The sequence below is a fragment of the Aeromonas sp. QDB39 genome (genome assembly GCF_027707585.1).
Classification (GTDB): domain Bacteria; phylum Pseudomonadota; class Gammaproteobacteria; order Enterobacterales; family Aeromonadaceae; genus Aeromonas; species Aeromonas hydrophila.
The window spans coordinates 1-57671 of sequence record NZ_JAPCIV010000018.1 but is presented as its reverse complement, the minus strand read 5'-3'; the positions used below and the strand labels follow the sequence as shown (position 1 = coordinate 57671).

The 57671-nt window shown below is 62.7% G+C and carries 52 protein-coding genes (1 of these 52 running past the window's edge); 35 read left to right on the top strand and 17 right to left on the bottom strand.

Annotation, left to right across the window (positions count from 1 at the left end; all coding sequences use genetic code 11):
• The 27 genes from mshI to PG899_RS12180 form a co-directional block, all read left to right on the top strand.
• On the top strand, positions 1–832 hold the 3' portion of the coding sequence (mshI, locus tag PG899_RS12310; RefSeq protein ID WP_270697405.1) for an MSHA fimbrial biogenesis protein MshI. The gene continues 32 nt to the left of window position 1, outside the view; the window shows 832 of its 864 coding nt (coding positions 33–864); its start codon lies beyond the left edge, outside the window; it ends in the stop codon at positions 830–832.
• Positions 832–1425: an MSHA fimbrial biogenesis protein MshI1 gene (gene mshI1, locus PG899_RS12305; RefSeq protein ID WP_045528781.1), complete on the top strand. Its 594-nt coding sequence runs from the start codon at positions 832–834 to the stop codon at positions 1423–1425. Before mshI ends, mshI1 begins: the two co-directional genes overlap by 1 nt.
• Positions 1425–2072 carry an MSHA fimbrial biogenesis protein MshJ gene (gene mshJ / locus PG899_RS12300; RefSeq protein WP_211067054.1) on the top strand — a complete coding sequence of 216 codons (648 nt, stop codon included), beginning with the start codon at positions 1425–1427 and terminating at the stop codon, positions 2070–2072. Before mshI1 ends, mshJ begins: the two co-directional genes overlap by 1 nt.
• Positions 2065–2391: an MSHA fimbrial biogenesis protein MshK gene (gene mshK, locus PG899_RS12295; protein WP_270697404.1), complete on the top strand. Its 327-nt coding sequence runs from the start codon at positions 2065–2067 to the stop codon at positions 2389–2391. Before mshJ ends, mshK begins: the two co-directional genes overlap by 8 nt.
• A 70-nt stretch (positions 2392–2461) precedes the next feature.
• Positions 2462–4135: a pilus (MSHA type) biogenesis protein MshL gene (gene mshL / locus PG899_RS12290; RefSeq protein ID WP_257685627.1), complete on the top strand. Its 1674-nt coding sequence runs from the start codon at positions 2462–2464 to the stop codon at positions 4133–4135.
• Positions 4136–4212: 77 nt separating this feature from the next.
• Positions 4213–5103 (top strand): MSHA fimbrial biogenesis protein MshM, encoded by an 891-nt coding sequence (gene mshM / locus PG899_RS12285; RefSeq protein ID WP_270697403.1) that lies wholly within the window; start codon positions 4213–4215, stop codon positions 5101–5103.
• Positions 5100–6197 (top strand): MSHA fimbrial biogenesis protein MshN, encoded by a 1098-nt coding sequence (mshN, locus tag PG899_RS12280; RefSeq protein ID WP_270697402.1) that lies wholly within the window; start codon positions 5100–5102, stop codon positions 6195–6197. Before mshM ends, mshN begins: the two co-directional genes overlap by 4 nt.
• A 32-nt stretch (positions 6198–6229) precedes the next feature.
• On the top strand, positions 6230–7939 hold the full coding sequence (gene mshE / locus PG899_RS12275; RefSeq protein WP_270697401.1) for an MSHA fimbrial ATPase MshE: 1710 nt from the start codon (positions 6230–6232) through the stop codon (positions 7937–7939).
• Positions 7940–7992: 53 nt separating this feature from the next.
• On the top strand, positions 7993–9213 hold the full coding sequence (gene mshG, locus PG899_RS12270; RefSeq protein ID WP_270697400.1) for an MSHA fimbrial biogenesis protein MshG: 1221 nt from the start codon (positions 7993–7995) through the stop codon (positions 9211–9213).
• Between the two features lie 64 nt (positions 9214–9277).
• The gene (locus tag PG899_RS12265; RefSeq protein ID WP_270697399.1) at positions 9278–9739 is read left to right on the top strand and encodes a hypothetical protein; all 462 of its coding nucleotides are present in this window, start codon (positions 9278–9280) and stop codon (positions 9737–9739) included.
• A gap of 77 nt (positions 9740–9816) precedes the next feature.
• Positions 9817–10488, top strand: coding sequence for an MSHA fimbrial major subunit MshB (mshB, locus tag PG899_RS12260; protein ID WP_270697398.1), 672 nt, complete (start codon positions 9817–9819; stop codon positions 10486–10488).
• Between the two features lie 14 nt (positions 10489–10502).
• Positions 10503–11018, top strand: coding sequence for a prepilin-type N-terminal cleavage/methylation domain-containing protein (locus PG899_RS12255; RefSeq protein ID WP_270697397.1), 516 nt, complete (start codon positions 10503–10505; stop codon positions 11016–11018).
• A gap of 47 nt (positions 11019–11065) precedes the next feature.
• A complete protein-coding gene (locus tag PG899_RS12250) occupies positions 11066–11554 on the top strand; it encodes a prepilin-type N-terminal cleavage/methylation domain-containing protein (RefSeq protein WP_158198174.1) in 489 nt (162 codons plus the stop codon).
• The gene (locus PG899_RS12245) at positions 11541–12110 is read left to right on the top strand and encodes a prepilin-type N-terminal cleavage/methylation domain-containing protein (RefSeq protein ID WP_158198173.1); all 570 of its coding nucleotides are present in this window, start codon (positions 11541–11543) and stop codon (positions 12108–12110) included. Before PG899_RS12250 ends, PG899_RS12245 begins: the two co-directional genes overlap by 14 nt.
• Positions 12110–13039, top strand: coding sequence for a PilW family protein (locus PG899_RS12240; protein ID WP_270697396.1), 930 nt, complete (start codon positions 12110–12112; stop codon positions 13037–13039). Before PG899_RS12245 ends, PG899_RS12240 begins: the two co-directional genes overlap by 1 nt.
• Positions 13040–13076: 37 nt before the next feature.
• Positions 13077–13502: an MSHA biogenesis protein MshP gene (locus PG899_RS12235; protein ID WP_270697395.1), complete on the top strand. Its 426-nt coding sequence runs from the start codon at positions 13077–13079 to the stop codon at positions 13500–13502.
• Positions 13499–17167, top strand: coding sequence for a DUF6701 domain-containing protein (locus PG899_RS12230; RefSeq protein ID WP_270697394.1), 3669 nt, complete (start codon positions 13499–13501; stop codon positions 17165–17167). The genes PG899_RS12235 and PG899_RS12230 overlap by 4 nt, the downstream gene beginning before the upstream one ends.
• Before the next feature lie 204 nt (positions 17168–17371).
• Positions 17372–18412: a rod shape-determining protein gene (locus PG899_RS12225; protein ID WP_005308111.1), complete on the top strand. Its 1041-nt coding sequence runs from the start codon at positions 17372–17374 to the stop codon at positions 18410–18412.
• A 42-nt stretch (positions 18413–18454) separates the two neighbouring features.
• Positions 18455–19360 (top strand): rod shape-determining protein MreC, encoded by a 906-nt coding sequence (mreC, locus tag PG899_RS12220; RefSeq protein WP_270697393.1) that lies wholly within the window; start codon positions 18455–18457, stop codon positions 19358–19360.
• The gene (mreD, locus tag PG899_RS12215; protein ID WP_005308115.1) at positions 19360–19845 is read left to right on the top strand and encodes a rod shape-determining protein MreD; all 486 of its coding nucleotides are present in this window, start codon (positions 19360–19362) and stop codon (positions 19843–19845) included. The genes mreC and mreD overlap by 1 nt, the downstream gene beginning before the upstream one ends.
• A gap of 51 nt (positions 19846–19896) precedes the next feature.
• The gene (locus PG899_RS12210) at positions 19897–20484 is read left to right on the top strand and encodes a Maf family protein (protein WP_011704377.1); all 588 of its coding nucleotides are present in this window, start codon (positions 19897–19899) and stop codon (positions 20482–20484) included.
• Between the two features lie 186 nt (positions 20485–20670).
• Complete coding sequence (rng, locus tag PG899_RS12205) at positions 20671–22140, top strand: ribonuclease G (protein ID WP_011704378.1); 1470 nt, start codon at positions 20671–20673, stop codon at positions 22138–22140.
• Complete coding sequence (locus tag PG899_RS12200) at positions 22141–26040, top strand: YhdP family protein (RefSeq protein ID WP_270697392.1); 3900 nt, start codon at positions 22141–22143, stop codon at positions 26038–26040.
• A gap of 34 nt (positions 26041–26074) precedes the next feature.
• Positions 26075–26395: a Dabb family protein gene (locus tag PG899_RS12195; RefSeq protein WP_011704380.1), complete on the top strand. Its 321-nt coding sequence runs from the start codon at positions 26075–26077 to the stop codon at positions 26393–26395.
• 28 nt (positions 26396–26423) lie between these two features.
• The gene (locus PG899_RS12190; RefSeq protein WP_118882065.1) at positions 26424–27230 is read left to right on the top strand and encodes a carbon-nitrogen hydrolase family protein; all 807 of its coding nucleotides are present in this window, start codon (positions 26424–26426) and stop codon (positions 27228–27230) included.
• A 150-nt stretch (positions 27231–27380) separates the two neighbouring features.
• On the top strand, positions 27381–28829 hold the full coding sequence (gene tldD, locus PG899_RS12185; protein ID WP_270697391.1) for a metalloprotease TldD: 1449 nt from the start codon (positions 27381–27383) through the stop codon (positions 28827–28829).
• Between the two features lie 32 nt (positions 28830–28861).
• A complete protein-coding gene (locus PG899_RS12180) occupies positions 28862–29722 on the top strand; it encodes an SIS domain-containing protein (protein WP_201886871.1) in 861 nt (286 codons plus the stop codon).
• Between the two features lie 87 nt (positions 29723–29809).
• On the opposite strand, the gene PG899_RS12175 is transcribed toward PG899_RS12180, so the two are convergent.
• From PG899_RS12175 to PG899_RS12145, 7 genes are all read right to left on the bottom strand, one after another.
• Positions 29810–30415: a DUF2057 domain-containing protein gene (locus PG899_RS12175; RefSeq protein WP_270697390.1), complete on the bottom strand. Its 606-nt coding sequence runs from the start codon at positions 30413–30415 to the stop codon at positions 29810–29812.
• 49 nt (positions 30416–30464) lie between these two features.
• Positions 30465–31538: a porin gene (locus PG899_RS12170; RefSeq protein ID WP_011704385.1), complete on the bottom strand. Its 1074-nt coding sequence runs from the start codon at positions 31536–31538 to the stop codon at positions 30465–30467.
• A gap of 101 nt (positions 31539–31639) precedes the next feature.
• Positions 31640–33094 carry a PTS N-acetylmuramic acid transporter subunit IIBC gene (gene murP / locus PG899_RS12165; protein ID WP_042066887.1) on the bottom strand — a complete coding sequence of 485 codons (1455 nt, stop codon included), beginning with the start codon at positions 33092–33094 and terminating at the stop codon, positions 31640–31642.
• Between the two features lie 99 nt (positions 33095–33193).
• The gene (gene murQ, locus PG899_RS12160; RefSeq protein ID WP_011704387.1) at positions 33194–34090 is read right to left on the bottom strand and encodes an N-acetylmuramic acid 6-phosphate etherase; all 897 of its coding nucleotides are present in this window, start codon (positions 34088–34090) and stop codon (positions 33194–33196) included.
• Between the two features lie 270 nt (positions 34091–34360).
• On the bottom strand, positions 34361–34564 hold the full coding sequence (locus PG899_RS12155; RefSeq protein ID WP_005308127.1) for a hypothetical protein: 204 nt from the start codon (positions 34562–34564) through the stop codon (positions 34361–34363).
• 160 nt (positions 34565–34724) lie between these two features.
• The gene (locus PG899_RS12150; RefSeq protein WP_162516719.1) at positions 34725–35441 is read right to left on the bottom strand and encodes a MarC family NAAT transporter; all 717 of its coding nucleotides are present in this window, start codon (positions 35439–35441) and stop codon (positions 34725–34727) included.
• Positions 35442–35576: 135 nt separating this feature from the next.
• Positions 35577–36893: an MFS transporter gene (locus PG899_RS12145; RefSeq protein ID WP_043160913.1), complete on the bottom strand. Its 1317-nt coding sequence runs from the start codon at positions 36891–36893 to the stop codon at positions 35577–35579.
• Positions 36894–37140: 247 nt separating this feature from the next.
• Between PG899_RS12145 and PG899_RS12140 the strand changes: the two genes are divergently transcribed.
• Positions 37141–37812: an adenine nucleotide alpha hydrolase gene (locus tag PG899_RS12140; protein ID WP_270697389.1), complete on the top strand. Its 672-nt coding sequence runs from the start codon at positions 37141–37143 to the stop codon at positions 37810–37812.
• On the opposite strand, the gene PG899_RS12135 is transcribed toward PG899_RS12140, so the two are convergent.
• Genes PG899_RS12135 through PG899_RS12115 form a run of 5 tightly spaced genes read right to left on the bottom strand, consistent with a single transcriptional unit; the run spans position 37809 to position 44298 of the window.
• Positions 37809–39011, bottom strand: coding sequence for an HD-GYP domain-containing protein (locus PG899_RS12135; RefSeq protein ID WP_080602659.1), 1203 nt, complete (start codon positions 39009–39011; stop codon positions 37809–37811). The genes PG899_RS12140 and PG899_RS12135 overlap by 4 nt on opposite strands.
• Entirely contained in the window at positions 38950–41616 is a 2667-nt protein-coding gene (locus PG899_RS12130) for a response regulator (protein ID WP_270697388.1), read from the bottom strand. The genes PG899_RS12135 and PG899_RS12130 overlap by 62 nt, the downstream gene beginning before the upstream one ends.
• The gene (locus tag PG899_RS12125) at positions 41617–42687 is read right to left on the bottom strand and encodes an ATP-binding SpoIIE family protein phosphatase (protein ID WP_270697387.1); all 1071 of its coding nucleotides are present in this window, start codon (positions 42685–42687) and stop codon (positions 41617–41619) included.
• A gap of 6 nt (positions 42688–42693) precedes the next feature.
• On the bottom strand, positions 42694–43068 hold the full coding sequence (locus PG899_RS12120) for an anti-anti-sigma factor (protein WP_270697386.1): 375 nt from the start codon (positions 43066–43068) through the stop codon (positions 42694–42696).
• Positions 43069–43077: 9 nt separating this feature from the next.
• The gene (locus PG899_RS12115; protein WP_044798970.1) at positions 43078–44298 is read right to left on the bottom strand and encodes a PAS domain-containing protein; all 1221 of its coding nucleotides are present in this window, start codon (positions 44296–44298) and stop codon (positions 43078–43080) included.
• 141 nt (positions 44299–44439) lie between these two features.
• On the opposite strand from PG899_RS12115, the gene PG899_RS12110 reads away from it, so the two are divergent.
• Entirely contained in the window at positions 44440–45132 is a 693-nt protein-coding gene (locus tag PG899_RS12110) for an AraC family transcriptional regulator (RefSeq protein ID WP_270697385.1), read from the top strand.
• Here PG899_RS12110 and PG899_RS12105 read toward each other — a convergent pair.
• Positions 45098–45517 (bottom strand): nuclear transport factor 2 family protein, encoded by a 420-nt coding sequence (locus tag PG899_RS12105; RefSeq protein WP_270697384.1) that lies wholly within the window; start codon positions 45515–45517, stop codon positions 45098–45100. The two genes, PG899_RS12110 and PG899_RS12105, sit on opposite strands and share 35 nt — an antisense overlap.
• 215 nt (positions 45518–45732) lie before the next feature.
• Between PG899_RS12105 and aphA the strand changes: the two genes are divergently transcribed.
• Entirely contained in the window at positions 45733–46443 is a 711-nt protein-coding gene (gene aphA / locus PG899_RS12100) for an acid phosphatase AphA (RefSeq protein WP_270697383.1), read from the top strand.
• A gap of 62 nt (positions 46444–46505) precedes the next feature.
• Here aphA and ypfJ read toward each other — a convergent pair whose 3' ends face one another.
• Positions 46506–47351 (bottom strand): KPN_02809 family neutral zinc metallopeptidase, encoded by an 846-nt coding sequence (ypfJ, locus tag PG899_RS12095; protein ID WP_270697382.1) that lies wholly within the window; start codon positions 47349–47351, stop codon positions 46506–46508.
• Positions 47352–47458: 107 nt separating this feature from the next.
• The gene (locus PG899_RS12090) at positions 47459–47722 is read right to left on the bottom strand and encodes a hypothetical protein (protein WP_005308154.1); all 264 of its coding nucleotides are present in this window, start codon (positions 47720–47722) and stop codon (positions 47459–47461) included.
• Between the two features lie 173 nt (positions 47723–47895).
• Here PG899_RS12090 and PG899_RS12085 point away from each other — a divergent pair, with 173 nt between their 5' ends.
• Positions 47896–48717, top strand: coding sequence for an HDOD domain-containing protein (locus tag PG899_RS12085; RefSeq protein ID WP_024945656.1), 822 nt, complete (start codon positions 47896–47898; stop codon positions 48715–48717).
• A gap of 117 nt (positions 48718–48834) precedes the next feature.
• Positions 48835–49356, top strand: a complete 522-nt coding sequence (locus PG899_RS12080) for a GNAT family N-acetyltransferase (RefSeq protein ID WP_016349191.1) — start codon at positions 48835–48837, stop codon at positions 49354–49356.
• A 120-nt stretch (positions 49357–49476) separates the two neighbouring features.
• Here PG899_RS12080 and PG899_RS12075 read toward each other — a convergent pair whose 3' ends face one another.
• The gene (locus PG899_RS12075; protein ID WP_017408838.1) at positions 49477–49653 is read right to left on the bottom strand and encodes a hypothetical protein; all 177 of its coding nucleotides are present in this window, start codon (positions 49651–49653) and stop codon (positions 49477–49479) included.
• A gap of 472 nt (positions 49654–50125) precedes the next feature.
• Positions 50126–51403, bottom strand: coding sequence for a cation:proton antiporter (locus tag PG899_RS12070; protein WP_024945658.1), 1278 nt, complete (start codon positions 51401–51403; stop codon positions 50126–50128).
• Positions 51404–51606: 203 nt separating this feature from the next.
• Here PG899_RS12070 and metH point away from each other — a divergent pair, with 203 nt between their 5' ends.
• The 3 genes from metH (at position 51607) to brnQ (ending at position 57605) form a co-directional block, all read left to right on the top strand.
• On the top strand, positions 51607–55290 hold the full coding sequence (gene metH / locus PG899_RS12065) for a methionine synthase (RefSeq protein WP_270697381.1): 3684 nt from the start codon (positions 51607–51609) through the stop codon (positions 55288–55290).
• A 239-nt stretch (positions 55291–55529) separates the two neighbouring features.
• On the top strand, positions 55530–56426 hold the full coding sequence (rimK, locus tag PG899_RS12060) for a 30S ribosomal protein S6--L-glutamate ligase (RefSeq protein WP_016349212.1): 897 nt from the start codon (positions 55530–55532) through the stop codon (positions 56424–56426).
• Positions 56427–56825: 399 nt separating this feature from the next.
• Positions 56826–57605, top strand: a complete 780-nt coding sequence (gene brnQ, locus PG899_RS12055) for a branched-chain amino acid transport system II carrier protein (RefSeq protein WP_333563642.1) — start codon at positions 56826–56828, stop codon at positions 57603–57605.
• The last annotated feature ends 66 nt before the right edge of the window (positions 57606–57671 follow it).

Sequence of the window (57671 nt, the reverse complement as noted above, 5' to 3'; positions counted from 1 at the left end):
CCGTCAGGTAGGACTCCTGCTGGCCAGCGATCGGATCATGCTGGCTTCGCTCGGCAACCCGCCCATCTTCGCCACCCGCGCCATCAATGGCCCGCAAGAGTGGTCCCAGGCCATGACCGAGCTGTTCAGCCGCCACGGCCTCGCCAAGTCTAAGGTGCGAGTCGCCCTCGCGGCCAGCCTTTATCAACAGGTCCAGATCGACAAGCCCGCCGTTCCCGATGCCGAAATGGCCGGTGCCCTGCCCTGGGCGATCAAGGATTACGTCAGTGAATCCGTGCTGCAGCTCGCCATGGATTATGTGGATCTGCCCACCCCGCCGGCGGGCCGGCCGCGCATCAACGTGATCTGCGTGCCCAAGACGCGGGTGCAGCAGCTGGCGGATGCGGTCAACGGCATCGCCAGCCTGGACGCCATCGTCAGCGACGAGCTGGCGATGACCGCGCTGTACGAGCCGGATCAGACGGTGCGCATGCTGCTGTGGCAGCCGAAGGGGCAGGATCTGCAACTGCTGGTGTTCCATCAGGGGGGGCTCTGCTTCTCCCGCCAGTTGCGCGGTTTTGGCGCCCTCACTGGCGAGCATGAGCCTGACGCCATGCTGCTCGATTCGCTGGCGCTGGAGATCCAGCGCTCCCTCGATTACTTGGTTGGCCAGCTCAAATTGCCGGAACTCGGCCAGATGCAGCTCGCCATCGCTTCGCCCTTCATCGGTACCCTGGTGCGCCACATGGAGCAGACCTTCGGCTTTGCCGTCTCCGCCATGGCCAACAAGGCGATCCTGTCCGGCGTGGAATATCTCTCGGCTTATGCCGCCGCTCTGGGGGAGGATGCCTGATGAAACGCCAGATCAACCTCTACGGCGCCGAGTTTAGGCCCAGACGGCAGTGGGCCAGCCTCAACCAGATGGCGCTGGTATGGGGCGGCAGCGTGCTGTTGCTGCTGTGCGCCGCCGGCGTCATCGCCTGGCAGCAGCACGCTGTCGAGCGCGAGCTGGTGCAGGTGCGGGCGGCGCTGGAGATCAAGCGTGGCGAGGCGCAGCGGCTGGATGCCGAGCTGGCCCGTCACCAGGCCGATGGCCTGCTGCAACAGCAGCTTGTCACCAAGCAGGAGGAGCTGACCGCCAAGCAGGGCCTGATGCGGCAGCTGGGCAGCCTGGCGCTGCAAAAATCCCAGGGCTATGCCGGGCTGATGGCCGATCTCTCCCGCATCCGCGATCCGCAGCTCTCCTTGCAGCGGATCGAGATCGCCGACGGCTACGTCAACCTGTCCGGCTTCGCCGGGCGCAGCCAGGATGTGCCGGCCTGGGTCAACCGTTTCAAGCAGACCCCGTCGCTGGCGGGCAAGCAGTTTGGTGAGCTGACGTTAAGCCGTGACAAGGAGGGCCGGCTGGCCTTCCAGCTCAGCGGCATCGAGCGGGAGAAGCCCTGATGAGCCTGAAAGAGCAGTGGCAGGCCTGGGCCGATAAGATCACCGCCCTCAGCCAGCGCGAGCGGGTACTGATCCTGCTGACCGGGGTGGTCGTGGTTGGCGCCGTTGCCATCTATGGCTGGCTGGATGGGGCCGCGGTGCGGCTGGAGCAGGAGCGGCTGGCGCTGAGCACTGCCCAGCGGGATCTGGAGATCATGGATCTCGAGAACCAGGGCAAGCAGGCCAAACTGGCGCGGGATCCGGATCTGCACGTGCGTACTCAGCTGGCGCAGCTGGATGGCGAGCTGGGCAAGCTGGACGCCGAACTCAAGGCCCAGACGGTGGATCTGATCCAGGCCCACGAGATGCCGGCCGTGCTGGAGGCCCTGCTGTCGCGCTCCGCCAATCTGCACATGGTGGCACTCACGTCGCTGACGCCGGAGCCGCTGATGGCGGGCGAGCAGCGCATCAACCTGTTCAAGCACGGCATCCGGCTCAAGCTGGAGGGCGGCTATTTCGATGTGTATCAGTATCTCAAGGCGCTGGAGGGGCTGCCGCGCCACTTCTACTGGAAGCAGTTTGACTACCAGGTGCGGGAGTATCCCAAGGCGGTGGTGGAGATGGAGATCTACACCCTCAGCACCAGCAAGGAGTTTATCCGTGGCTAGATGGTTTCCCCTGTGGGCGTGTCTGTTCAGTCTGCTGGCACAGGCGCAGCCCGAGCTGTTGCAGGACCCCACCTCGCCTTTGAGCGGCGCGACCAGCGGCGCCAGTGCAACCGACCAGCGCGAGGCCGGTTTGCCCAGGCTGCAGAGCATTATGCTGGGCAACGGCCCGGCACTGGCGGTGCTCAACGGCAGCAGTTATCGGGTCGGCCAGCAGGTCGACGGTTATCGCGTGGTGGCCATAGGTGCAGATGCCGTGGTGCTGGAGAAGGGGGGCAAGCGCCAGTCGCTGACCCTGTTTGCCAGCAAGGTCCGGATCTGAACGCGCTCCACCCGGGATGGGCGGAGCCAGGTTTGTCGAGTTTAATTGCAAGTCAGGGTGCACTTATTACATGAAAAAACATCATCTCTGCCTGATCTCCGCCGCCGTGTTGACGGCAGGCTGTACCAGCTACCGGCACCCCGAACCCGTGCAGGCCAAGGACGCACTCAGGCATGCCATGACCGAGCAGAACAAGGGCGGGGCGCTGACCAGCGTGCCCAAGTCGGTACAGAGCGAACTGCTGCAGCTCAATCGTCCGCCCCAGGCCATCAGCATGCCGGAAGCGCGGCTGCGCATTGCCGCCCACGACGTGGATGCGGTGGAGTTTTTCGGCTCCCTGTTCAAGGGCTCTCGCTACAGCGTGGCGGTGCACCCCGGGGTGGCAGGCCAGATCTCGGTCGAGCTCAAGGACGTGACCCTGACCGAAGTGCTGGCGGTGGTGGGCGACATGTACGGCTTCGACGTGCAGCGCAAGGGCAACGTGTTCCACGTCTACCCGGCCGGGCTGCGCACCGAGACCATCCCGGTCAACTACCTGATGATGTCCCGGCGCGGTCTCTCCCGTACCTCGGTCAGCACCGGCGGGGTGGCCTCTAACGACAACAACAGCAGTAATAACAACAACTTCGATAACGCTAACAACAACACCAACAACAGTACCAGCAACCGCTCTTCCAACGGCAACTCAAACAGCGACAGCAACGGCACCCGCATCGAGACCGACACCAACAGCGACTACTGGACCGATCTGCGCGACACCCTGCAGACCCTGATCGGCAGCGGCGACGGCCGCGCCGTCATCACCAGCCCGCAGGCGGGCCTGGTGACCATCCGGGCCTATCCGAAGGAGCTCAAGGCGGTGCGCGAGTTCCTCAATCAGTCAGAGAGCCACTTGAAGCGTCAGGTGGTGCTGGAGGCGCGGATCCTGGAGGTGGCCCTCAACGAGGGTTACGAGCAGGGGGTGGACTGGAGCGGTCTCTCCGCCAGCTGGGATGGCAACAAGGGCATTACTGGCGGTGGTTCGCTGACGCCGAGCACGATTGCCAACACCCCGAACCAGATCTTCAGCGCCCTGGGCGGCGGGGCCGGCTTCAAGATTTCCGATGGCAACTTCAACGTGGCGGTCAACCTGCTCAAGACCCAGGGGGACGTGAATACCCTCTCCAGCCCGCGGGTGACGGCGACCAACAACCAGAAGGCGGTGATCAAGGTGGGGACCGACGAGTATTTCGTCACCAACGCCTCCACCACGACCACAACCTCAGGCACATCGGCACCGATAGTCACGCCCAATGTAGAGCTGACTCCCTTTTTCTCCGGCATCGCGCTGGACGTAACGCCGCAGATCGACGAAGAGGGCAAGGTGCTGCTGCATATCCACCCCTCCGTCATCGACACCGAAGAGCAGAAGAAAACCATCGATGTCGGCACGGCGGACCCCTTGATCCTGCCGCTGGCCAAGAGCTCGATCCGCGAGTCCGATACCGTGGTGCAGGCCAACAACGGCGACATCATCGTCATCGGCGGCCTGATGAAGACCGACAAGCAGGAGATCGTCAGCAAGGTGCCGCTGCTGGGGGACATTCCCTGGGTCGGCGAGGCCTTCACCAACCGCCGGGAAAGCACCAAGAAGGTGGAGCTGGTGATCCTGCTCAAACCGACCGTGGTGGAGAAGGACACCTGGCAGAACGAACTGCAGCGCTCCTCCGAGCTGCTCGACAAATGGTATCCGCCCAAGGGCTGAGTCATGATCCTGGACCGGTTTGACCACGTGCCGGAGGCCATCATGGGCTCCCGGGCAGAGATGGCAAGGGATTGCCCATGTACCTGAACCACTTCGGTTTGCAGGAGGCTCCCTTCGGCCTCACCCCCAACACCGGTTTCTATTACGGGTTGCCCCCGCACGAGGAGGCGCTGCAGGTGCTCAACTGGGCGCTGGCGCAGGGGGAGGGCTTCATCAAGGTGACCGGCGAGGTTGGCACCGGCAAGACCCTGCTCTGCCGCAAGCTGCTGAGCGAACTGGGCTCCGAGGAGCGGCCGGTGCGTCTGGCCTGGTTGCCCAATCCCCATCTCAACCCGGCCGAGCTGCGCATCGCCCTGGCACTGGAGCTGGGACTGGCGGTGCGGGATCAGAGCGAGCTGGATCTGACCGATCGCATCCATCGCCACCTGATCGCCTTGCACCAGCAGGGGAGTCGGGTGGTGGTGCTGATCGACGAGGCGCAGGCGCTGCCGGACGAGACGCTGGAGGCGATCCGGCTGTTCGGCAACCTGGAGACCGAATCGAGCAAGCTGCTGCAGATCGTGCTGTTCGGCCAGCCCGAGCTGGATGCGAGGCTGGCCAAGCCCCATCTGCGCCAGCTGCGCCAGCGGATCGGCTTCTCCTACTGCCTGCGGCCGCTGCGTTTCGATGAAACCCGGGCCTACCTGGAGCACAGATTGCAGATTTCCGGTTATCGCGGGGCCCCGCTGTTTGGCGGCCGGGCGCTGCGCCTGCTGTGGCGCGCCTCGCGCGGTATTCCGCGACTCATCAACATACTGGCGCAGAAGTGCCTGATGCTGGCCTATGGCCAGGGGGCGCGCCAGATCGACAGCCGGCTGGTGCGGCTGGCCGTGCGCGACACCGACGATGCCCGCCGCTTGGTGCCGCGGCGCTGGTGGCCACTCGTGCTGCTGCTGGGCTGCGCCCTCGCCTATGGAGTCTGGCAATGAGCGTGATCAATCAGATGCTCAAGGATCTGGAACAGCGCCAGCAGGGGGGCGAGGGGGCCGTCTATGTGCCACCCGTGCGCCAGCAGGGCTGGTGGATGCTGCTGCTGACCCTGATCTGCGGGCTGGCGCTCGGCATTCTGGGCTGGCGCACCTGGATCTACTGGCAGCAGAGCCAGCGGGTCGTCGAGGCCCGCCAGCTGCAGGCGGCCGGCGAGCCCACACCGGACGCCATCGCCCGTGCGGTTCCCGCAGCGGTGCCGGCCAGTACAGAACAAGAGCCGGTGGATCAGGTGGTGGCGCTGCCGACCCCGCGCCACCTTGCCGCCCCGCCTACCGCCGAGCCGCAGCAGGCGCAAGAGAGTGCAGCCGATGATGCCGACGTGGCTGCCATCGATGAGGAGGGGCCGAGCGACGAGGAGCTGCAACCCGACCTCTATGCCGAGCTCGCGGCGGAGCAGGAGGCCCCCGCGGCCGCGGCGCGCAAGCCCGGCGTGCTCAAGATAGAGACGGTCAACCTCTCCGAGGCCGAACTGGCCACCCTGGCCGAGCGCAAGGCCACCACCGCCATGGCCAAGGGGCAGCTGCGCGATGCCCAGGACAACTACTATCAGGTGCTGGCCCACGACCCGCGCAATCAGGGGGCGCGCGAGCAGCTGGCGGGTCTGCTCTATGGCGAGGGGCGGCTGAGCGAGGCGAGCCAGTTGCTGGAAGAGGGGCTCAGGTTCGATCCCGAACAGGCCGATTTCCGGCTGCTGCTGGCACGGCTCGCCATCAGTGGCGGCGATCAGCTCAAGGCGCTCGGCTGGCTGACCGGCCATCGACCGGATCTGGCCAGCAATCTGGATTATTACGCCACCTGGGCCGGGCTCAGCCAAGAGCTGGGTCAGCATGCCGAGGCGGCGGATCTTTACGTGAAATTGTTGCGCCAGCAGCCGGATCAGGGCCGCTGGTGGCTCGGGCTCGGCGTAGCCGAAGATGGCCAGGGCCACAGCCAGCGGGCGCTGGATGCCTATCGCAATGCCCAGTTGCACGGCAACCTGGGCGAGGCGTCGACCAGCTGGCTCGAACAGCGGATTGCCCAGCTCGCCCCCTGACGGGCGGCCGGGATCACTTTTTTGGAGTTTGCATGGCACAACCCAGACTGAAAATGCGCCTCGGCGACCTGCTGGTACAAGAGCAGATCATCTCGGATGATCAGCTGCAGCTCGCCCTGCAGCAGCAGCGTCAGACCGGCCGCAAGCTGGGCACCACCCTGATCGATCTCGGCTTCATCAGCGAGGTGCAACTGCTGCAGTTTCTCGCCCGCCAGCTGGATGTGCCCTTCTTCGATCTCAACAACCTCACCATAGATGCGTCGGCGGTGCCGCTGCTGCCGGAAGTGCAGGCGCGCCGCTATCGTGCGCTGGCGGTCAACCTCACCGACAACAAGGTGACGGTGGCCATGTCGGATCCGGCCGACTTGAGCGCCCTCGACGCCATCGCGGCGCTGCTGCGCCCGCGGGAGATGGGGCTGGCGGTGGCGCGGGAAGGCCAGCTGCTGGAGTATTTCGACCGCCTCTATCGTCGCACCCGCGAAATAGAGAGCTTCGCCGAACAGCTACACGAGGAGTATCAGGACGCCGGCTTCGAGCTGGGCTCCAGCAATCTGGGGGCCGGCGACGAGGGGGAGGCGACGGTGGCCAAGCTGCTGCGCTCCCTGTTCGAGGATGCGGTGCAGGTGGGAGCCTCCGATATTCACATCGAGCCGGACGAGAAGGTGCTGCGCATTCGCCAGCGCATCGACGGCATCCTGCACGAGAACATCCTGAGCGAGGTGCGTATCGCCCAGGCGCTGGTACTGCGCCTCAAGCTGGTGGCCGGCCTCGATATCTCCGAGAAGCGGCTGCCGCAGGATGGCCGCTTCAACATGAAGGTGCGCGGCCGCGACGTGGATGTGCGGATGTCGACCATGCCGGTGCAGTACGGCGAATCCGTGGTGATGCGGCTGCTGGACCAATCCTCCGGCATCCTGTCGCTGACCGAGACCGGCATGCCGCCGGAGATCCTGACCCGCTTCCGGCGCCAGCTCAAGCGACCCCACGGCATGATCCTGGTGACGGGCCCAACCGGTAGCGGCAAGACCACCACCCTCTACGGCGCTCTCTCCGAGCTCAACCAGGCCAGCCAGAAGATCATCACGGTGGAAGATCCGGTGGAATACCGGCTGCCCAGGGTCAACCAGGTTCAGGTCAATCCCAAGATCGGGCTCACCTTCTCCCACGTGCTGCGCTCCACCCTGCGTCAGGATCCGGACATCCTGCTGGTGGGTGAGATGCGGGACAATGAAACGGTGGAGATCGGCCTGCGCGGCGCCATCACCGGTCACCTGGTGCTGACCACGCTGCACACCAACGATGCGGTGACCAGCGCCCTGCGCCTCATCGACATGGGGGCCCCCGGCTATCTGGTGGCGAGCGCGCTGCGGGCCGTGGTGGCCCAGCGGTTGGTGCGGCGGGTGTGCGAGCACTGCGTCGAGGAGAAGGCGCCGGATGAAGGCCAAGCCACTTGGCTGACCGTGCTCTCCGGCGAAGCTCCGGGCCAGCACGTCTATCACAAGGGGCGCGGCTGCCAGAGCTGCAACTTCACCGGCTATGCCGGCCGGATCGGGGTGTACGAGCTGCTGGAGCTGGATCAGCCCATGATGGACTCCCTGCGCCGCAACGACACCGAAGGGTTTGCCAAGGCGGCCCGCCAGCACCCGCACTACCGGCCGCTGGCGCTGACCGCGCTCGATTACGCCCGCCAGGGGATCACCTCGGTGGACGAGGTGCTGCGGCTGGCGGAGGACCTGGGGTAAGTGATGACCAACTTCATCGGCAATGAACACGGCCGGCTGGCGCGAGGCACCCCATGAGCAGCTTCGCCTACAAGGGGCGCGACAGCCAGGGCAATGCCGTCAGCGGGGTGGTGGACGCGGCCAACGAGATGGCTGCGGCCGAGCAGTTGATGCGCCGCGGTGTGATGCCGACCGAGTTGAAGCCCGGCAAGGCGAAGGCGGCCGCCCTCGACTGGTCGCTCTTGCTGGAGCGGGGCGTGCGGCTGGACGAACTGGTGGTGTTCAGCCGCCAGATGTATGCCCTGACCCGGGCCGGCATCCCCATCCTGCGTGCCATCGCCGGGCTGGAGGAGAGTGCCCACAGCAAGCCGCTCAAGCGGGCGCTGCACGCGCTGGGAGAGGATCTGGGCAACGGCCGGCCGCTGTCGAGCTCGATGCAGGCCCATCCCAGGGTGTTCAGCAGCCTGTTCGTGGCCATCATCCACGTGGGGGAGAACACGGGCCAGCTGGAAGAGGCATTCTTGCAGCTTGCCAACTATTTCGAGCTGGAGCTGGAAACCCGCAAGCGGATCAAGACCGCCATGCGCTACCCCAGCTTCGTGCTGATTGCCATCGGCATCGCCATGGTGATCCTCAACATCATGGTGATCCCGGTCTTTGCCGGCATGTTCGCCAAATTTGGCGTCGAGTTGCCGCTGGCGACCCGGATCCTGCTCGCCACCTCCCACTTCTTCGTGCACTACTGGTGGGCGATGCTCGGCGTGTTGCTGGCCATGGTGTTTGGCTGGCGGCGCTGGGTGAGCACGGTCAAGGGCAAGCTGACTTGGCACAGATGGCAGCTCAAGTTGCCGATCGTCGGCACCATCATAGAGCGCTCCCTGTTGGCCCGCTTTGCCCGCAGCTTCTCCATGATGCTCAAGGCCGGGGTGCCGCTCAACACTGCGCTGAGCCTGGTGGCCGATGCGGTGGACAACGCCTGGATGGCGGGCCGGATCCGCGACATGCGGGCCGGCATCGAGCGGGGTGAGAGTCTGCTGCGCACCGCCGGCAGCAGCGGCCTGTTCACCCCGCTGGTGATGCAGATGATTGCGGTGGGGGAAGAGACCGGCCAGGTCGATGATCTGCTGCACGAGGCGGCCGAGTATTACGAGCGGGAGGTGGACTATGACCTCAAGAGCCTTACCGCCCGGATCGAGCCGATCCTGATCGGGATCGTGGCGGTCATGGTATTGATCCTGGCGCTGGGTATCTTTACGCCGATGTGGGACATGATGCGGGCCGTACGCGGCAAGTAACCGGTATCTCTACGGTCACTGAGGCGGGCGGTGTGGATAAGCGGCAGAGTGTGGAGCGAGATGGGTGAGTCGACAGTCACAACAGGATGATCACTGGCTGGGGAGCTATCGGCGGCTGGCCGTGGGGATCCTGTTGTTGATCATGGTGGCGACCCTGGCCCGGAGCTATCTTGTCCACCGGGAGGAGGCGCTGGCCGTCAGCCTGACCCTGCTGGGGGAACAATTTGCCGAGCGTGCACAAAGGTTGCATGGGCTCTGGCTCGATCAGCGGCGTCCTGCCGTGCTGCATGCCGATGGGATGGCCTGGCAGTTTGATGAGCGTGGCTGGCCACTGGGTGCCGGCACAATGATGACGCCGTCGGAAAACTGCCGCTGGCTGTGGGAGCAACTCATTGGTACCACGGCGTCCACCCAGCCGCCGGTGCAGTCCTTGGCGAGCCTGGATGGTGAAGGGTGCCAGTTCGGCTGGGAGAATAATTGGCTGATTTATCAATTTTCTGACGGCAGAGTGCACCAAAAGCCCTGAATGAGGCTTGTTTTGCGATTCAGCTAAATGATTTTTTTATATCTGCATGAAATAATGTGGGTTATTACGGAGGGTCCATGACAACAACGCGACTGGTACCAAGATATTCCGGTGTGGCGAGTCCCCATCGGGCGGAGGGTTTCTCGTTGATCGAGCTGGTGATCGTCATCGTCATCCTGGGGATCCTGGCGGTCACCGCCTTGCCCCGTTTTCTCGATGTCACGGACGAAGCCAAGAAAGCCAGCGTGGAGGGGGTTTCCGGCGGGTTTGCCACCGGCGTGTCGCTGGTGCGGGCTCAATGGGAGGCCGAAGGGCGCGCCAAGCAGGACAGCCTCAACACAGTGCTCTATGACGGTTCACGCTTTTATCTGACCACGCCGACCGACACCCAGGTCAGCAACGGCGAGCTGTCGCCCGGCTATCCCATGGATACCTCGGCCGGTGGCGGTATCGACGTGGATCCGGCCAACCTGACGGCCCCGCGCTGTCTCAAGATTTGGGAGGGTCTGCTGCAGAATCCACCCAAGGCTACCGCCAGCTTCAGCGAGGTGCGTGGTAGCGGCAATGACCTGAAATACTATGTCAGTGTGACCAATAACGGCCTGGACTCGGTCTGCCGCTACTATCTGGTCAATAGTTTGAGTAAGGGTAGTGATGGCAAGTATCAGGATCCGCAAGGTAGTACTGATGCATTCATGAGTTTCAGTTACCGTCCGGCTTCCGGTCAGGTGACCACCAATATCAATTGACAGAGGAAAGTAATATGAAAAAACAGGCGGGTTTTACCCTGATCGAACTGGTCATCGTGATCATCATTCTGGGTATCCTGGCAGTGACCGCTGCTCCCAAGTTCCTGAATCTGCAGGATGATGCCAAGAAGGCCGCGGCAGATGGCGTGCTCTCGGGTGTCAGTAGTGCAATGCAGCTGGTTTACAGTAAGTCTGCCCTCGAAGGTGAAGAGAAGAAACCAAAAGCTGACAACCCTGCAGTAGATGCTGCTGGGGGGGCCGTAACGACTAGCTACGGTTATCCGACCGCTGATGCGGCTGGAATTGAAAAGGCGATCAGCCTCGATGGCGCTTGGAAAGGAGCGGGGCTAACTGTTACTCAAGGCAGCATAGCAGCCTATCAGTTCTACTCGACAGATAAAGACGGTAATGCGGCTACTGGCACCCCTTGCGTGATCTATACCGAGGCCAGCGGTGAGACGGTTGCAGCCAAGGTCGTGAAAGGTACTGTTACTGGTACTGGTGCTAATGCCAAATGTGTTGCCCCCTAACAGTTGCATCGAAAGCGAGGCTTTGGCCTCGCTTTTACTATGACTCAATGCCTGCCACCAAAGGCTTTACCCTGATTGAACTGGTACTGGTGATCCTGTTACTCGGGATTCTGGCCGCCTTTGCCGTGCCCAAATGGCTGGGCAAAGGCGGCTTTGAAACTCAAACCGTGCGTGACGAGCTGCTGACCCGGCTGCGGTTGGTACAGACCGTCAATATGCATGAGCCTGCCGACCGCTGTACCCAGCTGGTGGTGGCCTCTCCCCGTTTTGCCCACCGTACTTATGCTGCGTGTCCTGCCAGCGATGATCTGAGCAGTGGCTGGACCGATAATCTGCGCACCAGGGGGCGGCTGGTAACCGTCTCTGAAGGCATCAATCTTTCCCTGAACAGCAACAACAACTTCGTGCTGCGCTTCGATCAGATGGGGCGACCGCGGGGCACTTGCGCTGCCGGTTGTACCTTGCTGGTGAGTGATGGTCGCGAAACCAGCCGCATCAAGATTGAATCCGAGGGGTTTATCCATGAGAGCCCCTGAGCGCGGTTTTACCCTGATTGAGCTGATTGTCGGCATAGTGCTGCTGGCGGTGGCCTTGACCGGCATTCTGGGGCTGCTGATTAATCAGGCGCCACAGGCAGTGGATCCGGTACAGCAGGTGCGAGCCGCCCAGCTGGCCCAGCGGCTGGCCGGCGAGATCCTGCAAAAGTCGTTTGATGAAAACTCCGATCATAACGGTGGCCGTTATCGCTGTGGCGAGCAGGTGGCGGGGGTGACCATCTCCCCTTGTTCCAGCAGCTATGGTCCTGATGGCACCGGCGAGTCAGAGCCCTACACCTATAACGATGTGGATGATTTTGATACCGCGGGCAGTTGGCAGCAGGCCAGCCGGTTTACGCAAACCAGCTGGGTTACGAATAATGATGATGAATATCGCAACTATCAGGTCAGGATTGCAGTAAGCGCCGCAGATTTTAGCGATGGCAGCTTCAAGAGTTGTGCTGCGCACTGCTCTGTGGGCAAACGAATCGATCTGCAGATCAAACTGCCGAATGAGAGCGTGCTCGACTTCTCCTTTTATCGGGGGAACTACTGATGGAGCGCTCCGCTGTCGGGGGTTGCTTGCCTGGTCGAATGTCCGCGCCTGTAACCACTTCCGGCGTTCGATTATGCCTACCGGCTAATCGAACCTACCGCAAACCTCGGGATAACAGTGGCTTTACCCTGGTCGAGCTGGTGATGGTTATCCTGCTGCTCGGGATCATGGCGACCTTTACCAGCCAGTTTATTGGTATCGGTACCCAGATTTATGACGATGCCAGCAGCCGTGAGCAGTTGATGAGCGATGCCCGCTTCGCCATGGAGCGGCTTAACCGCGAACTGCGCGATGCGGTGCCGGGATCGGAGCGGATCGAGACGACTGGCGGGACATGGGTCGACTCGGGTGCCTGTCTGCGGTTCTGGCCAATTAGTACCTCCAGCCGCTATTTTGCGCTTAACCGCGCCATGTCGGGGAGCACGGCCACCCTTGAACTGGTGATGGCGACCCCGGCCTCTACGGCCAATCCACTGGATATGGATGCCACCGCCGTTACAAAGGATGATCAGCTGATCGTCTTCCCCGTGCCGGACAAAAATGCCGGTTCGCTCACGGCAGGCTGCGATTATGGCCGTTGTGTGGCCAAGGTTACCGATGTGCTGACTCCCGTCTCCGGTGCGCAAACCATCCGCTATACCAGCACCGAGAGTCTGGCTGGCCTCTCTCCAGGCAGCCGTGTCTACTTTGCCAAGCAGCAGGTACGTTATTGTGTAGAAGGAAACACGCTGACCCGTGCTACCGCGGCCATTGGTGCATCTTTACCCGCGCAAGGCGTGTTGATGGCCGATTCCCTTCGTATTGGCACCTTCTATCGGGAAGCCTCGGCGTTTAACGCCGAAGGGGAGTTTGGCATGCGTTTTATCTTTGATCGCAAGGGGGAGTCGGTCACCTTCAACCACAAGATAGAGGTGTTCAATGTGCCCTGATCCACATGCGTTCGGACGGATGCGAGGCAGCGCCTTGATGATCGCCCTGTTTGTGATTGTGGTAATGGCGCTGCTGGCTGCTGCCATGGGCCGTTTTCTGGTTGATAGCGGCGAAAAAAATACGGTGGAGGTGCGCAGCGTGCGCGCCCTGCTGGCTGCCCAGAGTGGACTGGAAGTGGCGCTCTATCGACTATTCCCCAACCGTACACTTGCTCAACCGACGCCACCAGCGGTGTGCCAAGTAACCAGCACACTGAACTTTGCCAGTAATCCCGGGCTGACCAACTGTCGGGCTGTGGTTCGTTGTGCCACGGTGCCAGTGACCTATAACGGATCTGTGACCAATGGCTACCGTCTCGAGAGTGTCGGCACCTGTGGTAACACGGACCTCAACAGTGCCAACCCTGATTTTTCCGTGAGCAGAACCCTGCTGGTTGAAGCTTATGATGGAGGCCAGATATGAGCCAAAAAATGAAGTGTTTTTTGCTATGGCTGCTGCTTTTGGTCTCTCCGTTGGCTCGAGCAGATATTGTTTTACCTGGACAGTATTTGATTGGTGATAATACAAGTAATGCCCTTCGTCCAACTACCTTGGTTTCGACTCGATTTTCGGCTTACATACCTGTCAACCCTATCCATTTTTATATTAGTCACCCTGTGACCTTATCCGAACTCCGGCTTGAGAGCGCTACTGGTTTGGATGCAGGAGCTAATTTTGTTATTTGGGACAGCCTAGGAAATGTAGTGCTGAATGAGAGGGCTAATGACTATTCACGGGATAGGGTATCTCGTTATGGTGGATGGTTGCTAAACCCCGGTGAGTACAAGATGGCTGTTTGGGGTGGTTGTTTTTCAAATGGATACTATTGGGGGGCGTATGACCCTTATTGTAGAGACTGGGATGATTTTGCATTTAAAGATATAAGATTGGTTACCAATGGTGCTACGACAGCGTTCCATTTTATTGAACGTTCCCATATAGGTGAAAATACTGATGACACTCGTTGGTATCCACCCACACCCAGCGGCAATTATATTTCACATCAATTTACGCTTAATAAGCGATCACAATTGAATACACTCACGTTATATAACTTACGTGATTGGGGGGTGAATAACGGTTCGCGCATGTTCATTCGTCCAGTTGGTAGTGCATATACACCATTGGTTTATTACTTCAATAACAACGGGGATGTCAACTGGAATATAAACTATGAGCTTGCTGCTGGTAATTACGAATTATGGATCGAAACAGTAAATGCCAGAGACAGGGATGATATAAGCTGGGATGATATGATCCTGCGTTACACGCCTAAAAATGATATTCCTGTACTTGATGATTTATGTGTACAGGTTTTCCCTTATCCAGCTCAAGGTCGAGAAAGTAGCGACAGAATTGACTTCTCAGGGAAGACGAATTATACGGCAGGGCAGTTATTTGGTTCTCAAGGGGGCCGCCTTGGATACGGTCCTAATGGTCAGATAAAAGGTACATCTGGTCTAAACTGTGATAATAGCGCTTGTGTTGCTGCAGGTATGGTAAATAGCTGGTCTGACGCGCCCTCTTCCCGGTTTCCATTAAGTGCAGGTAGTAACATTTCCGTTGGTTTTGCCGAAACGCGTTTTCTCACTGCCGTGGAGGGCAATCAGTTTGGGACAATTAGCACTGCTCATCAGTCACAAATAAATATCGAGAACTCGGGTATTAGCATTAAAGTTCTTGACTTGGGAAGTGGGCGTGGAGGTAGAGATTATACGGTGAAGTTGGCCGCTGGCGATTACTGGATCGAAACATTGAAGATGAATAATGATACATCGATCATTGTTGATGGCCCGGTTCGTATATTTGTTAAAAATCTAGATATGGGATCGGCCAGCTACATTAACAGTCCTGGCTCAAATATTTCTGGTGACATCAGTAAGTTACTGATGGTTGTTTATGATAGTGCAGATTTATCTAATGGTTCAACCATATCCGGGATGGTCTATCAAGCAGATAGCTCAGCTAAAACTATTAACTTATCTTCTGCTTCATATTTAATAGGGCGCGTGAATGGTAAATCCGTGGTGTTAGGCAATAACTCGCGCATCGATAGCCAATCTTTCCAATGTACAGCTACGGCGGTTGTTGACCATTATGAGGTTTATTATCCTTCTTCCTCATTGACGTGTGAACCCGCACGGGTTCGGTTGGCTGCGTGTCGTGATAACAGTTGTAGTCAACTTTATAACGGCAATGCCACTATCAGCATGACACCTGGCAACGGTTGGAGTAGTAATCCGGTCAGCTTGGGTAGTGCAGGGACGGCTGATGTCACATTATCTTCTCTGGCTGCCAAGAATGTTGTCATTGGGTTATCAAGCGCAAATCCCTCGGCGTTATTACGTTGTTATCGCGATGGTGTACTTGATAGCAGTTGTTCTATGAATTTTTCCGATGCAGCTCTGCAGTTTGATTTCTCCACCTTTTATGCCGGTAGTTCAACAAACTCGACGATTCGAGCCATTAAATCCAGCGATGTTGGAGCAACCAAGGTATGCGTTCCATTATTGACAGGAAATCAGACTCTGCAATTCGGCTCTACCAAGGTCGTGTCTGATACTGCCAGCAATGCAGTGCCGACGATCAATGGCAGCACAATATCGCCAAGTGGGAACGTTAACGTACTGTTTGACGGCAACGGGGTTGGTCAGTTGACGTTGCAATATCCGGATGCGGGGGTATTGCGACTGGATGCTACTTTCCAGAAGAATGATGTCACCGGCACCCTTAAGCTGACCGGTAGTGATACGGTTGCTGTGATTCCTAAAGCGATCGCACTCCAGGCACAAGGACAAAGTAGCTGCTCGGGCAGTAACGACAACACATATGCAGCATGCCCTGTCTATCGTAAAGCGGGCGAGTCCTTTACTCTGCAAGCGCGTGCCCTCAATGAGCAGGATCAGCTAACCCCTGGCTTTGCGACCAGTAATAAGGCGATCTCTTGGGCGCTGTTAGCGCCGGCAGCTGGCGGCACCGGAACATTCTCGCCAACTGCAATCTCGTTGGCGAATGGAGTGGCAAATAATGTGGTGGCGAATTGGTCGGAGGTAGGGGTGATTCAGTTAGGCGTCAGCAATTTTGTGCCTTATCCCGCTTATCAGGATGAATTACTCCAACTTGAGACTGTGTTGCGATGGAGTGAGCCAATCGGTCGTTTTGTCCCTTGGGATTACAGTTTGAGTGGTGGTTTTATCACGCCTGCCTGCAATGCCTTTACATATATGAGTCAGCCCTTTGCCAGCGGCTTTGCCCTCACTGCGCGTAATCTGCAGAAAGGGACGACACAGAACTATCAGGGGGCGTTCGCTAAAGGGGTTGCTGAGATGGTGGCTGCCAATGCCCTCGATGGGGTGGATCGTTCAGGACGTATCACGCAAGCTCCGACGCTCAGCTGGGCAAGTGGTATTGCGAGCGTGAATCAGCAGTCACCTTTCGGGCTGAATACCCGCTTTGATCGTGCTACTAGTCCAGAAGCACCTTTTGCCACGTTGAGCTTTGGTATCAAAGTCGATGATAAGGATGGCGGTACTACGCTGTTGGCGAATCCGAATATTAATGCGGCTGTAGCAGGATCCTGCGCTGGGGCTAGTTGTGATGCGGTGCGGCTGGGCACTCAAAAACTGTTGTATGGCCGCCTTTTGGCCGGGACTGAAGCCGGGGTTGCCTCGGCGCCGCTGGCTATTCCGCTGAAGATGCAATATTACGAAGCGGGCAACTGGCAGCCGAACAAGGAAGATCAATGTACCCGGCTCTCTCTCGCCGCCGACGGCATCCGCTTCCTTAACCCGAGCCACTCGTTTGATGCAGCCACTCGCTATCTGAGTCTGGGGGCGGGCCGCAAGATCAAGCTGGGGTTGGGGAGTTCGGCACCGGGCGGGGCTTCTGCACAGGCAACCGATGGCGAGATCCTGTTCCAGTTCGCCAATCCGGATATCTCGGTGCGCATTCCCTACCGGGTCGATTTGAGCAAACAGCCGTCACAACCGCTCTGGCTGTCTGATCCGGCTACCCTGCAAGGTGAGGCCATTTTCGGCTCCAGCCGGGGTAATGACAGAATTATTTATCGGCGCGAAGTGATGCACTGAGCGGGGAGTTGGGGCGGATCTGTCAACTTCGCCCCCCTATCCCCTTGTTTATTAGCGTTTGTCGGCTTGTGCGGGTGAGTGATGACTCGCATTTTTGTCGCGCCTGATGGGTTGGCGACAGTTTGAGCGCTTGCCGATTGGGGTGGGCATTGGTAAAGTTAGCCGGTTTTCTGCACCTCCAAATTCTTAGGATTTCCCGTAGCCATGTTCAAAAAGCTCAGAGGCGTCTTTTCCAACGATCTGTCGATCGACTTGGGAACTGCCAACACCCTGATCTATGTAAAAGATCAAGGGATCGTCCTTAACGAACCCTCAGTTGTCGCCATTCGCCAAGAGCGCGGGAACGCCAAATCGGTCGCTGCCGTCGGTCATGCCGCCAAGCAGATGCTGGGTCGTACCCCTGGTAACATCTCCGCCATTCGCCCGATGAAAGACGGCGTGATCGCCGATTTCTACGTGACCGAGAAGATGCTGCAGCACTTCATCAAGCAGGTTCACGACAACAACTATTTCCGCCCCAGCCCGCGCGTGCTGGTGTGCGTGCCGTGCGGTTCCACCCAAGTGGAACGCCGCGCCATCAAGGAATCCGCTCTGGGTGCCGGTGCCCGCGAGGTCTACCTGATCGATGAACCCATGGCTGCCGCCATCGGTGCCGGCCTGCCGGTCTCCGAAGCGACCGGTTCCATGGTGGTCGACATCGGTGGTGGTACCACCGAAGTGGCCATCATCTCCCTGAACGGTGTGGTTTACTCCCAGTCCGTCCGTATCGGCGGCGACAAGTTCGACGAAGCCATCATCAGCTACGTACGCCGCAACTACGGCAGCCTGATCGGGGAAGCCACCGCCGAGCGCATCAAGCACGAGATCGGCTCCGCCTATCCGGGCGAAGAGGTGCGCGAGATCGAAGTGCGTGGTCGCAACCTGGCTGAAGGTGTGCCGCGCAGCTTCACCCTCAACTCCAACGAGATCCTGGAAGCGCTGCAAGAGCCGCTGTCCGGTATCGTCTCCGCCGTCATGGTGGCACTGGAGCAGTCTCCGCCCGAGCTGGCCTCCGACATCTCCGAGCGCGGCATGGTGCTGACCGGTGGTGGTGCCCTGCTGAAAGATATCGACCGTCTGCTGATGGAAGAGACCGGCATCCCGGTGGTGGTTGCCGAAGATCCGCTGACTTGCGTGGCCCGTGGTGGCGGCAAGGCACTGGAGCTGATCGATATGCACGGTGGCGATCTGTTCCACTACGAATAAGACCCAAAGCCGGCCAGCGTGCCGGCTCTTTTTTGACGACCCATGAAACCCATTTTTGGTAGAGGCCCTTCGCTTCAGTTACGGTTGTTTCTCGCCGTCATCATCTCCATTGCTGCCATCGTAGCGGACTCCCGCTTCGGTGTGTTCAGCCACGTCCGCGTCTACCTCAGTTCGCTCGTCAGCCCGCTGCAATACATGGCCAATGCGCCGGGTATCATGCTAGATACCATGTCGACCCAGGTGCAGACCCGGGCCGGCCTCATCGAGCAGACCAAGCAGCAGGAACAACAGCTGTTCACCCTGCGCTCGCGCCTGCTCAAGATGGATCATCTGGAGCACGAGAACCAGCGCCTGCGCGAGCTGCTGGGTTCGCCGGTGCACAAGGAGTCCCGCAAGATGGTGGCCGAGCTGCTGTCGGTGGATTCCGACCCCTTCAGCCATCAGGTGCTGATCAACAAGGGGGCACTGGACGGTGTCTACAACGGCCAGCCGGTGATCAACGATCAGGGGGTGATAGGTCAGGTGCTGCACGTGGGTTCCACCACCAGCCGCGTCCTGCTGATCACCGACTCCAGCCACGGCATCCCGGTGCGGGTGCTGCGCAACGACTTGCGCGCCATTGCCTCCGGCAGCGGCGAGCTCGACAAGCTGGAGCTGCGCAACTTGCCGCGCAACACCGACGTCCAGGTCGGCGATCTGCTGGTCACCTCGGGCCTTGGCGGCCGCTTCCCGGAAGGTTATCCGGTGGCGACCGTGACCCGCTCCGACTACGTGGAGGGCAAGCCCTTCGCCCAGGTCGAGGCCAAGCCGCTGGTGGCACTGGACCGCTTGCGCTATCTGCTGCTGCTGTGGACCGACAAGAAACCGGAAGTGCATGACGATGAAGAGGCGCCGACCCCTGCGGCAGCCGCGGCTGCGGCGCCTTCGGCTGCGGGAGCGACACGCTGATGTTGCAACCCGCCAGCGGCAGGATCTGGATCTGGATCTCGATCCTGCTGGCCCTTAGCCTGTCGATCTTGCCGCTTCCTTTCCAACTCGAACCCTTCCGGCCGGACTGGCTCGCCATGGTGCTCATCTACTGGGCGCTGGCGCTGCCACACCGGACCAACGTCGGCACCGCCTGGGTGGCGGGCCTGCTGCTGGACGTGCTGCTCGGCAGCACCCTCGGCGTGCGGGCCATGGCGATGGCCATCACCACCTATCTGGCGGCGTTCCAGTTCCAGAAGATCCGCAACTTCTCCCTCTGGCAACAGGCGCTGATCATCGGCTGCCTCTCGCTGGTGGGCAAGGTGACCATCTTCTGGGCCGAGCACCTGTTCAGCCGTGCCAGCCTCAATTTTGCCTACTTTTGGTCGACCCTGAGCACGATGCTAATATGGCCCTGGGTTTTCCTGGTCTTGCGCAAGGTGCGCCGGCGCTTCAATATCAAGTGAATATGAGTAAAAACAACTCATTGTAACCGTACCCTGGCTCGCGAAGTGATTATGAACAAGCACAACGAACTGCAACTCTATCTCGCCTCGGGCTCGCCCCGCCGTCATGAACTGCTGACCCAGCTGGGATACCGCTTCGAGGTACTCAAGCTGGATGTACCGGAACAGCGGGAAGAGGGCGAGAAGCCCCAGGACTATGTCTGCCGGCTGGCCCGCGACAAGGCCACGGCTGGCGTGGCCGCCGCACCCACGGCGCTGCCGGTGCTGGGCGCCGACACCATAGTGGTGCTGGGTGACCGGGTGCTGGAGAAACCGTCCGATCTGCTCGACGCCAAGGACATGCTGGAGGCGCTCTCCGGCAAGGTGCATCAGGTGATGACGGCGGTGGCGCTGGCCACCCCGGAGCGTTGCGACGTGCGGCTGGTCACCACCAATGTGGCGTTTCGCAAGCTGGACGAGGCCGAGATCGAGGCTTACTGGCGCACGGGTGAGCCCTGTGACAAGGCCGGTGCCTATGCGATTCAAGGCATTGCCGGCAAGTTTGTCAGCCGCATCGAGGGGAGCTACAGCGCCGTGGTCGGCCTGCCCCTGCTGGAAACAGATCTGCTGATCAAGCATCATCTGGAACAGTCCCGGTAATCCAACCGCTGCCTTGTTGCGCAGGGCCGGTTCCACGAACCGCTCGCAGCAAGGCGATCAGAATTTGAAGCCATCACAGGCAAGGCATAGGTCGGTGACATGCACCGGCTGTTTCTTACTGCGTTACTCACCGGGCACGTGCCGGTTTGGCTGCCAGAATTTAAAACTAGAAAGGCAAGGTAACTTATGTCGGTAGAACTGCTGGTAAACGTCACCCCCTCCGAAACCCGGGTTGCCCTGGTCGAAAACGGTCTGCTGCAGGAAGTGCACGTGGAGCGTCAGGCCAAGCGCGGCATCGTGGGCAACATCTACAAAGGCAAGATCAGCCGGGTACTGCCCGGCATGCAGGCGGCTTTCGTCGATATCGGCATGGACAAGGCGGCCTTCCTGCACGCCTCCGACATAGTGCCGCACACCGAGTGTGTGGCAGTGAAAGAGAAAGAGCAGTTTCAGGCCGGCAACATCGCCGAGCTGGTGCGCCAGGGGCAGGACATCATGGTGCAGGTGGTGAAAGATCCGCTGGGCACCAAGGGCGCCCGCCTCACCACCGACATCACCCTGCCGTCCCGCTATCTGGTGTTCATGCCGGGCAGTGCCCACGTCGGCGTCTCCCAGCGCATCGAGTCCGAGGCGGAGCGCGAGCGCCTCAAGCGCACCGTGGCCGGCTATGTGGACGAGCTGGGTGGCTACATCATCCGCACCGCCGCCGAAGGGGTGGGTGAGCAGGAGCTGGAGCAGGATGCCGCTTTCTTGAAGCGCCTGTGGCGCAAGATCCTGGAGCGCAAGCAGAAGTACCCCCCCTGCAAGATCCTCTACGAGGATCCCAGCCTGGCCTTTCGGGTGGTGCGCGACTTCGTCGGGGCCGAGCTCGACAAGATCCGGGTCGACTCGCGCCAGAGCTTCGATCAGCTCAAGCGCTTCACCGAGGAGTACGTGCCTGAGCTTGCCAACAAGCTGGAGTACTACTCCGGCGAGTCGCCGATCTTCGATCTCTACGACGTGGAGAACGAGATCCAGCGCGCGCTGGAGCGCAAGGTGGAGCTCAAATCCGGCGGCTACCTCATCATCGACCAGACCGAAGCCATGACTACGGTGGACATCAACACCGGGGCCTTCGTCGGCCATCGCAACCTGGAAGAGACCATCTTCAACACCAACGTGGAGGCGACGGCGGCCATCGCCCGTCACCTGCGCCTGCGCAACCTCGGCGGCATCATCATCATCGATTTCATCGACATGCAGTCGGAGGATCACCGCCGGCGGGTGCTGCACAGCCTGGAGCAGGCACTGTCGAAGGACCGCGCCAAGACCAACGTCAACGGCTTCTCCCAGCTCGGTCTGGTGGAGATGACTCGCAAGCGTACCCGCGAGAGCCTGGAGCACGTGCTCTGCTCCGAGTGCCCCGAGTGCAAGGGGCGCGGTCGGGTCAAGACGGTGGAGTCGGTCTGCTTCGAGATCCTGCGGGAGATCATCCGGGTCAACCGGGCCTACGACGCGGATCAGTTCACCGTCTACGCCGCCCCGGCGGTGGCCGACTACCTGCGGGGCGAGGAGTCTCACAGTCTGGCCGAACTGGAAGTGTTCATCGGCAAGCAGGTCAGGGTGGTGAGCGAGCCGCTCTGCGGGCAGGAGCAGTTCGACGTGGTGATGATGTAATTGGTCTATCGCTGGCTGAGTCGGGGCTGGTTGGCCCTCGGGGTCTTCTTCGTGCTGCTGGCCATCCTGGTCAGTCTGGTGCGCTTTGGCGGCCCCTTGCTCAATCAGCACCGACAGGCGCTGCTCAATACCCTGCTGGCCGACAGCAAGCTGGAGGCCAGCGTCGATCGCATCGGGCTGGACTGGACTCAGCGTGGCCCGGCCCTCGAGCTGCAACAACTGGTGATCGCGCCGAATTCGGGTCGCTTCGCCCTGCGGCTTGGCAAGGTGTGGGCCCACCTCGACTTCTGGCGCTCCCTCAACGAACTCAAGCCGGTGTTTGGCCAGCTGATCCTGAGCGATGGCGACATCGCGCTGGATCTGGGCCAGCCTGCGGAGCCGGAAAGCGGCAACGGCAGCGACCAGCAGCAGGCCCTGCTGCGCTTTCTGCTGACCCAGCTATCCACCTTCGACATTCACGATACCCGCCTCAGCCTCACCACGGCGCTGGGGGAGGTGCGCGCCCTCGACATTGCCCAGCTGCGCTGGCAGAACCGCGGCAAACGCCATCAGGGGGTCGGCAAGGCCTATCTAATCAATGGGGTGGGCGAGAGTACCCTCGATCTCATCGTCGACGTGGATGCCCCCCAAGTGCGGCTCGATCGGCTCAAAGGCCAGCTCTATCTGGGGGCCCGCCAGCTCGACATCAGCCCCATGCTGGCCCGCACCCACTCAGGGGAGCCCAAGGTGAGCGGCCAGCTCGACTTCCAGCTCTGGAGCGAGTTCAAGGCCGGTCAGTTGGGGGATTCGTTGCTGGCGTTTGGCGACAACTATCTGATCTGGCAGGATGAAAAACAGGGTGACCTGCACCGGCTCGGGCTGCAGGGGGGCAAGATCCAGCTGCGCCGGGACGGCAAGGAGTGGCAGTTTGCCAGCCACGACGTCACCTTCAAGCTCGACGGCAAGCCCTGGCTGCACAGCCGGTTGCAGCTCGAGCGGGTCGGTGATCGCATTCAGGGTTATGTGCCGGCCATCGATCTGGACCAGATCGCCAACCTGAGCCAGCTGGTGTCGGGGATCTATCCCGAGCTGACCGAGACCCTCAAACGCACCCGCCCGACCGGCAAGATCCAGGATCTGATCCTGCAGGCGGATGCCGGCTGGCAGGGGCTCTCCGTCAGCGGCCAGCTGTCCCACATCCGGGTCAACGCCTGGCACGACGTGCCCGGCGTGCGCGACCTCAACGGCGAGTTCTGGCTCACCCCGACCGGTGGTAGCGCCCGGCTGCAACTGGCAAACGATGCCATAGATCCGGCCCGCCACTTCAAGGAGCCGATCCCCATCGACAGCTTCTCGGCGCGGCTCGACTGGTGGCAGGTGGCGCAGGGCTGGGTGCTCTATGGCCAGGATTTGGTGCTGGACAACCCGGACTTGAGCCTCGCCAGCCGCTTTCGGCTCGATCTGTTCGAGCACCCCTTCCTCGCCCTGACCGGTCGCATCGACGTCAAGAATGCGGCCAACGCCGATCGTTACTATCCGCTGCAGGTGATGGACAAGAGCCTGGTGGATTACCTGAGCGGGGCCATCAAGGGGGGCAAGGCCAAGGGGGCTGACCTGCTCTGGTACGGCGAATTCCGCGACTTCCCCTACCGCAAGGGCGAGGGCATCTTCCAGGTGGCGGTGCCGCTGCAGCAGGCCTCCTACGAATTCTTCCCCGGTTGGCAACCGCTTACCGACCTGCAGATCGATCTGTTGTTCCAGAACGCCAGCCTCGACATGAACAGCCGCGCCACCCAGCTCGGCAAGGCCAGCTCCGACTCGGTGCACGCCTGGATCCCGGACCTCTATCCGGGGGCCCACCTCTACGTGGACGCCAAGGTTGAGGGCGAGGGCAAGGCCATCAGCGACTACCTGCAGGACTCGCCGCTTGGCGGCTCGGTCGGTCAGGCGCTGCGGGAGGTGGAGATCCGCGGCCCCATGAAGGGCTCGGTGAAGCTGGATATTCCGCTGGATGGCGAGAGCGAGGTCAAGGCCAGCGGCGACGCCCTGTTCAGCAACAACAAGGTGCGGGTCACCAGCCTGGATCTGCCGCTGGAGCAGGTGCAGGGGCGGCTCGAGTATGACAACGAGCAGACCCGCTTCAGCAACCTCAAGGCGAGCCTGTGGAACCAGCCGCTCACCCTCGACTATCAGGGCCGTCAGCAGCCCAATCGCTATCAGGTCGATCTCAAGTTCAAGGGGCAGTGGGACAGCCGCCGCCAGCGTCAGGACATCCCGGCACTGGACATCCTCAAGGGGCGCGGCAACTGGGCCGGCAGCCTGGGGCTGACCCTGCCAAGCGATCAGCCGTTCAGCTTCCAGCTAGCGCTCGACTCCAACCTGCAGGGCATGGGGCTGGATCTGCCCGCCCCGCTCGCCAAGGCGGCCGGCAGCCGGCTGCCGCTCAAGGTGACCGCCCGTGGCCGCGACGGGAGTGCCGACATCCGCGCCGTGCTGGGGGCCGACGTGGATATGCAGAGCCGGCTGGTGTACGGCGACGGCGTGCCCTACCTCAGCCGGGTGCGGGTGGACGTGGGGCAGCCCGGCGCCCGGGTGCTGCGCGACCGGCCCATGCTGCTCGCCATCAACCAGCAGCAGGCCGACGTGGCTGGCTGGCTGGCCCGTCTCAAGCAGTGGCTGCCGGCCAGCACGGCACCGAGCGGCAATGCGGTGGTGGGCCCCTCCTTCTTGCCGCAGGAGTGGTGGGTGGACGGCCGCCTGGCCCGCGCCGACATCGGCAGCGCCAACCTCAAGGCGGTGCACTTCACCGTGGGGCCGGTCAATCAGGCCACCGAGGTGATGATCGACAGCCCGGACGTGATGGGGGTGGTGCGCCTGCCGGTGTCCGAGCGTCAGCCCATCGACGCCAAATTTGCCCGCATCCACTGGTCCGGCAAGAGTTCGGATCTGAGCCCGGACCCCGATGCCAGACAGGACAGAGCCATCATGGATGCCATCCCCTGGCTCACTTTCAGCTGCGTGGACTGCCGCTTCGGCGAGTTGCCGCTGGGCGAGGTGAAGGGGGAACTGATCCCGGGGGCCGACAAGCTGAGCCTCAAGGGGCTGGAGATGCGGCTGGCGGGTAGCCAGCTGAATGGCAGCGCCGAGTGGCTGGCCGGAGCGGACGGCATGCAGACCCGCGCCCGCGCCCACATCAGCAGCAACAACAGCGAGCTGCTGCTCAAGCGGCTCGGCTATACCTCGCCCATCGGTGATGCGCCCGGCAAGATGGCGCTGGATCTGAGCTGGCGCGACGTGCCCTACCGGCCGAACGTGCCGACCCTGAGCGGCAACGCCGACTACCAGCTGGAAGGCGGCACCCTGCGCGAGGTCAACGACAAGGGGGCGCGACTGCTCTCCCTGCTCAGCCTGGATTCATTGCTGCGCAAGCTGCGGCTCGATTTTCGTGACGTGTTCGACAAGGGTTTCTATTTCGAGTCCATGTCAGCCTCCGCCAAGATCAAGCAGGGGGTGGTGGACAACCGCGACTTCTACATGAAGGGGGCGGCCGGCAACCTGCGCGGCGAGGGCATCGCCGATCTGGTGCGCTGGCGGCTCGACTACGAGCTGAGCTTCTCCCCCAACCTGGGCGGCACCCTGCCGGTGGTGGCGGCCTTCTCGCTGACCCCGATCACCGGGCTCTACGTGCTGGCGCTCTCCAAACTGCTGGAGCCGGTGGTGGACGTGGTCACCCGCATCGATTTCCGGGTCTCCGGCCCGCTCGACGATCCCAAGCTGATCGAGGCGGGGCGGGATCGGGCCCGCATCAAGCTCAACCAGCAGCAGAAGGAGGCGGTCGACGCGGTGGCCCCCAACCTGCCGACGCAGGAGGTGACCCCCTTCCTGCTGACCCCCAAACACGCGGGGCCCGCCCAGCGCTGAACGAGCGGCCCGGCACCATCACAAGGAGTGAGCCATGATCCGACATATCCTGCTGATCGCCTTCAAGCCGGGCACCCAGCCCGCACAGATAGACGCGGTGCGCGCGGCCTTTCTCGCCATCCCCCATCAGGTCAGCGGCGTGCTGGCGGTGGAGTGGGGGCGGGATGACAGCCCGGAGGGACGGGCCGAGGGCTTCACCCACAGCGTGCTGATGACCTTTGCCGACGAAGCGGCCCGCCAGCGCTATCTGCCCCACCCGGATCACGATGCCCTCAAGGCCATCTTCCGCCCGGTGCTGGAACGTATCATAGTGCTGGATTACACCCTGCAGGCCGGCGATGCGGTCAGCATCTGACGGTGGCAACAACGACAAGGAGCGCCTCATGTGGTTAGCCGCAATACAGCTGGTATCGGGCCGCAACTGGCAGGATAACCGGGAGCAGATCGCCGCCGAGCTGGCCCTGTTGCCGAGTGAGCGGCCACTGCTGGTGCTGCTGCCGGAGAATTTCGCCCTGTTTGGCGAGCGGCAGGGTTATCTGGACGGGGCCGAGACCATAGGTGAGGGCCCGATCCAGCAGCAACTGGCCGAATGGGCTCGTGATTACGGCATCTGGCTGGTGGCGGGGGCCATGCCGACCACCATCGCCGGTTCCGACCATATCCACACCAGTACCCTGGTGTTCGACCCCAGCGGCGAGCGCAAGGGCCACTACCACAAGATCCACCTGTTCGATGTGGACGTGGCGGACAATCATGGCCGCTACCGGGAGTCGGAAACCTTCAGCCCCGGCGAGGAGCCTGTGCTGGTGGACTCCCCGTTTGGTCCCCTCGGCCTCTCGATCTGTTATGATCTGCGCTTTCCCGAGCTGTACCGCCGGCTGGCCCGCGCCGGCGCCCGCGTGCTGCTGGTGCCTGCCGCCTTCACCGCCGTGACCGGCGAGGCGCACTGGGAGCCGCTGCTGCGGGCCCGCGCCATCGAGAACCAGTGTTACCTGGTGGCCGCCAACCAGGGCGGCACCCACGAGACGGGACGCCAGACCTGGGGCCACAGCATGGTGATCGACCCCTGGGGTCGAGTGCTGGCCAGCCTGGACAGCGGGCGCGGCACCGTACTGGCGCCGCTGGACCCCGGTCTTGTCGACGAACTGCAACGCACCATGCCGGTGCTGGGCCATGCCCGTCTGCTATGAACATGTGCAGGTTCGATTCGCCCTGTGGCGGGGGAGTCGGACGCTTGCAAACCCGATGGTGGGTTGGACGTCCACTGACGTTTCGCCAAGCGAACCCACGGTCTGGGATTTAACCGTTACGACATCTCGCATCGAGAGTGGAGAGAAAGATTGAGTCTATTGAGCCAGGTTAGTGCCTCCCTGTTGGCCCCCCACGACCTCGACGAAGGGCGGCTGCAGCAGCTGCTCGGTAGCCTGATGAGCCATCAGGTGGAGTTCGGCGACCTCTATTTCCAGCGCAGCTGGCACGAGTCCTGGATGCTGGAGGACGGCATCGTCAAGGATGGCAGCTACAACATCGATCAGGGGGTCGGGGTGCGCGCCGTCAGCGGCGAGAAGACCGGCTTCGCCTACTCGGACGAACTGAGCCTGCTGGCACTGCAACAGTCGGTGACCGCCGCCCGCGGTATCGCGGCCGCCGGTGCGCAGGGCAAGGTCAAGGCGTGGGCTCGCACCGAAGCAAACCTGCTCTACCCGGCGCTGGATCCGCTGCAGACCCTCGACAAGCAGCAGAAGATCGCCTTGCTGGAGCAGATGGACAAGTTCGCCAGAAGTCTGGATCCCGCTATCAATCAGGTGATGGCCTCCATCAGCGGCGTCTATGAAGAGGTGCTGGTGGCCGCGACCGACGGCACCCTGGCCGCCGACGTGCGTCCGCTGGTGCGTCTCTCGGTGACCGTCATCGCCGAGAAGGGCGAGCGTCGCGAGCGCGGCAGCGCCGGTGGCGGTGGCCGCTTCGGCTACGACTATTTCCTCGAGCTGGACGGGCTGGAGAGCCGGGCGTTTGGCTATGTGCGCGAAGCGGTGCGCCAGGCGCTGGTCAACCTCGACGCCATCGATGCACCGGCCGGCACCATGCCGGTGGTGCTCGGTGCCGGCTGGCCCGGCGTACTGCTGCACGAGGCGGTGGGTCACGGTCTGGAGGGGGACTTCAACCGCAAGGGCTCTTCCGCGTTTGCTGGCCGCATCGGCGAACAGGTGGCTTCCAGGCACTGCACCATCGTCGATGACGGCACCCTGCCGGGTCGGCGCGGCTCCGTCTCCATCGACGACGAGGGGACGCCGGGCGGCTACAACGTGCTGATCGAGAACGGCATCCTCAAGGGCTATCTGCAGGACAAGCAGAATGCCCGTCTGATGGGCGTGCCGCTCACCGGCAACGGCCGCCGCGAATCCTACGCCGCCCTGCCGATGCCGCGCATGACCAACACCTACATGCTGGCGGGTCAGTATGATCCGGCCGAGATCATCGCCTCGGTGAAGAAGGGGATCTACGCCCCCAACTTCGGCGGCGGTCAGGTGGACATCACCTCCGGCAAGTTCGTCTTCTCCGCCTCCGAGGCCTACCTCATCGAGGATGGCAAGATCACCGCGCCCATCAAGGGGGCGACCCTGATCGGCAACGGCCCCGAGGCGATGAGCCAGGTTTCCATGGTGGGCAAGGATCTCGCGCTGGATCGCGGGGTCGGGGTCTGTGGCAAGGAGGGGCAGAGCGTGCCGGTCGGTGTCGGCCAGCCCACCCTCAAGCTGGATCAGCTCACCGTGGGCGGCACCCAGTAAGGGCGCCGCAGAACAAGCAGCAGAGAGAACCCATGCTTACCCTGTCGAAAATTTCCAATATCCGCAGTCAGCTCTCCCCCAGCGAGCTCAAGATCGCCGATTACATCCTGGCGTGCCCGGAGCAGGTGACCCACTTCTCCTCCCAGGAGCTGGCCCAGCAGGCTGACGTCAGCCAGTCGAGCATAGTGAAGTTCACCCAGAAGATCGGGTTCAAGGGCTTCACCGCCTTCAAGCTGGCAGTCAGCGAGGATCTGGGGCGCAAGCACGCCATCAAGACCGACAACGTAGGGGATCTCTACAACGGCATCGGCCGCGACGACGATCTGGAGACCATGGCCAAGAAGCTGGCCCAGGAGAAGATCAACTCCATCGTGGAGACCACCCAGGCGCTCGACAACACCACTTTGGCGCGGGTGCTGGACGTCATCAACCAGGCTGGCCGGGTCCAGCTGGTGGGGATCGGCGGCTCGGCGCTGACCGCCAAGGATCTCTGGTACAAGCTGCTCAAGATCGGGGTCACCACCCTGTTCGCCCAGGACAGCCACGTGCAGATCTCCATCGCCCAGACTTTGGGACCGGGGGATGTCCAGCTGGTGGTTTCCTATTCCGGTGCCAGCCGGGACGTGCTGGCGGCGGCCGAGCTGGCCAAGCGCAACGGCGCCACCCTGATCGCGGTCACCTCGTTTCGCAACACCCCTCTGCGGCAGATGGCCGACATGGTGCTGGACACGGTGGCCGACGAGAACGAGCTGCGTATTTCCTCCATCTCGTCGCGTACCGCCCAGAACACCATCACCGACATCCTGTTCCTCGGCCTGGTGCAGCGCCGTGACGAGGCCTGGGCGCTGATCGACGGCACTCGCGGTGCCATCGACCGGCTCAACAAGGAGTGACGCGGGCCCGGCTGCAACGGACGCCGAGACCTGCCGAGAGAAAAAACCACCCGCCTGCGGGTGGTTTTTTTATGGGCCAGTGCCGGCTCAGAGGGCGAGGGCCCAGCGCAGGAAAGCCTTGCGCTGGGCCTCGTCGGCGGTGAGGTAGCGCCGTTGCAGTTCAGGGTCGACGGGCACGGCGCCCGAGGTGGCTGCGGGCAGCATGGGCGTGACGGCTGGCAGGGCGGTGGCTGCGCTGGCCGACCCGTCGTAACGGGCCAGCAGCGCCTGATAGTCGGTCAGCAGGCTGTCCTGGCTGCGCGGCAGGGCGGTGGCCAGCAAGGGGCGGGTACCGTCAGCGGTCGCCAGCTGCAGTGCCGGGCTGGCCGCAAAGCGGCGAATGGCCTGCGGCGTGGGCAGTGGCGGGGTGACCAGCCGCAGGGTGCCGCTGGCCGGCAGGGTCAGGGTCAGCAGCAGCGGGGCGGAGCGGACGCGACCCTGGCTCTCGTTGGTGGAGCCGGGATCGAGTGGGCTGTCGAAGCGCACCAGCAGCCGGGTCTCACCGGCGGGTAGCGTGAGGGCTCGCTCGAAGGGGGAGGCCTTGCCCCGGGATGAGGCCAGCAGGGTAAGGTTGTCTGCCAGCTCCAGCCGGGCGGCCTGGGTCGGCAAGGCCAGCAACAGCAGCAGGGTGGTGAGCAGTGGGAGGCGGATCATGGGGTGCTCCAGCAGAAAGCAAAAAGCCGGCCGACTGGCCGGCAGGGGATCAGAACTCGTAGCGCAGGCCGAGGTGGTAGAAATCCTCGCTGTTGCTGCTGCCGCCAAAACTGGTGACCGTGCTGCCGGCCAGCCCGTCTTCACCGCCTCGGAACACGTAGGCGCTGTAGAGGGAGGAGCGCGGAGTGAGCTTGTACTGCAGCTCCAGGGTGGTGTCGCGCAGGCTCATGCCGTCTCCCCCGTCGTTGTCGAGGTGGCGGTAGCCGGCGCGGGCGGCCCACTTCTGGTTGATGTCGTAGACGGCGGTCAGCTCCCACACCTTGTCTTCGCTGTCCGCCTGGCCGTTGCGATAGCTCACCTGATCCTTGGCATAGAGGGCCCCCAGCATCAGCGGGCCCAGGGTGTAGCGGGTGCCGATGCCGCTGAAGCGGTACTCGTCGGCATTGGGGTCGACCTTGCTGGCCCCGGTCTGGGCCGCCTTGCTCTGCTGGTAGGCGATGACCGGCGCCAGCTTGCCCGCCGCCCCGAGATCGAAGGTGTAGCGCAGGGCGCCGTTGTAGCCGTAGTCGAGATCCGAGGTGCCGTTGCCGAGGATGTAGGCCAGCGACAAGTCCAGATTGCCGAGGGTGTTCTGGTATTGCAGGGTGCCGTCCTGACGGAACACCTGTACCGCGGTGGAGTCCACCTTGCTGGCCTGGCGCGCCATGGAGACATCGGAGGCGGCAAACACGTCGCCGATGTCGGTGAACATGATGAGCCCGGAGGAGACCCGGCCACCGGTCAGCTTGCCCCACTGGCCGCCATCGAGCCCGGCCCAGACGTAACGGGCGGTGAGATCGCTGCTGTTCTTCTGCACGTTGTTGGCGTATTCGGCGGCATTGACCTGGTACTGGGCCATGCCGATCACGGCCACCTGCTCATTGACGGTCTGGCGGGCGGTGAAGCCGATGCGGCCGTCGAAGTCGCCCTGATCGTTGCCGCTCTTCTTGTCCGAGATGTTGAAGCCGAGGCGACCGTAGAGATCGACGTTGGAGCCGTCATCGGCCTGATAGATGACGGCGGCCTGCGCCGTACCGACGGCAAGCAGGGCAGGAATGGCCAGGGCAAGCATGGACTGTTTCATTGTTGTCTTTCCTGTGTGGGCTCTGTGCCAGAGCCGGGGTGAGTTTGGCCGTGACCCCGATTGCTCGGGGCCAGACCTTGGCGATAAATCCGGAGGGGGGATTAACTCAGATCGACGTTCTTGCAGCCGAACATCAGGGTGATGAGGTAGCCGCCGAGGTAGGCGACGGCGAGGCCGGCGGCGTAGACCAGCATGCCGGGGAAGATCCCCTGGGCCGAGGTCATCAGCGGCAGCGCGACGATGCCGGAGGGGCCGAACACGGTATTGAGACCGACCGGCAGGCCCAGCCAGGAGATGAGGCCGACCAGGAAGCCGCCGAGGGCGCCGCCGCAGCAGGCGGTGATGAAGGGTTTGACCCGCGGCAGGGTGACGCCGTAGATGAGCGGCTCGCCCACCCCCAGGATGCCGGGAATGATGGTGCCCTTGACCTGGGTGCGCAGCAGGGAGTCCTTGCCGGCGCGGCTGTAGAGCGCCAGGGCGGCGCCGACCTGACCGGCCCCTGCCAGCGCCAGGATGGGGAACAGGGAGTTGAAGCCCTGGGCATCCATCAGCGCGAAGTAGACGGGCACGAACCCCTGGTGGATGCCGAACATCACCGAGATGAGGAACAGGCCGGCCAGGATGGCGGTGCCGAACGGATTGCCGTTGAGGTGGATGAAGAGCCAGGACATGCCGTTGTAGAGCTGCACGCCGAGGGGCATGATCAGGACGAAGGTGACGGCCCCCATGATCAGCAAGGTGATGCCGGAGGTGAGGATCATGTCGAGGCTGTCGGGTATGAAGCGGCGTACCTGACGCTCCACCGAGGCGCCTATGATGCAGGCGATCAGCACCCCGATGATGTTGCCGCGCGGATCTATCTGGTGGCCGAAGAAGTCGCTGACCCCGGCATAGATGCCGCTGGTGGCCTGCGGGTCATAGCCCATCACGAACAGCGAGGCGAGGATGGCACCATTGACCCCGGAGCCGCCGAACGCCTTCTGGGCGTTGTAGCCGATGAGGATGCTGAGGAAGCTGAACAAGCCCTTGCTGAACAGCTTCATGTAGCCGACGAATTCGGCCAGCATGCCGCCCGCCTGCTGGCCTTCCAGCAGCAAGGTCTGCTCGATCAGGGTGGCGAAGCCGAGCAGCAGGCCGGCGGCGATGAAGCCGGGGATCAGCGGAGTGAAGATGGTGGCAAACTTGGCCAGGAAGCGGTGGGCCGCACTGGTCTGTTTCTGCTTCAGCGCCTGTTTCTTGGCGGCGGCGATCTCGCCCAGATCGGCGGATTGGGCGGCAGGCGCCTCCAGTGCGCCGAGCCCCGCGCTCAGCATGCCGTTCATCAACTCGCAGGCGGTCTGGGCCTTGCCCGGCCCCAGCACGATCTGGAACTGGTCGTCGCTTTCGATGACCCCCATCACCCCGGCGATGCGCTTGATGGTATCCCGGTCGGCATGCAGGCTGTCGGCTAGGCTTAGCCGCAGCCGGGTCATGCAGTGGCCGCAGTGGGTGATGTTGTCGCGGCCACCGATGGCCTGGATGAGCTGGCCAACCATGGTGTCAGTTATTTTTGCCATAAAGAACCCAGTCAGTCTGTTGTGTCATGAGGGTGCCTGGGCACCCCGTTCTTGTTGTGGTATTGCCGTCCCTGGCCCGGCCAATGTGCGGTTGGCCGATCAGTGGGTGCACTGGCTGATGAAGCCGTTGCTGCTTTGCAGGCGGGTGCGGGCTTCGTCGGCCGTGAGTCCGGCCAGGATCATCACGATGGCGGTCTTGCAGTGGTTGTCCGCCTGCGCCAGCGCCCGCTCCGCCACGGCGCGCTCGCAGTCGGTGGCCTCCATCACGATGCGTTTTTGCCGCTCCACCAGCTTGGCGTTGGTGGCTTCCACGTCCACCATCAGGTTGCCGTAGACCTTGCCGGTGCGGATCATGGCGCCGGTGGAGAGCATGTTGAGGATCAGTTTCTGCGCGGTACCCGCCTTCATGCGGGAGGAGCCGGTGACGATCTCGGGGCCGACCACCGCCACCATGCTGATGTCGGCCGCCTGGGCCAGCGGGCTGCCGGGGTTGCAGCTGATGCTGCAGACAGTGGCGCCCACCGCTCTGGCGTGGGCCATGGCACCCAGCACATAGGGGGTTCTGCCGCTGGCGGCGATGCCCACCAGCACGTCGTTGGCACAGAACTGGATGTTTTTCAGATCCTGGGCACCGAGTTCGGCGTCATCTTCGGCGTTCTCGACCGCCTGCAAGATGGCCTTGTGGCCGCCGGCAATCAGGCCGACCACCTGCTCGGCAGAGACGCCGTAGGTCGGCGGGCACTCGCTGGCATCCAGGATGCCGAGCCGGCCCGAGGTGCCTGCGCCGATGTAGACCAGCCGGCCTCCCTTGCCGAACGCTGCCGCGATGGCATCGACCGCCCGGGTGATCTCGGGTAGCAACTGGCTGACCGCCAGTGCGACCTGCTGATCCTCCTGATTGATGACGCGCAGCATCTCCAGGGTCGGCAACTGGTCGATCTCGACGCTGGCCGGGTTGCGGGTCTCGGTAATCATGCTTGATAGGTCAATGGTCATCGTTTCCTCTGCTTAAGGTCATCGCCACTCCCGGCGTAAAACATCCCTCTTGATGACTGGCATGATTATCGATTTTTGATTTCTATGATGAGATCAATGTCGCATAATTAATTATTCCATTTATTTTTGTTTTTAAGTTATGAAAATTCCTACACTGTGACATCCATGGGGGGAGCTGGGTGGTGCTGATTGTGCCGAGGGGGGAGGAGGTGTGAGCGTCAGCCAATAAAAAGCCCCGGCAAGGGCCGGGGCTGCAGATACGGGGCTCGGTCAGTTGACCGAAATGGCGCGGGCGTCGATGAAGAAGCGCGCGTTGCCTTGTTGATCGACCCTGATCTGGGCAACCAGACGATCGCTCTGCTTGTACTCCCACCGGCTCTTGATCCGGGTCAGAGCGGGGCTGGCGGCACCGACCACGTTCAGATATTCATGAAACAGGCTGTAGCTTCCAATCTCGGTCAGCATCTTTTCCATTTGCACATCTCCTGAAGTGAGTGGGTGTCCATCCATAAACCTACCAAGCACTCTCTGAATCGAATCTGTATGAAAAACACACTAACTCATTTATGTGTCAACAACATGATCAGGCGCAAGATCAGCGACGATTCCTGCGCTTTTATGACACCGTTTTCAGTCAGGGCTGGCGCGGGTCCGGCAATTGATCAAGGGCGCCGGACACGTGTGGCAACGCGGGTGCCGTTTGTGCCGCCGGCGCACCGTGGAACACAGGATCCTGCGCCACTTCCTTGATGCCGTTGATGCAGAACTGCATACCCATGCAAACCAGCAAGAAGCCCATGATCCGGGTCATGGCGTCGATGCCGGTGGCGCCGAGGATCTTGCAGACCGGATCCGCCAGCTTGAGCACCCCCCAGCTGAGCAGGCTCATCAGGGCGAAGGCGGTGACCATGGCGGCATAGATGGTGAAGCGGCTGTATTCGTCCGGCAGCTCGGCGATCTGGGCGGCGCCGCTGATCACCAGCGCCATGGTGCCCGGCCCGCACATGCTGGGCATGGTGAGCGGCACGAAGGCGATGCTCTGGTTGATGTCGACCCCGGCCGCCTGGCTCGGTGCCGGGAACAGCATGCGAAAGCCGATGAAGGCGATGATGAGGCCGCCGGCCAGGCGCAGGCCGGGAATGGAGATCCCGAACAGATCCAGGATGGAGGAGCCGATGAAGAAGCTGACGCAGAGGGTGCAGAACAGATAGATGGCGGCCAGGTTGATCTGGCGGCGCACGTGTTCGCGCGACATGCCCTTGCTCAGCCCCAGCAACAGGGTGGCCGTGGTGGGCGGGTTGACCATGGGCAGCAGCGCCAGCAAGGCGAGAAATACGACCTGAAAGAACATCATGAACCTCGGATGACTAGGGTGGAGGAGTGTCCCGGGCCGTCGAGGGGCCCGAGAGGGAGGCTATCTTATGTCGGCCTGGCTGAACACCAGCCATATGAAAAAAGCCCCGCACTGGGCGGGGCTCGGGATGGTTCAGGCGGCCTGCGGCGCGCTCTGGCGCTGGCTGCGCTGCTGCAGCCAGAGCAGCAGGCCGAGCACAAAGCCGAGCGCAGCCAGGCTGACCACGTAGTGGGAGGGGGCCAGCACGTCCTCCTTCATCCAGAGCGTGACCAGCATGGGCGTCAGGCCGCCGAAGATGGCGTAGGCCACGTTGTAGGAGAACGACAGCCCGGAGAAGCGCACCACCGCCGGGAAGGCGTTGACCATGACGTAGGGCACGGCACCGACGATCCCCACCGAGAAACCGGCCAGCGCATAGAGCGGCACCAGCTGGCTGGTGTCGGTCGCCAGCCCGTGATAGAAGGCGTAGCTGGCGCCGGCCAGCAGCAAGGAGCCCAGCATGAAGGTGGGGCCGCTGCCGAGGGCGTCGATCAGCCGGCCATAGACGATGCAGCCGAAGGTGAGCGCCAGAATGGCCAGCGAGTTGGCGGTCAGCGCATCGGCCGGGCTGATGCCGTGCACCTTCTGCAGGTAGGTGGGGGTCATCAGGATCACCACCACTATGCCGGCTGAGAGCAGCCAGGTGAGCAGCATGGAGACCACGACGCTGCCCTTGTGGCTGCGCAGCACCGTCTTGAGCGGCAGCTCTTCCGCCAGTGCCTTGTTGGCCTGCATCTCGGCAAAGACCGGGGTTTCGTGCAGCCAGCGGCGCAGGTACATGGCGACGATGCCGAATGCCCCGCCGAGCACGAAGGCCAGCCGCCAGCCCCAGTCGCTCACCTCGCCCGGGCTCATGCCGCGGTTGATGGCAGTGGCCACCAGGGAGCCGAGCAGGATGCCGGCCGTCAACCCGGCGGTGAGGGTGCCACAGGCGACACCGACCCGACGGGCGGGCACGTGCTCTGCCACGAACACCCAGGCACCGGGCACTTCACCGCCGATGGCGGCTCCCTGCAGGATCCGCAACAGCAGCAACAGCAGGGGCGCGGCGATGCCGAGGGTGGCGTAGGTGGGCAGCAGGCCGATCAGCAGGGTCGGCAGCGCCATCAACAATATGCTGAGGGTGAACATCCGCTTGCGGCCGATGAGATCGCCGAAGTGGGCCATGATGATGCCGCCCAGCGGGCGGGCCAGATAGCCGGCGGCGAAGATGCCGAAGGTCTGGAACTGGCGCAGCCACTCGGGAATGTCGGCCGGGAAGAACAGCTCGCCGATCACCACGGCGAAGAAGACGAAGATGATAAAGTCGTAAAACTCGAGGGCGCCGCCGAGGGCGGCCAGGCTCAGGGTCTTGTAATCCTGCCGGTTGAGGGGACGGCTGTGGTCGTAAGCTGGTGTGACTGTCGTCATATCCTTATGTTTCCCATCGTTTTTTTAGTTATTGTTCCCCCATCCTTGCAGGGGACACGCTCATTACCGAGGGTATGCTTTTGCATCCCGTGATGTAAATCGCACAATTCGCAACACTGTCTTGCAGCTTTTTGGTGCAACGAGACGGAGCGACACGATCAAGCGCCGGGCTCCTCGCCCGGACGAATAATCAGGACGATGGCCGGCGCCTTGCCGGCTCCGACCTCAAGATAGCTGGAGAAATCATATGAAGACCAAGGTGCTGCTCTCCTGGAGCAGCGGCAAGGACAGCGCCTGGGCGCTGCACGCACTGCGGCAGGATCCGGCCATCGAGGTGGTGGGACTGTTCACCACCCTCAACCAGGCGTTCGAACGGGTGGCCATGCACGGAGTACGCAAGCAGTTGCTGCTGGCACAGGCCGAGTGCGTGGGCTTGCCGCTGACCACCATCGACCTGCCCTGGCCCTGCAGCAATGAAGATTACGCCCGCATCATGACCGACTTCATCGCGGACGTGATGGCGCAGGGGATCCGCCACATGGCGTTTGGCGATCTCTTCCTCGAGGATGTGCGTGCCTATCGGGAGCGGCAACTGGCGGGGACCGGGATCACGCCGCTGTTTCCGCTGTGGGGCAGCAAGACCGCCGAGCTGGCAGGCGAGATGATGGCGGCAGGGCTCAGGGCCAGGATCAGCACCCTGGATCCGCGCAAGCTGCCTGCCACCCTCGGCGGACATGAGTTTGACGCGTCCTTGCTGGCGGCCCTGCCCGCCGGGGTGGATCCCTGCGGCGAGAACGGCGAGTTTCATACCCTGGCCTGGGACGGCCCCATGTTCCAGCGGCCGCTGGCCATCCGGGTGGGGGAGACGGTGGAGCGGGACGGCTTCGTCTTCACCGATCTGCTGCCCGCCACCGCCTAGTCGCGGTTGGACTCCCGCTCGCCCTTGTCGTCGTTGTAGCGCAGGGCGATCTCGTGGAACTGCTGGTGGATGCGGGCAAAGGCGTCGGTGATGTCGGGATCGAAGTGATTGCCCCGCCCCGCCAGTATGATGGGCACCACCTCCTGGTGGGACATGGCGGCCTTGTAGCAGCGCTTGCTGATAAGGGCGTCGTACACGTCGGCCAGTGCCATCAAGCGGGCCGAGAGGGGGATCTCGTCACCGATCAGGCCATAGGGATAGCCGGTGCCGTCCCACTTCTCGTGGTGGTAGCAGGCGATCTCCTTGGCCAGCCGCAGAAACTCGACCTCCACCCCCAGCGCCTCCTCGGCATGGACGATGGCCTCCTTGCCGAGAATGGAGTGGTGCTTCATCTGGGCAAACTCGTCCGCATCCAGCTTGCCGGGTTTGAGTAGGATCCGGTCCGGCACGCCAACCTTGCCGATGTCGTGCAGCGGGGCCGATTTGAACAGCAGATCGATGGTCTTGGGGGTCAGCTCGGCACGAAAGCGGGGGTGCTCGCAGAGGGTCTCCGCCAGCAGCCGCACATAGTGCTGGGTGCGCAGGATATGGTTGCCGGTTTCGTTGTCGCGGGTTTCGGCAAGCGAGGCTAGGGAGTGGATGGTGATGTTCTGGATCAGTTCGTTCTCCCGGGTGCGTCGCTCCACCTCCTGCTCCAGAAAGGCGTTCTGGTCGTGCAGCAGATCCCGCGCGGCTTTCAGTTCCAGGTGGTTTCTGACCCGCGCCAGCACGATGGCGGGGGTGATCGGCTTGTGGATGTAGTCGACGGCCCCCAGCGCCAGGCCGTGCGCCTCCGCACTCTCCTCCACCTTGGCGGTCAGGAAGATCACCGGGATCTCCCGCGCCTGCGGCATCTCCTGCAGCGCCTGCATCACTTGATAGCCATCCATCTGGGGCATCACCACGTCGAGCAGGATCAGGTCCACCCGGGTGCCGGCCGAGAGGATCTCCAGCGCCCGCTGGCCGCTGATGGCGACCTTGACCCGGTAGTGGGGGCTGAGCAGGGCGCTGAGCAGGGAGAGGTTCTCCGGTGTGTCATCGACCACCAGCAGGGTGGGTTTGGTATCGGGATCCAGCAAGTTGAGCATGATGGTGGCCTCACTCTTGGTTGAACAGATCGGGTCTGAGGGCCCGGACTTGTTGCAGATGTGCCAGGGCATCGGCGAAGCGAAAACGGGTCATGGCATCGTGCATGGCCGGTGCCGCCTCGCCCAGCAGGGGGGCGAGCCTGGCCTGATTGCGCTGGAACAAGATGAAGGCTTCCGCATCGTCTTCCAGCAGCAGCCCGGTCAGCTGGTGCAGCAGGGGCGCCAGCTCGGCGGGGGTTGCCTCCGGCAAGCCGGGGGCGGCAGGGGCCGGCAGCAGCGTCAGCAGGCCGGCGGCCAGTTGCTGCTGCTGTTGCAACCCCAGTTCGGCCAGCGGCAGCAGGCTGGCGGCGTCGTCTCCCCGGGCGAGGGCGCTCTCCAGCCGGGCCGAGACCTCCTGCAGCGACCCGGCCCCCAGGGTTGCGGCTATGCCCTTGAGGGTATGTGCCTGCCGATGCGCTTCTTCCCGGTCATTCGCCTGCAGGGCGGCCAGCAGGGTTTCCATCGGCTGACTCCCCTGGCGGGCGAAACGTTGCAGCAGATCCCGATACCACTCCCAGTTGTGCATCAATCGTTGCAGGGCGGTTTCGGCGTTGAGGCCGAGCGCCCGCAGCTGTGGCAGCAAAGCGGTGGCGGGGGATGCGCGCGAGGCAGTGAGTCTGCTGCTGACCTCGCGGCTGAAGGAGGTGGCCCAGCGCTGCAGGGCCGCATACAGCCTGTCGGGGTCGATGGGCTTGGCGATGTGATCGTCCATCCCGGCCGCGAGGCAGCGTTCGCGATCACCGGCCATGACGTTGGCCGTCATCGCCAGGATCGGGGTGTGTTGTCCGACGTCTTCCCGCTCGCGCAACAGCCGGGTGGCGGCCAGGCCATCCATCACCGGCATCTGCATGTCCATCAGGATCAGGTCGTAGTGGGTCTGGGCCACCATCTCCAGCGCGATGGCGCCATTGCCGGCGATGCTGACATCGGCACCGACCGCCCGCAGCAACTCCAGCGCCACCTGCTGATTGAGCTCGTTGTCTTCCGCCAGCAGGATCCTGAGCCCGTCGAAGCGGTAGTGATGGGTCGCCTGCGGTGGCTTGAAGGTGAGGGGGCTTGCTTGCTGGCCAAACAGGCCGATGACGGTGTCAAACAGCACGGAGGCGCATACCGGCTTGACCAGCACCCGATCAAAGCCGGCGGTATCGGCCTGGCGAAAGACCTCCTCCCGTCCGTAGCCGGTCACCATGACCCGGTAGGGACGCTGGCCCATGCCGCGGGCGATGAGGCGGCGACCGGTCTCGATGCCATCCAGCCCCGGCATGTGCCAGTCCAGCAATACCACTTCGTAGGGCTGCCCCTCCTGCTCGGCGCCGGCGATCATCTGCAGTGCCTGCTGGCCCGATTCGGCGGTGTCCACCACAAAGCTCATGCTGCGCAGCAGGGCGGCCATGATGGTGCGGGCGCTGGCAATGTCGTCGGCCACCAGCATGCGGCGCCCGCGCAGATCCAGACTCGGCAGATAGCGGGATCTGCGTCTGCCCCTACCGAGTCGGGCGGTAAACCAGAAGGTGCTGCCCTGGCCTGGCTCGCTCTGTACCCCCACCTCACCGCCCATCAGCTCGGCCAGTTTGCGGGAGATGGCGAGGCCGAGGCCGGTGCCGCCGTACTTGCGGGTGGTGGAGCTGTCCGCCTGCTGGAATGACTGGAACAGCCGCTGCTGCTGCTCCTGGCTCATGCCGATCCCGGTGTCCTGTACCGAGCAGTGCAGCAACACCTCCTGGGGTTGTTTCTCCAGGCAGCTGACCTTGACCAGGATCTCCCCCTGCTCGGTGAACTTGACCGCATTGTTGGCGTAATTGATCAGGATCTGGCCAAGGCGAAGGGGGTCGCCATAGAGCAGGGTGTCGAGCTGGTGGTCGACCTCGAACAGCAGTTCTATGCCCTTGGCCTCCGCCTTTTCGCCCACCAGGGTGGCCAGATTCTCCAGCACATGGTCGAGATCGAATTCGATCCGCTCCAGATCCAGCTTGCCGGCCTCGATCTTGGAGAAGTCGAGGATGTCGTTGATGATGCCGAGCAGATGCTGGGCCGAACGCTGGATCTTGCTGACGTAGTCGAACTGCTGCGGATCGAGCCGGGTCTGCAGGGCGAGATGGGACATGCCGAGGATGGCGTTCATGGGGGTGCGGATCTCGTGGCTCATGTTGGCGAGAAAATCGCTCTTGGCCCGGGTCGCGCCCTCCGCCAGCTCATAGGCCACTTCCAGTTCCTGATTCTTGGCCTGCATCACCGCAAACAGCTCGTCCCGGGTCGGTTCGGCGAACTGCCGCTGCATCTGTTGCAGCAGCCGTTCATCGGGCCAGCGGGGCAGATGGTAGACCAGGGCGATGGCGTTGTCCGCGTGTGATACCAGCCGGATGCCACGTGAATGGCGGCCGTCCGGCTCGGGGGAGAAGGGGGCATCAGCCGAGAGCGAGAGCCACAACTCCTGCGCGTGCGGCTCCAGCCACACCTGCAGTTGCAGCGGCTCAGCGTTCGCCACCAGCTGGCGTACCAGCTCGGAGGTGGCGCCTGCCAGCGGTGCCACGAAGGTGGGACTTCTGTCGAGGCAGGTGAGTACCTGGATCACCTTGCGCCGGGCGGTGAGTGCCGCCACCGGGCCTGACAGCAGGGTTTCGCCGATCAGTTGCCGCATCTAGTCCTCCTCTCCTGCCAGCACCCGCAGCACGATGCAGCTGGCATCGTCGGTGCAGCGGCCACTGTGGGCGATCACCTGGCGTGCCAGCTGGGCGGGCTCGGCGGCCAGATCCAGCGCACCATCGCGCAGGTTGAGGGATTCGCTGATACCGTCCGAATAGAGCATTACCACGTCCCCCGCGACGAGTGGCTGGCGCTGCAGCAAGGGGGTGGGAAAGCGCTCTCCCAGCACTCCATCGCGGGAGATGCCGCGCCAGGGCTCGCGGCCGCGCAGGCAGATGCGGGTATTGCCGATGCCGGCATAGCTCAGCTCACCCCGTTCGCCGTTGACCAGGGCCACGCCGGCGGCGGCGCCCCGGGTGCCGATGCAGTGCTGGTGCAGCAGTTGCAACAGGCGGGAAGGCTCCTGCTCGCGGCTTTGCTGCAGCGCCGCCTCCAGCACCAGCACCAGCTTGTTGGCCGAGGCGCCGTGGCCGCTCACGTCGATCAGGATCAGCGACACCCCCTCCGGCCCTGGCCGGATGAAGGCCAGATCGCCGGAGACCCGTTCCGGATAGCAGGGGCGGTTCTCGCTGGCCCATGTCAGCTGCAGGCCGGCGTGCAGCTGACCGGCACAGGCGAGGGGGGCAATTGGTCTGGATACCAGAGGCGCCGCGCCCAGCCACTTGCGGGCCTGCACCAGAGTCCCCCCTTCCGGCGGGGTGCTGATGGTGAGTTCCGACATCATGCGGCGCACGCCGGGCAGGCCCAGGCCCAGGGTGCCCGAAGTGCTGTAGTGATCCTGCATGGCCTGATGCACGTCCCCAATGCCGGGGCCCTGATCGCGGGCGACGATGTCGATGCAGGGGCGCCCTCTGGGATGGTGGAGGGTGAGGGTGATCTCCCCCCGTTCGGCGTATTTCAAGATGTTGCTGCCAAGCTCGGAGACCACGGTGGAGAGCATGGCACGGTCCACCTCGGACAGGTTGGCGATGAAGGGGAGGCGGCGCACCGCCATCACCGTCAGGTGCAGGTCGATGTCGTGGCGCAGCGGGTAGCTGGCCTCTTGCACACTCAGTTCCAACTGCATGCTGCGCTACTCCTCATCCTTGAGCGTCGTGCGAACATGGGCGAAGGCATCGTCCATGTCGAGAAAGCAGCGCAGCGGCCCTGGCTCGGCATCGGCCAGCGCCAGGAAGGCGGCGATCCCCGCATTCAGTCCCACCAGCAGGCAGACGGCACCGAGCAGGCGGCACACCTCGGCCAGTTTGCGTACCTGCCTGAATTCGTGGTGATCGAGCAGCATGACCCCGGAGAAGTCGAGCAGTACCGCGTGCAGGCGGCCCAGCATCAGCCGCTGGGAGAGGGCCTGCATCAGTTGCTGCATGCCCTCGTCACCGAGGTCGGGGCGCATGCTGACCACGATGCAGTCGGCCACGTCGGCGATGCCCAGATCATTGTTGAGCAGCATGCATCTCTCCTAGAGGGTGGAGCCGACCCGCTTGAGGGCGATCTCGAAGGCATCCCGCAGGGTCGCCGTGGTACGGATGTCGCCGACAGAAACCCCCAGCTCCACCATGGTGCGGGCGATGGCCGGTGAGACGCCGGAGATGATGGCCTCGCACCCCATGAACTGGGTCGCCTTGGTGATCTTGATCAGCTGGTTGGCGACGCCGGTATCCACGGTGGCGACCCCGGCGATGTCCAGCACGAAGACCCGGGCCCGGGTCTCGGCAATCTTGGTGAGCGACTTGTTCATCACGTCGGCGGTGCGCATGGAATCGATGATCCCCACCAGCGGCAGCAGCAGGATCCCGTCCCAGATGGGGGTGACCGGGGTCGACATCTCCTGCAGCGACTTGTGCAGCTCCTCGCGCACCCTGGCGGCCTCTTCGGCCTCCTCCATGGCGCGCTTGAGCTGGCGATGCTGCGCCACCTGGGCCGTGATGTCGGTGGCAAACTTGACGATCTTGCTGGGCTTGCCGGTGAGATCCAGCACCGGGTTGTAGGATCCCTGGATCCAGACCTCTTCCCCCTGCTTGCCAAGTCGGCAGAACTCTCCCGCCAGGTATTCACCACGGCGCAGCGTCTCCCAGAAGCTGCGATAGTCGGCCGACTGGGCGTAGTCAGGATCGACCAGCAGCCGGTGGTGCTGGCCCTTCAGCTCCTCCAGCTGATAGCCCACCGTCTCCAGAAAGCGGGCATTGGCATCGAGGATGATGCCATCCAGTGAAAACTCCACCTTGCCCATGACCCGGCTGAGGGCGTTGAGCTGCCCCTCGAAGTTGGCGTTCAGCTGCTTCTGCTCGGTCAGATCCATGGTGTATTCGATGACCTGGACCAGCGCGCCCTGTTCATCCAGCTGGGGGCTGCAGCTGCCTCGCAGCCAGATGTCCCGTCCCTGCCGATCGAGCCGGTGAAACTCTCCCTCCTGTGCCTGCCCCGTCCGCAGCGCCTGCCAACGGGCGGCCTCGTCGGCGGATTCTGCCGCCTGTGCGGGGAGCAGCATGCTGTAGTGCTGACCCTTGAGCTCGGCCAGCTGATATCCCATGATGGCGAGAAAACGGGGGTTGGCATCCAGGATCAAGCCGTCTGGCGCGAGCTCGAGCCGGGCCATCAGCTGGTCGATGGCCTCCAGTCTGGCCTGGGGTGAAGCGGGAGTGGCGGTGTTCGAATGGGCAGCGGCGGTGTGCACGTCCATGGCATCTCCAATAAATGGTGCAATTGATTTGAATGTCATTAGAAGGCGTACAGCAGTTATAGCCCACCGGGGCGAGAGCGGGGGACAAGAAGTGCCGAAAGAGCCTGCTGGTGGGTGGGCCTTGGGCCTGGGGAGTTCGTCATGAATCTCTTGTATCGCGACTACCCGCAAGGCGCGCTCACCGCCCTCCACTGTCACGGCGGCTCACAGTTTTGCTATCTGCATCGGGGTGGTGGCGTGATCAGCAGCCAGGCAGCAGGCGTGCTGCTGGTGGCGGGCCAGCTCTGCCTGATCCCGGCCGGGTTGGCCCATGAGTTCAGGGTGCTGCGTCACTCCCGGCTCAGTCTGATCTATCTGGATGACCTGGATGGGGGGCGCGAGCTGACGACCCGCCAGGTGAGCCCGCTGCTGGCCGGCCTGTTCGAGCGGCTGGCGGACATGGCGGGGCCGGGGCTCAGGGATGCCTATCTGACGGTATTGGCGGCCGAGCTGCGACAGGCGCCGGTGGCGGCTGGATTCATGCTGAGCGCGGCGCTGGACGTACGGCTGCTGAGGGTGCTGGAGCGGGTCTGCCGGCACCCTTCCATCGAACACGGGTTGGCGGAGTTGGCGGCCGATTCAGGTGCCTCGGTGCGCACCCTCAACCGGTTATTCAGCCAGCAGCTGGGCTGCAGCTTTCGGCAATGGCGGCAACAGGTGGTGATGGGGCGGGCCCGCCAGTTGCAGCAACAGGGCCAGCCGCTGTCGCGGATAGCCCTCGAACTGGGTTACGGGGATTTCAGCGCCTTTTCTCACGCTTTCAATCGCTTCTTGCGGGAACCGGCGGGGCCGTGAGGCGGGAGCCGAGATTTCGGTCGGCCGGCTCCCCCGCCAGCAGGCAGGTCAGCTCATCGGTGTGACTCAGGCGTTCACCCTGAAAGGTGAACAGGGCGCTTACCTTGCACTCGATCTGGGCGCCATCGTGACGCCAGGCCCGCACCCGATGCTGGGAGTGGACCCGGTTTCCCTCGGCCAGCAGCGAGACAAAGTGGATCTCGCAGCGGGCCAGGCTCTGGCGCAGGACCAGCAGGTGTTGCTCGAAGGCGGCGCGATCCAGCCGCTGGTCATCCACCAGCTGGACATAGTCCGGGCAGAACCAGTGATCGAGCTCGGCCGGGGTGAAATCGGGGTCGCAGATGACCCGGTTGAGGCAGGCTTGCAGCCGTTGCTTGTAATCCATGATGGGCTCCTGAGTGGATGGGAGTGGCCAGTATGGGGCCTGTCGTCGGCACCGGCCTTGGTGCTCACGCCATGCTGTTTGGCGATTGCGCCAAGATGGGGGCTTGCCGTGGCGATGCGTGTCACTTGGCCCTGTTTTGTGGCGGGTTTCACGGTTTCCGGTGCCGGCATGGGGCAGGATCGGCCCCCTGTTTCCTTCATGTCACGAGCCGTATCATGTCCTTATCCCCCCGTTTTGCCCTGCTTGCCTCCCTGGTCGCCGCCAGCCTGACCCTGCCCGCCGTGGCGGTCGAAGCCCCGGCCAGCCCCGCCGGTGTCACTGCGGTGACCCTGGCCCAGCAGGCCCCCATTCACTGGGTCTCGGTGGAACAGATAGCCAAAAGCCTGGATGGGTTGCCGCCGATGGCGGTCGGTTTTGACATCGACGACACCCTGCTCTTCTCCAGTCCGGGGTTCTATCGCGGCAAGCAGGAGTTCTCCCCCAATGACGAGAGCTACCTGAAGAACCCGGCCTTCTGGGAGAAGATGAACAACGGTTGGGACGCGTTCAGCGTGCCGAAAGAGGTGGGCAAGGCGCTTATCGCCATGCACCTCCAACGCGGCGATCACATCTACTTTGTCACCGGCCGTTCGGCCACCAAGACCGAAACCGTCAGCAAGACCCTGCAGCAGACAATGAACATTCCGGCCGACCAGCTCAACCCGGTGATCTTCGCCGGCGATCAGCCAGGCCAGAACACCAAGGTGCAGTGGCTCAAGGAGAAGCAGATGAAGATCTTCTACGGCGATGCCGATGGCGACATCAAGGCGGCGCAGGAGCTCGGCATTCGCGGCATCCGGTTGCTGCGCTCGGCCAACTCCACCTACCGGCCGCTGCCGCTGGCTGGGGCGTTGGGGGAGGAGGTGATCGTCAACTCCCAGTACTGACGTTCACCCATGAATGGAAAAAGGGCCGGATCCTGTCAGGATCCGGCCCTTCTTTTGGGCGTCTAGCGGGCGGTGAAGGTATTGCAGCTGGCGGGCTTGCCGCTGTCGAAGCCGCGCTTGAACCAGGCGTAGCGCTGGGCCGAACTGCCGTGGGTGAAGCTGTCCGGGATCACCCGGCCCTGGCTCTGTTGCTGCAGACGATCGTCGCCGATGGCCTGGGCGGCGTTGAGCGCCTCTTCCAGATCGCCATGCTCCAGCACCTGCTCCCGCTGCATGTAGTGGCCCCAGACGCCGGCAAAGCAGTCAGCCTGCAACTCGAGTTTGACCGACAGCTTGTTCTGATCGGCCCGGCTCAATCCCTGCTGCTGTTCACGCATCTTGCGCTCGATGCCGAGCAGGTTCTGCACGTGGTGGCCCACCTCGTGTGCCACCACGTAGCCCTGGGCAAAGTCGCCGTCGGCCCCCAGCTTGTCGCGCATCTCCTGATAGAAGGAGAGATCGATGTAGACGGTGCGATCCGCCGGGCAGTAGAAGGGGCCCATCACCGACTGGCCCTGGCCGCAGCCGGTACGGGTTGAACCGCGATAGAGCACCAGTTTGGGGGCCTGATAGCGGCTGCCGCTCTGCTGGAAGATGTCGCCCCAGGCATCTTCGGTGGAGGCGAGCATCACCGAGGTGAACCTGGCGAGGGGATCCTTGGCCGGCTGAGACATCTCCTGACGCTGGGGCTGGCTCTGGGTGGTCGGCTCGCTGAGCAGGGGGGAGAGGTCCACCCCGTAGTAGCCGGCCACCATGACCACCACCAGCAGGATCAGGCGCCCCTTGCCGCCGATGGGGATGCCGCCCCCGCTGCCCTGCTGGCGCCTGTCTTCCACATTGTTGCTCTCACGGCGATCTTGCCAGCGCATATGCTTGCTCCCCTGCTGTCCGGTGGCAGTAATGATAATGGCTGGCGGGATGGCTTGCCTAACGGGAGCCGGCCGGCGACCGGGTCGCCGGCGGCGGGAGTGGGTGTTTATTCGGCCCAGGGCATCTCGGGCAGGGAGTCCAGAAATTGGCCGTAGCGCTCGAGGTTGAAGGGGCCCTGATCCGCTTCCATCGCCATCAGTTCGGCCCCCAGGGCACAGGCGATGTATTGCAGCGCCTCTTCACGGGGGGTGCCCTTCATCACCAGCCGCATCAGGGTCGCCTTGACCTGCAGCGGGTGGCCGTCGCTCAGCTGGTTGTCGACCATCTCCAGCAGGGTTTGTTCGTCGAAGAACTCGGTGGGTTCGCTCATGTGCTGTGCCTCGTCGTGTCATAAAGGATGCCAGTATAGCGAGATAGCTATTAACGCATTGAAATATTTCGATAAAAACATTTCGGTAGGGGAGGTTTTTGTTACCCATAATTAATGTGGGTTTGCTGTCGGCAAACAACAACCATCATAAAATCGCATGGACGGATATCAATATGCCCACCATAGACTCGCTGTTATCCAAGCCTCAGAACCTGCCCAACGTGCCGGAAGTCATGCGCGAACTGGTGCAGACCTTCAACGAGAAAGAGCCGGATATCCTGCTGATTGCCAAGAAGATCAACAAGGATCCGGTGATCTCCGCCAAGCTGCTGCGGCTGGCCAACTCCGCCAAGTTTGGCGGCAGTCGCCAGGTTGCCACCGTCAACGAGGCCGTGGTGCGGCTCGGGGTCGACGTGGTGCGCAACATGGTGCTCGCCTGCGGCCTGACCGGTTCCATCAATGCGGTGCCCGGCATCGATCTCAAACATTTCTGGGGCAAGGTATTCGACGTGGCCGAACTGGCCAGACGGCTGGCCAAGCTCAAGGGCATGAAGGGGGAGGAGGTATTCACTTGCGCCCTGCTCTACGACATGGGGCGGCTCATCATGCACGTAGGGCTGCCGGAGAACATGGTGAACCACATCAAGGATCTGGAGCCCAGCAAGGGGCGCGCCAAGGCCGAGGAGCTGGTGGTCGGTTTCAACTATGCCCAGACCGGGGCCGAGATGGCCAGGCGCTGGCAATTCCCCCTGAGCATCTGCCATGCGGTGGAGTATCACTACAACCCCTTGCTGGCCAAGGAGTTCTCTGTCGAGGCTGCCCTCATCCATCTGGCCATCGCCCTGGCGGCGCAGTCCGACGTGGGGGACGAGGCGCCGCCCGAGTGGCCCGCCCAGGTGGCCGAGCGGCTCGGCCTCTCCTGGTCCGACTGCGCGGCGGTGTTCGTGGCGCTGCGCGAGCAGGGCAACGGTTATGCCGGGCTGCTGGCGGCCTGACGCGGCTGATTTCATTGACCGGGGCCGCGCTGCGGCCCTTTTTCATGGTGGCGGCCTTGCCAATAGCCGGTAGCGGGGGCAGTCTTGGGGCCTGTCTCTTCTATGCGAGCCCTTGTCATGATCCTCTCCGAGCGCCTGGAACTGCGCGAACTGACCGTTGCCGATGCCCCCTTCATTGTCGAACTGCTCAACGACCCCGACTTTCACCGCTACATCGGCGATCGGGGCATCCGCACTCTGCAGGATGCCGAAAACTACATCCAGCAGGGGCCGGCGGTCAGCTATGCCCGCCACGGTCACGGCCTCTATCTGGTGGCCCGGCGCAGCGACGGCGCCAAGCTCGGCATCTGCGGGCTGATCAAGCGTGATACCCTGCCTTGTGAAGACATCGGCTACGCCTTCCTGCCCGCCTATCGCGGTCAGGGTTATGGCATCGAAGCGGCGCAGGCAGCGCTGCAGGATGGTCGGGAGCGGCTCGGCATCGAGCGGGTGGTCGCCATCGTTACCCCGGGCAACGAGCGCTCGGTGGCGCTGCTGGCCAAGCTGGGGCTGGTGCAGAGCAGGCTGGTCAAGCTGGCCGAGGATGCGGATGAGTGTCTGCTGCTGGAGGCGGAAGGAGCGCAGGCCTGCCGGGTCTGAGAGCGGCCAAGAGTGCGGATGCTGGCTAGGCGATGCAGGGAAAATTTGTGGGAGTGAGACAAAGAGGCCGCCGTGAGTTGCGGCCTGTCTGCATCGGGCGCTGCCGTTGGGCAGGCAGGATCAGTTGAGGTCTTCGATGGAGAACTCGCCAGCGATGCCGTCACAGGAGATGGCAAAACCGCCGCTGAAGCGGGTGCTGAACTGGATCAGGAACCCGTCGTCATCGTGCTCTTGCACGGGCAGGTTGATGGGCTTGCTGCGACGCAGGGGCTTGTGTGTTTGTACTGCTTTCATCATGGTATTTCTCTATATCAATTAGGTGTTTGCTCCTTGTATTGGCAAATGTCAGGTCAATGGGCGCGGTCAGCACGATTGCGGACGAGCGCGCAGGAATACCCAGCCCGGTTCAGGGGCGTCTGCACTTTCAAGGAATGCGCCAAGGACCACGCGGATGCATGATGCTACTTGGGAGTGGGCAGATCGGGTCTGCACCGTGAGAGCCGGGCAACGCAGGCAGACAGCCTGAACGGTTCTCAAGGCGAGTAAATCAGAAGAAGGTTATGCGGGTACTGGCAGGATTCATCGTGAGGTGAAGCATTTCAGGGTAAACATAATCAGGGCTGATTAACTAGCCGGCGCGCATTCTCTCCTCGACATGCGTAAAAAGCAAACAATTATTTGCAGTTTTTCCTTGAGGGTCGTCTGTCGGCCACAAAAAGGGCTCCCGAGGGAGCCCTTTTTTCATCATCAGGTGACGTCAGCCGGTGACTCAGTAGTGGCCGCTGGCCTTCTTGGCGGCGGTGATCATCGGGGTGATGGTCATGCCCTGTACCACGATGGAGAACATCACCACCGAGTAGGTCATCACCAGGATCACTTCCCGCAGGTCGACGCCGTGTTCCGGCAGCATCATGACGCCGGAGGGGAGCGCCAGCGCCATGGCCATGGCCAGACCGCCGCGCAGGCCGCCCCAGGTGAGGATCCGCACCGAGAACTTGTTGTAGCTGCGATAGCGGCGGAAGGCCATGTAGGGCAGCGACACGCTGATGAAGCGGGAGGCGAGGCAGAGCGGTACCGCGATGACCAGCAGGATCCAGTCACGCCAGGCCAGATCCAGCAGCACCAGCGCCAGACCGATCAGCAGGAACAGCAGGGCGTTGAGGAACTGGTCCATCAACTCCCAGAAGTGATCCAGGTGATGGCTGCTCTGCTCGGAGAAGCCGGAATGACGGGTCCAGTTGCCGATCATGATGCCGGTCACCACCATGGCCAGGGCGCCAGAGACGCCGATCATGTTGGCGAAGGCGAAGCCGGCGGTGGGGATGCAGAGGGTCAACAGCAGCTCCAGCGAACCATCGTCGGTGGCGCTGATCATCACGTGGGCGATGAGGCCCAGCACGGCGCCGAACAGGATGCCGCCGAGGGCCTCATGCAGGAACAGGCCGGCCACGCTACCGAAGGTGGGCTCGACGCCGCCGAACGCCACGGCGAACACGGTGGCGAAGATCACCAGGCCGACACCGTCGTTGAACAGCGACTCCCCTTCGATCTGGATGGCGATCTGGGGCGGCGCCTTCATCTTCTTGACGATGGCCAGTACGGCGATGGGGTCGGTGGGGGAGATCAGGGCACCGAACAGCATGCAATAGACCAGCGGCAGCTCCCAGCCGAGCAGCTTGGCGATGAACCAGAAGCCGTAGCCGACCATGAAGGTGGAGAGCAGGGTCGCCACGATGGAGAGAATGGTGATCTCCCACTTCTGGCTGCGCAGGGCTTTCAGATTGATCCCGAGACCGCCGGCGAACAGCAGGAAGCCCAGGATCCCCTTCAGCAGGAAATTCTGGAAGTCGATGCTCTCCATGGTCTTGACGGCCAGGGGTTCCAGATTGAACCAGCCCAGCTTACCGAACAGCACCAGCAGCGCGGAGATCAGCATGGAGCCCGCGGTGATGGCGATGGTGGTCTGGATCTTCACAACATACTGATTGGCAAAGGCGATAAAGATCGCCAACGCTGCCAGGAAGCAGAGTGTGTAGTAGACGCTCATAGTTATTTTTCTCTTTAGTAAACAGCAAGCACGTGTCCGGATTGAGGACGGGCATAGGGTACTCTTGGGTCACATGTTACTCATTACCCATTTATGAGTATATAGGTCACTGATATAGACAGATAGACGGCTAGATTTCCATTTGATTTGTTTGCTGTTAGGATGCTGTTTACGCAGTTGCATGGATGTAAGAGGAACGAGCGGTGTCGAACAAAAAGTCGGATGTGACAAACAAACTGGAAGCCTGTCTCAAGGAGCGGATCCTGATCATCGATGGCGCCATGGGCACCATGATCCAGGGCTACAAGCTCGGTGAGGCCGATTATCGCGGCGCGCGCTTCGCCGACTGGCACACCGACATCAAGGGCAACAATGACCTGCTGGTGCTGACCCGTCCCGCCGTGATTCGCGAGATCCACGAGCAGTACTGCGCCGCCGGCGCCGACATCCTCGAGACCAACACCTTCAACGCCACCCGCATCGCCATGGCCGACTACGAGATGGAAGATCTCTCGGCCGAGATCAACCGCGAGGCTGCCCGGCTGGCGCGCGCGGTGGCAGACGAGTGGACGTCGAAAGAGCCCCGCAAGCCGCGCTTCGTGGCCGGGGTCTTGGGCCCGACCAACCGCACCGCCTCCATCTCGCCGGACGTGAACGATCCCGGCAAGCGCAACGTCACCTATGACCAGCTGGTGGCCGCCTACACCGAATCGACCCACGCCCTGATCGAGGGTGGTGCCGACATCATTCTGATCGAGACCATCTTCGATACCCTCAACGCCAAGGCCGCCGCCTTCGCGGTGGAAGGGGTGTTCGAGGCGCTGGGCTACAGCCTGCCAGTGATGATCTCGGGCACCATCACGGACGCCTCCGGCCGTACCCTCTCGGGTCAGACTACCGAAGCCTTCTACCACTCGCTGCGCCACGTCAAACCCGTTTCGTTCGGTCTCAACTGCGCGCTGGGGCCGGATGAGCTGCGCCAGTACGTGGAGGAGCTGTCGCGCATCAGCGAGACCCATGTCAGCGCCCACCCCAATGCCGGGCTGCCCAATGCGTTCGGCGAGTACGACCTCGATGCCGTCGAGATGGCCGAGCATATCCGCGAGTGGGCTGCGAGCGGCTTTCTCAACCTGGTGGGCGGCTGCTGCGGCACCACCCCGACCCATATTCGCGCCATGGCGGACGCCGTGGCGGGCAGCAAGCCGCGCGCCCTGCCCGAGCTGCCGGTAGCCTGCCGGCTGTCGGGCCTCGAGCCCCTCATCATCACCCCCGAATCCATGTTCGTGAACGTGGGGGAGCGCACCAACGTCACCGGCTCGGCCAAGTTCAAGCGGCTGATCAAGGAAGGGCTCTACGACGAGGCCCTCGACGTCGCCAAGCAGCAGGTGGAGAGCGGCGCCCAGATCATCGACATCAACATGGACGAGGGGATGCTGGACGCCGAGGCGGCCATGGTGCGCTTCTTGAACCTGATTGCTGGCGAGCCGGACATCGCCCGGGTGCCGGTGATGATCGACTCCTCCAAGTGGGAGGTGCTGGAAGCCGGCCTCAAGTGCGTGCAGGGCAAGCCGGTGGTCAACTCCATCTCCATGAAGGAGGGGGAGGAGAAGTTCATCCAGCAGGCCAGATTGCTGCGCCGCTACGGCGCCGCGGTCATCGTGATGGCGTTCGACGAGGTGGGCCAGGCCGATACCCGTGCCCGCAAGTTCGAGATCTGCCAGCGCGCTTACCGCATTCTGGTGGACCGGGTGGGCTTCCCGCCGGAAGACATCATCTTCGACCCCAACATCTTCGCGGTGGCGACCGGCATCGACGAGCACAACAACTATGCGGTGGACTTCATCGAGGCGGTGAAGGACATCAAGCAGAACCTGCCCCACGCCATGATCTCCGGCGGCGTCTCCAACGTCTCGTTTTCGTTTCGCGGCAACGAGCCGGTGCGCGAGGCGATCCACGCGGTGTTCCTCTATCACGCCATCCAGAACGGCATGGACATGGGCATCGTCAACGCCGGCCAGCTGGCCATCTACGAAGACATCCCCGCCGAGCTGAAGGAGAAGGTCGAGGCGGTGGTGCTGAACCTCAATCCGGACGCCACCGAGGCGCTGCTGGCCATCGCCGAGCGCTATCGCGGTGGCGGTGCCCAGGCGGAGGATCCGCGGGATCAGGCGTGGCGCAGCTGGCCGGTGGGCAAGCGGCTGGAGCACGCGCTGGTCAAGGGGATCACCGATTTCATCGAGGAGGATACCGAAGAGGCGCGGGCCGGTGCCGAGAAGCCGCTGCACGTGATCGAGGGGCCGCTGATGGACGGCATGAACGTGGTGGGCGATCTGTTCGGCGCCGGCAAGATGTTCCTGCCCCAGGTGGTGAAGTCGGCGCGGGTGATGAAGCGGGCGGTGGCCTACCTGCAGCCCTATATCGAGGCGGAGAAGTCCGGCGGTTCCAGCAACGGCAAAATTGTGATGGCCACCGTGAAGGGGGACGTGCACGACATCGGCAAGAACATCGTTGGTGTGGTGCTGCAGTGCAACAACTACGAGATTGTCGATCTCGGGGTCATGGTCTCTTGCGAGACGATCCTCAAGACGGCGCGGGAGGTCAATGCCGACATCATCGGCCTGTCGGGCCTGATCACCCCGTCGTTGGACGAGATGGTGCACGTGGCCAAAGAGATGGAGCGCCAGGGCTTCAAGTTGCCGCTGCTCATCGGCGGTGCCACCACCTCCAAGGCCCACACCGCGGTGAAGATAGAGCAGAACTACTCCGAACCCGTGGTCTATGTCTCCAACGCTTCCCGTGCGGTGGGGGTGGCCCAGAGTCTGCTGAGCCCGGAGCTCAAGCCCGCCTTCGTGGCCCGCATCGACAAGGAGTACGAGATTGCCCGCGAGCAGCACGCCCGCAAGCAGCCACGCTCGAAGCCGGTCAGTCTGGCCCACGCCCGTGCCAACCGCCATCAGCTGGACTGGGTTGGCTACCAGCCGCCGGCACCCCGGGAACCCGGCGTGCAGACCTTCGAGGATGTGCCGGTCTCGGTGCTGCGCCCCTACATCGACTGGACGCCGTTCTTCCTGAGCTGGGAGCTGGCGGGCAAGTTCCCCCGCATCCTGGAAGATGAGGTGGTGGGGGAGGAGGCCACGCGCCTCTACGCCGACGCCAACGCCATGCTCGACCAGCTGGAAAAGGATCAGAGCGTGCGCGGCGCCGGTATTATCGGCCTGTTCCCGGCCAATGCGGTGGGAGACAGCATCGAGGTCTATAGCGACGAGTCGCGCAGCGAAGTGAAAAAAGTGCTGCACCACCTGCGCCAGCAGAGCGAGAAGCAGGGCTTCCCCAACTACTGTCTGGCAGACTATGTGGCCCCGAAGGAGAGCGGCAAGCCCGACTGGATCGGCGCCTTCGCGGTGACCGGCGGCATCGGCGAGGAGGCCATCGCCAAGGCCTACAAGGCAGAGCACGACGACTACAACGCCATCCTCATTCAGGCGGTGTGCGATCGCCTCGCCGAAGCCTTCGCCGAGTACCTGCACGAGCAGGTGCGCAAAGTGCACTGGGGCTATGCCCCCAACGAAGCGCTCAGCAACGAAGAGCTGATCCGCGAGAACTATCGCGGCATCCGCCCGGCACCGGGTTACCCGGCCTGCCCGGAGCACACCGAGAAGGGCAGCATCTGGGAACTGCTGGGGGTGGAGCAGGCCATCGGCATGAAGCTCACCGAATCCTACGCCATGTGGCCGGGGGCGGCGGTGTCGGGCTGGTATTTCTCCCACCCCGACAGCAAGTACTTCGCGGTGGCGCAGATCCAGCAGGATCAGGTGGAAGATTATGCCCAGCGCAAGGGGATGACGCTGGCCGAAGCCGAGCGCTGGCTAGGGCCGAACCTGCATTAAAGGGGTGGCAACCGGGTCAATCCCGCTTGATCCTGGATGAACAACGGCGGCATCCTGTACTGGGGGACAGACCAGTCTGGTGCCGCCGTTTGACAATCTGGTGACGGTGGGATGGCAGCGCAGGTTTCTGTGTGGTTTGTCTTGTTGTCAGGAGAAACAATTGGCGTTGTCTTGGCGCTGTGGCACCTTATACTCTCCCGCCCCATCCTGCCCAGGCACTGCCTTCTAGCGGAATTGTCATGAAGATCGCCATTTTATCCCGTGAGCCCAACAACTACTCCACCCGCCGTCTGGTCGAGGTGGCGCAGGCACGCGGTCATCAGGTCGAGGTGCTCGACACCCTGCGCTGTTACATGAACATCGCCTCCCACAACCCCTCCATCCACTACGAAGGACGGGAACTGGAGAGCTATGATGCGGTGATCCCGCGCATCGGGGCCAGCATCACCTTCTACGGCACCGCCGTGCTGCGCCAGTTCGAGATGATGAACACCATGGCGCTCAACAGCTCGGTGGCCATTTCCCGCTCCCGCGACAAGTTGCGGGCCATGCAACTGCTCTCCCGCCACGGCATCGGCCTGCCGGTGACCGGCTATGCCCACAGCACCCACGACGTGCCCGACCTCATCACCATGGTGGGCGGTGCGCCGCTGGTGGTGAAGCTGCTGGAGGGAACCCAGGGGATCGGCGTGGTGCTGTGCGAAACCCAGAAGGCCGCCGAGAGCGTGATCGAGGCCTTCATCCAGACCAACAACAACATCCTGGTGCAGGAGTACATCCGCGAGGCCAACGGCGCCGACATCCGCTGTCTGGTGGTCAACGGCAAGGTGGTGGCCGCCATGCGCCGCCAGGCCCAGCCGGGGGAGTTTCGCTCCAACCTGCATCGGGGCGGCACCGCCGAGGCGATCAAGATAAGCCCGGAAGAGCGGGCCACCGCGGTGCAGGCCGCCAAGATCATGGGGCTGGACGTGGCAGGGGTGGATATCCTGCGCAGTGCCCGTGGCCCGCTGGTGCTGGAGGTGAACTCCTCCCCCGGCCTGCAGGGGGTGGAAGCGGCCTCCGGCAAGGACGTGGCCGGCAAGATCATCGAGTTTCTCGAGCTCAAGGCGAGTCGCAAGCACAAGCCGGCGGAGTGATGCCGGGCTTGCCGCCATTTCATCACACAGGGCGCCTTCGGGCGCCCTGTTGTTTTTGGGCTCATCGCTCGCCTGGGCGGGTGGTCAGCAGGAGACTTGAACCTGCGGATGCAGCGAACGGCAAGACGGGTAACAAATGACGCCGGTTGCGGCGTTATCATCTGTTGCAAAATTGCACCACACCAATATCAAACACCATTGCTTAATTATTTTCTGGATGAAGTGACTGGATTGCCGTGCCGCACTTGCCTCCAGTTGGCACAAACGCTCTACTTGTCGCCCTTCGCAGGTCGCGAAACATAAAAATTTAATAAAACTATCTGCGGATTTTTTGCACGAATAAACCATTCGTGCCGACTTCCGTCATGATTTGACATTGTCATAGGCAGATTACGCAGCATGAATAACCAAAAATTAACATCCAGAGACATAGTCGCGTTGGGCTTCATGACCTTCGCGCTCTTCGTCGGTGCCGGCAACATCATCTTCCCGCCCATGGTGGGGTTGCAGGCCGGTGAACAGGTGTGGGGCGCCGCCGCCGGCTTCCTGCTGACGGCAGTCGGCCTGCCGGTGCTCACCGTGGTGGCGCTGGCCAAGGTCGGGGGCGGTGTGGATGCCCTGAGTGCACCCATCGGCCGCAAGGCCGGGTTGCTGCTCGCCACCGTCTGCTATCTGGCCGTGGGACCGCTGTTTGCCACCCCGCGTACGGCGACCGTCTCCTACGAGGTGGGGCTGGCGCCGCTGTTTGGCGACGATGGCTCAGCCCTGCTGATCTACAGCCTGGTCTACTTCAGCCTGGTGATCGGCATCTCCCTCTATCCGGGCCGGCTGCTCGACACCGTGGGCCACGTGCTGGCGCCGATCAAGATCCTGGCGCTGGCGGCGCTGGGTCTCGCCGTTCTGCTGTGGCCTGCCGGTTCTGCCATCCCTGCCGTCGAAAGCTACCAGCATCAGCCTTTCTCCAACGGTTTCGTCAATGGCTACCTCACCATGGACACGCTGGGCGCCATGGTGTTTGGCATCGTCATCGTCAATGCCGCCCGCTCGCGCGGGGTGAGCAGCGCCAAATTGCTGACCCGTTACACCGTACTGGCCGGCCTCATCGCCGGGATGGGTCTGACGCTGGTCTACCTCAGCCTGTTCCGCTTGGGCTCGGTGAGTGGTGAACCTGTCTCTTGATCAGATCTTGATCCCCTGCGCCATCAGATCCTTGGCGGCAAGAAAACCCTCCATTTTACTTTGCAG

Bases quoted from the DNA above. Each gene is read 5' to 3' on its own strand.
- mreC (WP_270697393.1), top strand. From the start codon at position 18,455: ATGAAACCCATTTTTGGTAGAGGCCCTTCGCTTCAGTTACGGTTGTTT.
- PG899_RS12115 (WP_044798970.1), bottom strand. From the start codon at position 44,298: ATGGACGTGCACACCGCCGCTGCCCATTCGAACACCGCCACTCCCGCT.
- PG899_RS12145 (WP_043160913.1), bottom strand. From the start codon at position 36,893: ATGACGACAGTCACACCAGCTTACGACCACAGCCGTCCCCTCAACCGG.
- aphA (WP_270697383.1), top strand. From the start codon at position 45,733: ATGTCCTTATCCCCCCGTTTTGCCCTGCTTGCCTCCCTGGTCGCCGCC.
- PG899_RS12075 (WP_017408838.1), bottom strand. From the start codon at position 49,653: ATGATGAAAGCAGTACAAACACACAAGCCCCTGCGTCGCAGCAAGCCC.
- PG899_RS12230 (WP_270697394.1), top strand. From the start codon at position 13,499: ATGAGCCAAAAAATGAAGTGTTTTTTGCTATGGCTGCTGCTTTTGGTC.
- PG899_RS12210 (WP_011704377.1), top strand. From the start codon at position 19,897: ATGAACAAGCACAACGAACTGCAACTCTATCTCGCCTCGGGCTCGCCC.
- mshJ (WP_211067054.1), top strand. From the start codon at position 1,425: ATGAGCCTGAAAGAGCAGTGGCAGGCCTGGGCCGATAAGATCACCGCC.
- PG899_RS12235 (WP_270697395.1), top strand. From the start codon at position 13,077: ATGATCGCCCTGTTTGTGATTGTGGTAATGGCGCTGCTGGCTGCTGCC.
- rimK (WP_016349212.1), top strand. From the start codon at position 55,530: ATGAAGATCGCCATTTTATCCCGTGAGCCCAACAACTACTCCACCCGC.
- ypfJ (WP_270697382.1), bottom strand. From the start codon at position 47,351: ATGCGCTGGCAAGATCGCCGTGAGAGCAACAATGTGGAAGACAGGCGC.
- PG899_RS12190 (WP_118882065.1), top strand. From the start codon at position 26,424: ATGTGGTTAGCCGCAATACAGCTGGTATCGGGCCGCAACTGGCAGGAT.
- PG899_RS12180 (WP_201886871.1), top strand. From the start codon at position 28,862: ATGCTTACCCTGTCGAAAATTTCCAATATCCGCAGTCAGCTCTCCCCC.
- mshG (WP_270697400.1), top strand. From the start codon at position 7,993: ATGAGCAGCTTCGCCTACAAGGGGCGCGACAGCCAGGGCAATGCCGTC.
- PG899_RS12125 (WP_270697387.1), bottom strand. From the start codon at position 42,687: ATGCAGTTGGAACTGAGTGTGCAAGAGGCCAGCTACCCGCTGCGCCAC.
- PG899_RS12070 (WP_024945658.1), bottom strand. From the start codon at position 51,403: ATGAGCGTCTACTACACACTCTGCTTCCTGGCAGCGTTGGCGATCTTT.
- murP (WP_042066887.1), bottom strand. From the start codon at position 33,094: ATGGCAAAAATAACTGACACCATGGTTGGCCAGCTCATCCAGGCCATC.
- PG899_RS12120 (WP_270697386.1), bottom strand. From the start codon at position 43,068: ATGCTGCTCAACAATGATCTGGGCATCGCCGACGTGGCCGACTGCATC.
- mshB (WP_270697398.1), top strand. From the start codon at position 9,817: ATGACAACAACGCGACTGGTACCAAGATATTCCGGTGTGGCGAGTCCC.
- PG899_RS12150 (WP_162516719.1), bottom strand. From the start codon at position 35,441: ATGTTCTTTCAGGTCGTATTTCTCGCCTTGCTGGCGCTGCTGCCCATG.
- PG899_RS12130 (WP_270697388.1), bottom strand. From the start codon at position 41,616: ATGCGGCAACTGATCGGCGAAACCCTGCTGTCAGGCCCGGTGGCGGCA.
- PG899_RS12240 (WP_270697396.1), top strand. From the start codon at position 12,110: ATGGAGCGCTCCGCTGTCGGGGGTTGCTTGCCTGGTCGAATGTCCGCG.
- PG899_RS12255 (WP_270697397.1), top strand. From the start codon at position 10,503: ATGAAAAAACAGGCGGGTTTTACCCTGATCGAACTGGTCATCGTGATC.
- mshI1 (WP_045528781.1), top strand. From the start codon at position 832: ATGAAACGCCAGATCAACCTCTACGGCGCCGAGTTTAGGCCCAGACGG.
- PG899_RS12245 (WP_158198173.1), top strand. From the start codon at position 11,541: ATGAGAGCCCCTGAGCGCGGTTTTACCCTGATTGAGCTGATTGTCGGC.
- mshE (WP_270697401.1), top strand. From the start codon at position 6,230: ATGGCACAACCCAGACTGAAAATGCGCCTCGGCGACCTGCTGGTACAA.
- mshN (WP_270697402.1), top strand. From the start codon at position 5,100: ATGAGCGTGATCAATCAGATGCTCAAGGATCTGGAACAGCGCCAGCAG.
- PG899_RS12085 (WP_024945656.1), top strand. From the start codon at position 47,896: ATGCCCACCATAGACTCGCTGTTATCCAAGCCTCAGAACCTGCCCAAC.
- murQ (WP_011704387.1), bottom strand. From the start codon at position 34,090: ATGACCATTGACCTATCAAGCATGATTACCGAGACCCGCAACCCGGCC.
- brnQ (WP_333563642.1), top strand. From the start codon at position 56,826: ATGAATAACCAAAAATTAACATCCAGAGACATAGTCGCGTTGGGCTTC.
- mshM (WP_270697403.1), top strand. From the start codon at position 4,213: ATGTACCTGAACCACTTCGGTTTGCAGGAGGCTCCCTTCGGCCTCACC.
- PG899_RS12175 (WP_270697390.1), bottom strand. From the start codon at position 30,415: ATGATCCGCCTCCCACTGCTCACCACCCTGCTGCTGTTGCTGGCCTTG.
- PG899_RS12090 (WP_005308154.1), bottom strand. From the start codon at position 47,722: ATGAGCGAACCCACCGAGTTCTTCGACGAACAAACCCTGCTGGAGATG.
- PG899_RS12225 (WP_005308111.1), top strand. From the start codon at position 17,372: ATGTTCAAAAAGCTCAGAGGCGTCTTTTCCAACGATCTGTCGATCGAC.
- mreD (WP_005308115.1), top strand. From the start codon at position 19,360: ATGTTGCAACCCGCCAGCGGCAGGATCTGGATCTGGATCTCGATCCTG.
- PG899_RS12170 (WP_011704385.1), bottom strand. From the start codon at position 31,538: ATGAAACAGTCCATGCTTGCCCTGGCCATTCCTGCCCTGCTTGCCGTC.
- PG899_RS12135 (WP_080602659.1), bottom strand. From the start codon at position 39,011: ATGCCCTGGCACATCTGCAACAAGTCCGGGCCCTCAGACCCGATCTGT.
- mshL (WP_257685627.1), top strand. From the start codon at position 2,462: ATGAAAAAACATCATCTCTGCCTGATCTCCGCCGCCGTGTTGACGGCA.
- PG899_RS12140 (WP_270697389.1), top strand. From the start codon at position 37,141: ATGAAGACCAAGGTGCTGCTCTCCTGGAGCAGCGGCAAGGACAGCGCC.
- PG899_RS12195 (WP_011704380.1), top strand. From the start codon at position 26,075: ATGATCCGACATATCCTGCTGATCGCCTTCAAGCCGGGCACCCAGCCC.
- PG899_RS12080 (WP_016349191.1), top strand. From the start codon at position 48,835: ATGATCCTCTCCGAGCGCCTGGAACTGCGCGAACTGACCGTTGCCGAT.
- PG899_RS12110 (WP_270697385.1), top strand. From the start codon at position 44,440: ATGAATCTCTTGTATCGCGACTACCCGCAAGGCGCGCTCACCGCCCTC.
- PG899_RS12155 (WP_005308127.1), bottom strand. From the start codon at position 34,564: ATGGAAAAGATGCTGACCGAGATTGGAAGCTACAGCCTGTTTCATGAA.
- PG899_RS12250 (WP_158198174.1), top strand. From the start codon at position 11,066: ATGCCTGCCACCAAAGGCTTTACCCTGATTGAACTGGTACTGGTGATC.
- PG899_RS12105 (WP_270697384.1), bottom strand. From the start codon at position 45,517: ATGGATTACAAGCAACGGCTGCAAGCCTGCCTCAACCGGGTCATCTGC.
- rng (WP_011704378.1), top strand. From the start codon at position 20,671: ATGTCGGTAGAACTGCTGGTAAACGTCACCCCCTCCGAAACCCGGGTT.